The 57,671-nt window shown below is 43.9% G+C and carries 40 protein-coding genes and 1 pseudogene (1 of these 41 running past the window's edge); 10 read left to right on the top strand and 31 right to left on the bottom strand.

Annotated features, from left to right (window positions below):
- Positions 1-2,141, bottom strand: the 5' portion of a protein-coding gene (locus A596_RS01735; protein ID WP_039912295.1) for a glycoside hydrolase family 3 protein. Its footprint begins 415 nt before the window's first position; the window shows 2,141 of its 2,556 coding nt (coding positions 1-2,141); its start codon is at positions 2,139-2,141; its stop codon lies beyond the left edge, outside the window.
- 605 nt (positions 2,142-2,746) lie between these two features.
- Positions 2,747-4,306: a tryptophan halogenase family protein gene (locus A596_RS01730; RefSeq protein ID WP_039912292.1), complete on the bottom strand. Its 1,560-nt coding sequence runs from the start codon at positions 4,304-4,306 to the stop codon at positions 2,747-2,749.
- 55 nt (positions 4,307-4,361) lie between these two features.
- On the opposite strand from A596_RS01730, the gene A596_RS01725 reads away from it, so the two are divergent.
- Both A596_RS01725 and A596_RS01720 read left to right on the top strand, forming a co-directional pair.
- Positions 4,362-4,562 (top strand): hypothetical protein, encoded by a 201-nt coding sequence (locus A596_RS01725; RefSeq protein WP_039912290.1) that lies wholly within the window; start codon positions 4,362-4,364, stop codon positions 4,560-4,562.
- 163 nt (positions 4,563-4,725) lie between these two features.
- Complete coding sequence (locus tag A596_RS01720; RefSeq protein WP_039912289.1) at positions 4,726-5,199, top strand: hypothetical protein; 474 nt, start codon at positions 4,726-4,728, stop codon at positions 5,197-5,199.
- Positions 5,200-5,301: 102 nt separating this feature from the next.
- Here the strand turns inward: A596_RS01720 and A596_RS01715 are convergent, their stop codons facing one another.
- The 5 genes from A596_RS01715 to A596_RS01695 all read right to left on the bottom strand — a co-directional run bounded on the left by A596_RS01715 (position 5,302) and on the right by A596_RS01695 (position 15,340).
- Positions 5,302-6,813 carry a tryptophan halogenase family protein gene (locus tag A596_RS01715; RefSeq protein WP_039912500.1) on the bottom strand — a complete coding sequence of 504 codons (1,512 nt, stop codon included), beginning with the start codon at positions 6,811-6,813 and terminating at the stop codon, positions 5,302-5,304.
- A gap of 31 nt (positions 6,814-6,844) precedes the next feature.
- On the bottom strand, positions 6,845-7,879 hold the full coding sequence (locus tag A596_RS01710) for a cupin-like domain-containing protein (RefSeq protein ID WP_039912286.1): 1,035 nt from the start codon (positions 7,877-7,879) through the stop codon (positions 6,845-6,847).
- Positions 7,880-7,895: 16 nt separating this feature from the next.
- Positions 7,896-8,615 (bottom strand): SapC family protein, encoded by a 720-nt coding sequence (locus A596_RS01705; RefSeq protein ID WP_039912284.1) that lies wholly within the window; start codon positions 8,613-8,615, stop codon positions 7,896-7,898.
- 157 nt (positions 8,616-8,772) lie between these two features.
- Complete coding sequence (locus tag A596_RS01700) at positions 8,773-11,706, bottom strand: TonB-dependent receptor (RefSeq protein ID WP_039912282.1); 2,934 nt, start codon at positions 11,704-11,706, stop codon at positions 8,773-8,775.
- Between the two features lie 373 nt (positions 11,707-12,079).
- Complete coding sequence (locus A596_RS01695) at positions 12,080-15,340, bottom strand: glycosyl hydrolase (protein ID WP_039912280.1); 3,261 nt, start codon at positions 15,338-15,340, stop codon at positions 12,080-12,082.
- 361 nt (positions 15,341-15,701) lie between these two features.
- Between A596_RS01695 and A596_RS01690 the strand changes: the two genes are divergently transcribed.
- Positions 15,702-18,392, top strand: a complete 2,691-nt coding sequence (locus A596_RS01690; protein ID WP_160280060.1) for a TonB-dependent receptor — start codon at positions 15,702-15,704, stop codon at positions 18,390-18,392.
- 58 nt (positions 18,393-18,450) lie between these two features.
- On the opposite strand, the gene A596_RS01685 is transcribed toward A596_RS01690, so the two are convergent.
- From A596_RS01685 to tkt, 4 genes are all read right to left on the bottom strand, one after another.
- Complete coding sequence (locus A596_RS01685; protein WP_039912275.1) at positions 18,451-19,623, bottom strand: phosphoglycerate kinase; 1,173 nt, start codon at positions 19,621-19,623, stop codon at positions 18,451-18,453.
- Between the two features lie 82 nt (positions 19,624-19,705).
- Positions 19,706-20,134, bottom strand: coding sequence for a hypothetical protein (locus A596_RS01680; RefSeq protein WP_039912274.1), 429 nt, complete (start codon positions 20,132-20,134; stop codon positions 19,706-19,708).
- Positions 20,121-20,705 (bottom strand): nucleotidyltransferase domain-containing protein, encoded by a 585-nt coding sequence (locus A596_RS01675; RefSeq protein WP_039912498.1) that lies wholly within the window; start codon positions 20,703-20,705, stop codon positions 20,121-20,123. The genes A596_RS01680 and A596_RS01675 overlap by 14 nt, the downstream gene beginning before the upstream one ends.
- Before the next feature lie 140 nt (positions 20,706-20,845).
- Positions 20,846-22,849: a transketolase gene (tkt, locus tag A596_RS01670; RefSeq protein WP_039912272.1), complete on the bottom strand. Its 2,004-nt coding sequence runs from the start codon at positions 22,847-22,849 to the stop codon at positions 20,846-20,848.
- A 421-nt stretch (positions 22,850-23,270) separates the two neighbouring features.
- On the opposite strand from tkt, the gene A596_RS01660 reads away from it, so the two are divergent.
- The 5 genes and pseudogenes from A596_RS01660 to A596_RS01640 all read left to right on the top strand — a co-directional run.
- Positions 23,271-24,293 (top strand): ArsR/SmtB family transcription factor, encoded by a 1,023-nt coding sequence (locus A596_RS01660; protein WP_052417138.1) that lies wholly within the window; start codon positions 23,271-23,273, stop codon positions 24,291-24,293.
- A 127-nt stretch (positions 24,294-24,420) separates the two neighbouring features.
- Positions 24,421-25,575, top strand: coding sequence for a methionine adenosyltransferase (gene metK / locus A596_RS01655; protein WP_039912269.1), 1,155 nt, complete (start codon positions 24,421-24,423; stop codon positions 25,573-25,575).
- A gap of 108 nt (positions 25,576-25,683) precedes the next feature.
- Positions 25,684-27,072 (top strand): adenosylhomocysteinase, encoded by a 1,389-nt coding sequence (gene ahcY / locus A596_RS01650; protein ID WP_039912268.1) that lies wholly within the window; start codon positions 25,684-25,686, stop codon positions 27,070-27,072.
- A 192-nt stretch (positions 27,073-27,264) separates the two neighbouring features.
- On the top strand, positions 27,265-28,113 hold the full coding sequence (gene metF, locus A596_RS01645) for a methylenetetrahydrofolate reductase [NAD(P)H] (protein WP_039912266.1): 849 nt from the start codon (positions 27,265-27,267) through the stop codon (positions 28,111-28,113).
- A gap of 250 nt (positions 28,114-28,363) precedes the next feature.
- Positions 28,364-28,573: pseudogene (locus A596_RS01640) on the top strand (energy transducer TonB); the annotation flags it as partial.
- Between the two features lie 58 nt (positions 28,574-28,631).
- Here A596_RS01640 and rph read toward each other — a convergent pair.
- Positions 28,632-29,354 carry a ribonuclease PH gene (gene rph, locus A596_RS01635; RefSeq protein WP_039912262.1) on the bottom strand — a complete coding sequence of 241 codons (723 nt, stop codon included), beginning with the start codon at positions 29,352-29,354 and terminating at the stop codon, positions 28,632-28,634.
- A gap of 184 nt (positions 29,355-29,538) precedes the next feature.
- Between rph and A596_RS01630 the strand changes: the two genes are divergently transcribed.
- Positions 29,539-30,408, top strand: a complete 870-nt coding sequence (locus A596_RS01630) for a YicC/YloC family endoribonuclease (protein WP_039912260.1) — start codon at positions 29,539-29,541, stop codon at positions 30,406-30,408.
- Positions 30,409-30,644: 236 nt separating this feature from the next.
- On the opposite strand, the gene A596_RS01625 is transcribed toward A596_RS01630, so the two are convergent.
- From A596_RS01625 to A596_RS01565, 13 genes are all read right to left on the bottom strand, one after another.
- Positions 30,645-31,922 (bottom strand): DegT/DnrJ/EryC1/StrS family aminotransferase, encoded by a 1,278-nt coding sequence (locus A596_RS01625; protein WP_039912258.1) that lies wholly within the window; start codon positions 31,920-31,922, stop codon positions 30,645-30,647.
- On the bottom strand, positions 31,919-33,469 hold the full coding sequence (locus A596_RS01620) for a GMC oxidoreductase (RefSeq protein WP_039912256.1): 1,551 nt from the start codon (positions 33,467-33,469) through the stop codon (positions 31,919-31,921). The genes A596_RS01625 and A596_RS01620 overlap by 4 nt, the downstream gene beginning before the upstream one ends.
- Positions 33,470-33,743: 274 nt before the next feature.
- Positions 33,744-34,289: a DUF6817 domain-containing protein gene (locus A596_RS01615; RefSeq protein WP_039912255.1), complete on the bottom strand. Its 546-nt coding sequence runs from the start codon at positions 34,287-34,289 to the stop codon at positions 33,744-33,746.
- Positions 34,279-35,061 (bottom strand): hypothetical protein, encoded by a 783-nt coding sequence (locus tag A596_RS01610; protein WP_039912254.1) that lies wholly within the window; start codon positions 35,059-35,061, stop codon positions 34,279-34,281. Before A596_RS01610 ends, A596_RS01615 begins: the two co-directional genes overlap by 11 nt.
- Positions 35,039-37,174, bottom strand: coding sequence for a peptidase domain-containing ABC transporter (locus tag A596_RS01605; protein WP_039912252.1), 2,136 nt, complete (start codon positions 37,172-37,174; stop codon positions 35,039-35,041). The genes A596_RS01610 and A596_RS01605 overlap by 23 nt, the downstream gene beginning before the upstream one ends.
- Before the next feature lie 20 nt (positions 37,175-37,194).
- On the bottom strand, positions 37,195-38,223 hold the full coding sequence (locus A596_RS01600; protein ID WP_160280059.1) for an HlyD family secretion protein: 1,029 nt from the start codon (positions 38,221-38,223) through the stop codon (positions 37,195-37,197).
- A 174-nt stretch (positions 38,224-38,397) separates the two neighbouring features.
- Positions 38,398-39,180 (bottom strand): hypothetical protein, encoded by a 783-nt coding sequence (locus tag A596_RS01595; protein ID WP_039912249.1) that lies wholly within the window; start codon positions 39,178-39,180, stop codon positions 38,398-38,400.
- Positions 39,171-40,019, bottom strand: coding sequence for a glycosyltransferase family 2 protein (locus tag A596_RS01590; protein WP_039912248.1), 849 nt, complete (start codon positions 40,017-40,019; stop codon positions 39,171-39,173). The genes A596_RS01595 and A596_RS01590 overlap by 10 nt, the downstream gene beginning before the upstream one ends.
- A gap of 17 nt (positions 40,020-40,036) precedes the next feature.
- Positions 40,037-40,927 (bottom strand): radical SAM/SPASM domain-containing protein, encoded by an 891-nt coding sequence (locus A596_RS01585; protein WP_039912246.1) that lies wholly within the window; start codon positions 40,925-40,927, stop codon positions 40,037-40,039.
- Positions 40,924-41,646 (bottom strand): galactosyltransferase-related protein, encoded by a 723-nt coding sequence (locus A596_RS01580; RefSeq protein WP_039912244.1) that lies wholly within the window; start codon positions 41,644-41,646, stop codon positions 40,924-40,926. The genes A596_RS01585 and A596_RS01580 overlap by 4 nt, the downstream gene beginning before the upstream one ends.
- Positions 41,631-42,620, bottom strand: coding sequence for a polysialyltransferase family glycosyltransferase (locus A596_RS01575; RefSeq protein ID WP_039912242.1), 990 nt, complete (start codon positions 42,618-42,620; stop codon positions 41,631-41,633). Before A596_RS01575 ends, A596_RS01580 begins: the two co-directional genes overlap by 16 nt.
- 58 nt (positions 42,621-42,678) lie before the next feature.
- A complete protein-coding gene (locus A596_RS01570; RefSeq protein ID WP_039912239.1) occupies positions 42,679-43,386 on the bottom strand; it encodes a glycosyltransferase family 2 protein in 708 nt (235 codons plus the stop codon).
- Positions 43,387-43,423: 37 nt separating this feature from the next.
- The gene (locus A596_RS01565) at positions 43,424-44,410 is read right to left on the bottom strand and encodes a glycosyltransferase family protein (RefSeq protein WP_039912238.1); all 987 of its coding nucleotides are present in this window, start codon (positions 44,408-44,410) and stop codon (positions 43,424-43,426) included.
- Between the two features lie 389 nt (positions 44,411-44,799).
- Between A596_RS01565 and A596_RS01560 the strand changes: the two genes are divergently transcribed.
- The gene (locus tag A596_RS01560) at positions 44,800-45,717 is read left to right on the top strand and encodes a polysaccharide deacetylase family protein (RefSeq protein ID WP_039912236.1); all 918 of its coding nucleotides are present in this window, start codon (positions 44,800-44,802) and stop codon (positions 45,715-45,717) included.
- A 331-nt stretch (positions 45,718-46,048) separates the two neighbouring features.
- Here A596_RS01560 and A596_RS01555 read toward each other — a convergent pair whose 3' ends face one another.
- The 6 genes from A596_RS01555 to A596_RS01535 all read right to left on the bottom strand — a co-directional run.
- A complete protein-coding gene (locus tag A596_RS01555; RefSeq protein ID WP_052417137.1) occupies positions 46,049-46,912 on the bottom strand; it encodes an alpha/beta hydrolase in 864 nt (287 codons plus the stop codon).
- Positions 46,913-46,993: 81 nt separating this feature from the next.
- Positions 46,994-47,176: an MbtH family protein gene (locus A596_RS22520; RefSeq protein ID WP_152600071.1), complete on the bottom strand. Its 183-nt coding sequence runs from the start codon at positions 47,174-47,176 to the stop codon at positions 46,994-46,996.
- 16 nt (positions 47,177-47,192) lie between these two features.
- A complete protein-coding gene (locus A596_RS01550; RefSeq protein ID WP_039912234.1) occupies positions 47,193-48,533 on the bottom strand; it encodes a hypothetical protein in 1,341 nt (446 codons plus the stop codon).
- Between the two features lie 64 nt (positions 48,534-48,597).
- Positions 48,598-54,975 carry a non-ribosomal peptide synthetase gene (locus A596_RS01545; RefSeq protein ID WP_039912233.1) on the bottom strand — a complete coding sequence of 2,126 codons (6,378 nt, stop codon included), beginning with the start codon at positions 54,973-54,975 and terminating at the stop codon, positions 48,598-48,600.
- A gap of 1 nt (position 54,976) precedes the next feature.
- Entirely contained in the window at positions 54,977-56,005 is a 1,029-nt protein-coding gene (locus A596_RS01540) for a TauD/TfdA family dioxygenase (RefSeq protein ID WP_039912231.1), read from the bottom strand.
- Positions 56,002-57,671: condensation domain-containing protein (locus A596_RS01535; RefSeq protein WP_039912229.1), on the bottom strand; the 1,670-nt coding region annotated here is incomplete at its 5' end. The genes A596_RS01535 and A596_RS01540, both read right to left, overlap by 4 nt.

The following is a 57,671-nucleotide window of genomic DNA, read 5'->3' as shown; positions in this document are numbered from 1 at the left end:
ACTTTTACTGCACCTAATTCACCACTGCTGGTTGTAACCGGAGCCATGTTGTTCACATGATCCAGCAACACCAGTGTCCACGGATTCATTACCCGCTGATTAAATACCGGAACGGTATCCGGCACTTGCGCCGCAGCAAGTTGCGCCGCCGTCTCATCCAGTACTGGTGTTTCGGTTTTGTCGGCGTAGGTCAAACCAAAATCAAATGCGAATTGTGGTTTGTAATCCGCATCGCCAACATTAAGCGGGGATTGCGCAGGCGATGATGGCCAGGAAAATGGCAATTTACCTTTAACATCGTAATTTACCGAACCATCTGCTTTTGTCAGGACAACATCCGCAACACCGGCACCTTCCGAACCCGGCAACCAGATAACCGCAAACGCGTCGGAAGCGTTGATAAAATTATTGGCCCATAGCGGGCGACCAGTAATAAATAATGAAACGACTTTAATGCCATCGGCTTTTAATTTTTTCAGCAGTGCAAGATTGGTTTCATTTTTATAAATCAAACTGCCGATATCACCTTGCATTTCGGCGTAAGGATCTTCACCAAACACAACAAAAGCAACATCAGGTTTCGTTTTGTAATTTCCATCCACACTCAATTCAGCAGCACCGCCTGCCGCTTTTGCGGCACCAGCAATACCTTGATAAATAGATGAACCGCCGGGGAAATCTGCATTGGTGTTACCGGTACCTTGCCAGGTGATGCTCCAGCCGCCGGATTGTTTGCCAATATTATCCGCACCATCACCCGCCACCAGAATTTTGCTGTTGGCTTTTACTGGCAGCGTTTGCGAATTATTTTTTAACAACACAATCGATTCACGCACGGCTTGACGGGCGACCGCACGATGTTCAGCTGAACCGATTATTTCGCGCTTGCCTGCAAGCTCACGCATTGAAGGCGCACCTTTTTCAAATAATCCGGCGCGAATTTTTACGCGCAAAATGCGCGCAACTGCATCGTCCAGGCGCGCTTGTGAAATCTCGTCGCTTTTTACTTGTGCAACAGTGTTGTGGTACAACTCTTTCCAATTGCCTTCCGGGGCCATAAAAATATCCAGGCCGGCATTAATTGCTTGCGCGCAACTGACTGGTGTACAACCGGAAACAAAAGCGTGGCCATTCCAGTCGCCCACCACCAAACCATCAAAACCCATCTGGTTTTTTAATTGGTCGGTGAGCAAATATTTATTGCCGTGCATCTTCACGCCTTGCCAGCTGCTGAAGGATGCCATCACCGTTTGTGTACCGGCGGCGAGCGCGGTTTCATAACCGGCGTTGTGGATTTTTACCAATTCGGCTTCATCGATAGTTGCATCGCCGCGATCTTGCCCGCCCTGGGTTCCGCCATCGGCAAGGAAATGTTTCGCGGTAGCGATCACGTGTTGCTCGCTCAGGAAATCCTTACCGGCAACACCCTGCAAACCTTCCACCATTTTGCCGCCATAGGATTTCACTACTGCCGGATCTTCTGAATAGGATTCGTAAGTGCGCCCCCAGCGATCATCGCGCACCACAGCAAGTGTCGGTGCAAAACTCCAATCGATACCCGTCACTGCAATTTCAGCCGCCGTTGCCGCACCAATTTGCTTAATCAATTCCGGATTGCGCGTTGCGCCCAAGCCGATGTTATGCGGGAACAGGGTTGCGCCGATAATATTGTTGTGGCCGTGAACCGCATCGGTTCCCCAGAAAATCGGGATAGCCACTCGACCGTTATCGGTATTCATGGATGCGTTGTAAAAACCATCGGCCAATGCCAGCCAGTCTTCAACTTTTGCGTGTTTATTTTCAGCGGGAAAAGAGCCGCCGCCATTCAATACTGACCCCACACCATATTCGATCACATCGGCCGGGGTCACATGGCGCAGTTCAGGCTGGATCAATTGCCCGACTTTTTGCTCGACGGATAATTTTCCCAAGAGTTCAGTAATTTTTGCTTCAACGGCGGGATCTTTTTTAACCGCGCTTTCCAATTTCGGCCAGGGCGATTCAGTAGCGGTGGAGAGTGTTTCAGTCGCGCCGGATTCTGTATTTTTTTTGCCACAGCCAGCCAAGGCAATGACAACTGCCAGGCTGCACAGGGTCAGTACTGCCAGCCTATACACCGCAGCCTTATCATTAGTGGGCATAAATTACCTCGCTATAAAAATTAATCATTGGGAATTCAGGTTGTTTTGCTACTTACCGGATTTTATTTAATTGTTAATTTTTCTTGCCGATGGTTAATTGCCAGAAGCATGCTTGAGATAAATATTGTTATTTTTCTAGCTGATTCCTGTTTGGTGAACATGAGTAACCGAATCGGAAAAACGCCCCGGCGTTCTTTTCGAGGGTAGAACGCCAGAGCAAAGCAAGGAGAGCTAACAAGTGTAGATAGGGTTGGCATAGGTGTACCTGCACCACGCTTGCTAACACCCCCGGGGACCTGACATCACCCAAGGGTTCTGTTCCAGTGAAAAAAACCAATCACTGGCACACCGGCTTGTGGCTCAACCACGGGCACGCAATCCGGCTGACGTAGTTCATAGTGGCATCGGACGCAAAAGGGTGTCGTCCCACTTTTATCGCGAGTGGAACATGGGGCTATTCACTTTTGTGTGTGCAATTTATTCGCACAGGTTCTGATAAACACCAACGGAGGCTTAATCGAACGAAGGGCGGGAAATAACAAAGTAAAAAGCCCGTTATCGTACGGATAACAGGCTTTTGTCGATAAAACGAACGGCAATAGCGCTTATATTTTTTGGAAGCCGTATTCGCGCAGCTTGCTTAATAAAACCCGGTTGGTGGGTAACTTGCTAACCAGGGTTTGTGATTTTTTTATATTTTCATTGAACATACGCCCGGCTTTTTCTATATCCATGGCCGCATTTCGCTTTGCGACTGACGGCAGCATCGTGTGATAACCCATGCCGTAAAGCACATATTGGTAGCTCGCCCAGGGAAACATTTCATCGCTGCGGATATCGTTTCTCCAGGGCACGTGATAGCGCCAGAGTTCCAGCAATTCACGCAAACCGTCCGGCTGGGTGGACTCATCCAGGTGATCGCGCCAGTAGTCGGTATCGCGACGCTCGCTGATCACATAATGCAATTTCAGGAATTCAATGATGCGCTGCCAATGATCGTAAAGTTTCCGGTTAAAACGGCTGGCAACGGTATCCATCACGCCGCGCGTTGCCGGCAATTGCTCGGCAATCATTTGTGCAGATAATTCAATCAACACCAACGCCGTCGCTTCCAGGGGTTCGATAAAACCGGCAGCAATCCCCACACCGACACAATTTTTATGCCATAACTCCTGGCGATAACCGGGATTAAAGCTGAGCTTGCGCGGCATAATTTTTTCAGCCGCTGCTTTGCCAATTGCGGGTTGGAGATAAGCCTGTAAATTTTTCAGCACTTGTTCGTCACTGGTATGCGCACTGGAAAATACGTGACCCACACCGCGGCGTGTGGGCAGGCCTATATCCCAGATCCAGCCGCAATCCTGCGCGGTCGACAAGGTGCAAGAGGCGATGGGTGCATCGGCGTCCGGATAGGGAACTTGCACAGCAAGGGCGCTATCGTTAAACAATACGCGGCGCTCCTCCTTGAACGGAATCCGATAATGCTCACCAAGTAGTAATGATGCAAATCCGGTGCAATCAATAAACAAATCCGCGCTGATATCACCATTCATTTTAGTGCTCAGCGACGCTATATCACCATTTTCGGCGGAATTGATTTTGATTACGTGATCCTGGATATAAGTAACACCCAGTTTTTCAATGCAATGTTTTTTCAGGAACACGGAAAATTTTCCCGCGTCCAGGTGATAACCATAATTGCTGTTGCCGCTAAATTCCGGTGTGGTAATTAATTTGGGGGCAAGGTTGCGATCAGAAATGTGACTGATAGGACAAACAGCATCGGCAAATGTGACTGTATCGCGAAAGGGCAACCAGTGTTCGGCCAGATTAAAATCATTACCGCCGTCGGGAAGGTTGAACGGGTGGTAATAACTGCCACCGCCGGGTTTGAGCCAATCGATAAATTTGGAACCTTGTTTGAAGCTCGCATCACACTCGCGAAAAAAATCGGTTTCGGATACGCCGATTTTTTTCAAGGTAGTGCGCATTGAGGGCCAGGTACCCTCACCGACACCGATGATGGGTACATCCGGTGATTCAATTAATACCAATTCAATACCACGTTCTTTATCAACCAGATGTTCCGCCGCAATTACCCCAGCGGTTAACCAACCCGCTGAACCGCCGCCGACAATCATTATTTTTTTAATGGGATTACTCATGTTGTTTGACCTGTTGGCCTTTTAACCGGCCGCTCTGCTGTGTAGTGGGCGCATTATGCACCAGCTGTTGTGGCAGCGCACTTATCCGCTAATCCAGCAGCAAAAAAATCGTTATTGCGCATCAATCATCATCCTCACCGGGGTATTGCAGCCCAGTTTTTCCATAAGCAAAAGGTGGGACGATATTTTTTTAATTACCGATGAAAATCAGCGCAGCTTCAAGGCAGAGTCAGGTTGTAAAGCATTATTAAAATAAATGGCGAGCCAACCCGTTTGAGTTCAATCGGCAACAGCCGGTGATTCAAAAAATCAGCCAGGAGGCTGATAACAATGTGCGATGTCACCACATCGCTGCGAGTATTCACGGGACAATGGATATCACGCGCAGACAAACACCCTAACGATGAATAGGAATTTATATGAAGTTATCAAAAGTAATGTTGGGTATAGGTTTTTCATTAATCAGTACTATGGCTGCCAGCAGCTACGCACAATCGACCACACCTTCCGGTTGCACCTGGGTGACCACCAGTGTGGTATCCAGCGCAAGCGGTGCTATTGTAAATTCATCTTGCGATTTGAACGGCACCTCCATCGCAACACGCGAACAAAAACATAATCGCTACGCCCCCAGTTGCAGCGTTACCTGGGTTGCCCCCGGGTATGTGCAAAGTGGCTCTTGCGACAGCGCCGTGATTTTAAAATATGTTACCGCACCAGTTGCAAAAGCCCAGGCGTGTTATCCCGGTTCAACTATTACCGTACAAACCGGCCCTAACGGTTATTTAAATCCGAATATCACCCCGACCCAATTCTGTGGCCAGGGCTGCCCTTACTCTGTACAACCGCAAAGCCCGTATTCTTACCCACCGCTGAAATATACTTGCCTTTAATTAATGATATTTGTCCCTGATATTTTTATTTCGATGGGCAGTGGAATTATTTGAAGCATAAAAAAAGCCGGATAAAAATCCGGCTTTTTTATTGAAAAACGATTAATCGGGTATGCCTGCCTTGCAGTAGTGATTAATAAATTGAGCATGAGATGGCATGAGTGCCACAGATTTTTCAATAACTTTTTTTATGTTTTCCGCTCGCCTTACGACATCATCATTGGATAAGCGATCCACCAAGGGATGATAAGTTGCAGGGAAAATACCCTGGCCATTCATAACCGCGATCCAGCTTTGATCACTGAACATTTCTGCGGCTGTGCGAAAAACGCGGCCACTACTTTTAAACAATTCAATTTTCTCAGTTAACGTTGGCGGAATCGCCATTGTGCGGCAATAATCCCAGAACACCGAATCGTTACGGCTAGTAGCATGATAATGAAGTATGAGAAAGTCGCGAATTCTTTCCACTTCAAAATCCGACTGGCGATTAAACTCATCAATGGTGTGCTGATCAAAATTTTTATTAGGAAATAAAGTCACCAGTCGCGCCAGTGCTGACTGCACAAGATAAATGCTGGTAGATTCCAATGGCTCCATAAATCCGCTCGATAAACCTATGGCAACACAGTTTTTTTGCCAAACTTTTTTGCGTTTACCGGTGATGAATTTCAGTAACCTCGGCTCGCCCTTCGCTTGCCCATCAAGATTATTCATGAGAATCGAGCGCGCTTCATCTTCACTCATAAATTTACTGGAAAAAACATGCCCGTTACCCGTTCGGTGCTGCAACGGAATACACCATTGCCAACCGGCGGAATGCGCGATTGCTTTTGTATAGGGTTTTGGCTCACCGCAATTTTCGGTCGCAACAGCCCATGCGCGATCACAAGGCAACCAATGGCTCCAGTCCTCGTAACCGGTCTTTAATGCCTCCTCTATCAATAGCCCGCGAAAACCCGAGCAATCAATAAACAAATCTGCAGTAATTTGCTCGCCGGACTCCAGCGTCACAGCCTCAATAAAACCGTTATCAAAAAGCCGGGTGTTGATTACCTTTCCTTCAATGCGTTTTACACCACGGGCTTCAGCGTATTCCCGTAAATAGCGTGCGTACAAACCCGCGTCAAAATGAAACGCGTAAGCAATTTCTGATAGTGGGGAATCAGGCTGATCGATAGGCAGCATAAACTTGCCTTGCAATGCTGCAACACTGGCAATTTTATAGTTATCGAGATCTTCAACTAATCCCTGCTGCGATAATTTCAACCAATAATGGTAAAAACGTATTGCATTGATATCTTTACCAATATCGCCGAAACCATGTAGATAGGAATCCCCCAAGCGCGCCCAATTTACAAATTGAATTCCCAGTTTGAAAGTTGCCTGGGTTTTACGCATAAAATCGGCTTCATTTAAATCAAGCATGCGATTAAATATATGCATTGGCGGGACCGTTGCTTCGCCCACGCCGACAGTGCCAATATCGTCGGATTCAATAAGGGTTATTTCACTGTACTTTCCGCGCAGTACTTGCGCCAGCGCTGCTGCACTCATCCAGCCAGATGTGCCGCCACCAATAATCGCAATTTTTCTTATGTTATTGTCCTGCAATTTTTTCACCTATTATTTTTAACTCAGAAAATCACCGATTTAATCGGTTCAACAGCATGGATCGCATGCGGCGAACCATTGCTTCATCAAGTTCGCCCAACATACCTTTTCGTTCAGGAGGAATATGTGAAAACTGCTCCGGTGTTGATGAAAAAATATAATATTCAAATAAATTCTGCCAACTCTTGCGCTGATCTACCGGTAAAGACTTTATGCTCATCAGTGCGTGATTAAAGGCATCCAGTGGCGAACCAAAATATTCTGGTGACGCACTCCACCAGTAATTAATCAATACATTAAAAATTTCCAATCCTGCAACATGATGCCACCACATGCCGGGAATATAGATTGCATCACCGGGCTCCAGTTCTGCCACCTGCGCATGCTCAAGCGCATCGCGAAAACGCGGAAATTTTTGATAATCCGGTTGATTCAAATCCACCATGCTGATAGCGGGCCCAGCCGGATTGAAATCAAGTGGGCCGACATACAAATTGGACAATTGCTCTGGAGGGAAAACGGTAAAACGCCGTTTGCCAGCAACAACGCACGCGATATTATCGGGAATATCATAATGGGCAGATACGCGGGTTTTATTGCCCATCCAGATACTGACACGAGGTTTAAATCCACCCAGATGCAAGTCGTTGTGTGTCCGGAAACCAGGCAGGCAATATTCTACTGGCGCTGAATCTACATAATAGGCTTGCGCTGACCCGGCACGTTCCAATAAGCGTATTTGTTCCAGCACATTATCCAGGCGCGTGCGCTGGCGTTGATAAGTAAAGCCGCTAAGGTCTTCGTTATAAAAAATGGCTCCATCATTGTCGCTGTTGCCGATAGCAGCATTCACCAATTCATTATTATAAAAACCGCAGATATATTGAGATACAGCTTCTGGTGATTGCGCTGCGGCGGCAACGACCGGCCATTTTTTTACAAGGCCTTTTAATAGCAGCGGTTTATTACAGGTAAATACAAAATCCGGAATTGCATCGGGCGTACAACCTTCAACAACTTCAACCGGGGAAATTGCTACCGAATTTATGGGCCGCTGATCAATCATAATTTTTACACTCCCGCTAACGGAGACTATTCTGCTTTTTTCTAATTAATTTTCCGATATTGGATAGCGATGCAATAACCATGTAAATCAATTCCAGAAAATTCTGGTTGTGCAGGCGTGATAATTGCTCGCCATTTAACGAACGCAACGTATCTTCGTTGATTGTGTAGAAACCATTTAGCTCAATCGAGTGCTGGCTATCAACAGCAAATTTTAATGTAAAAGGCTCTAGTAAATCTTCAGCCAATAAAATGTCAACAAAACGCTTACCTGAATTTAACCCACCCATCAACTCAGCTAATATGCTATTGATGCGCTCAAGATATGGAGTGTTACCACCATGCTCTAAAAAAACGCTGGTGCCTTCAGAAAAGCTGATGCGCGGATGCTCCATGTCAATATGAATAACCGGTTGTTGCTCACCCGTTATACGATCTGTGGCCTGACCAATCATAAAAGGAATTCGTTCTACGGAAAGAGGTATATAGTCAGCTTGCCAACTATTTGCATCAAGAAATAAATTTTCTTTTGCTGCAAAACCAAACAGGGCAACAGCTTCAAATTGATTAGTCGCTGCTATTTTGCGAAACACAATAGGATAGGTAGCCGCAACCTGACGAAACTCACGCGGCACGATGGTCGCATGCCACAAATCATCACCGTAGGCAGCGCCACGTGCAGTAATAATTTTAAGATCTTTGTGCGTTACATTATTCAGTAATGCATTGTTAGACATGCTTATTTCCCCGTAACGATCATTTTTTTACGCTATTTGGACAGTACACTTTTTTAACACTACTATAGAGACACACATAAAAAGCTTAGCCGCTGCCAGCAAAGAAAAAGCCGCTGTTTAAAGCGGCTTTTCCTTGTCTCATAATCGCCGAAGGTGATTAGAAGCTGTAACGAACACCCAGGTTATAACGCGCGCCGTATTGATACGCTGATTTAAACTGGTTCTTGTAACGAGCATAAACACGTTGTGACTCGTCAGTAACGTTGATTCCTTCAACAAAGACAGTCATACCTTCCACGAATGGCAAGTCGTAGCTGACGGAGATATCAATTTGACCATATTCCTCCGTGTAAAGAGGAGTATTGTTTTCACCAATACCATTCAGGAATGTGTCACGCCAGTTGTAAGCGATACGTGCTTGCAAGCCATTTTTATCGTAGAAACCGATCAAGTTGGCAGAGTCACTCATACCTGGCAATGCGAACTGGAAGTCAGTAGCAGAGTTATCAACTTCCAAATCACCACTTACCAAAGTTGCGTTCGCAACTACACCAAATCCTGATTCACCGAAAGTATGTTGAACTGCAAACTCTGCACCTTGCAGCTTCGCGTCTTCAATATTTTTAGGTGTAGAAATTTGGAAGGTAGCCAATGGATCAGCAGAGCTTTGTGCAATTGGACCTGAAGTGCCCGCCATCTCATTAATGCGATTAAACACATTGGTATCGGTGAGTGGTAAACCTTCCGCTTCCAGCTCGGCTCTTGCTGCCTGGGCACGAGGTCCTTGTAATGGATCGCGCAGGCCAAACACTTGCTCGGGAACAGACTCGTCCACAATAAAGTTAACTACTTGCTTATGGAAAAGGCCAACAGAAACATAACTGGCTTCGGCGTAATACCACTCAGCAGAAATATCCAGGTTGTCCGCGGTATACGGAAGGAGATCAGGTACACCCTTGCTACCATTTCTTTCGCCTGGTTTCGGACGATCAGTAATCGAGGTATTACCAATCAATGCGCCCAAACGCGGACGTGTTAGTGAGCGGCTGTAACTGAAACGGCCAACAACATCATCAGTAATATTCAACGCAGCATCCAGGCTTGGCAACCAGGTATCGTAATCACCAAATTCTGCGGTGTAACGACTATTTGCTGCGCGAGTGATGCCCCACTCGGTAGGATTTTGCCAAATGATGGTTGTGGGATCTTGCTGATAACTGTTGGATTCAATATCGGTCGACTCATAGCGAACACCCGTTGAAACATCCAACGGCATATCAGCGAGTTCACCTTGCATATTAAACTGCACATAAGCTGCAGCAGTTTCTTCAGTAACGGTGTGATCACTATTAGGGGCGCCGGCCATATTTGGGCTCATTACTGAACCTTCCGGTGCTGTACCCCAGGAAGGTAATGGCGATGCAGCATGGTTTGCCCATTGCGCTTCAGCAATCGCAATACCCTTTTCCAGATCCCATGTGTGGTAGATAGGAATTGAGGATGCGCCACCAGAGAAGGACGGCATTAATCCAGTGAGTTGCTTCTCTTCAAAATCGACAGTCGTCGCCCACAGAGCGTTATTGCCGCTATACCAACCCAGCGGTAATTGGCCAGTGTTAAATGCACGCCAGCGGTTCGTAATTTTAGTATTAGCCACACCAAAATCGATGGAGGTTATACCAGCTTCATCACCGGTTTCCCAAACTGCATCAATTTGAACCTGGGTAACATCGGATTTATTGATATTTTTGCCCGCCTGCGCGAACAGTGAATCATAGGATGCGCCGGTTGGTTGGCCATTAACAATTCCGACACCGTTATCGAGGAAATCGATAATCATGTCTGGAATGTCTTTTCCTGAGGTGGCATCGTAGGTTTTTTTATCGATTTGCTTGGCACCGAGAATCAGGAACACATCATTCCCTCTGCCCACACCACCATTTTCACCTTCTGAATCATGCACGTCGAAGTTCACTTTCAAACTGTCGGTAGCTTGCCACTCAAGATTAAAGCCAAGCGATTTATTTTCAGTCTGGGAAGTATTCAAACGAATATTTGACGCGTAGTCTTCACCGGATTCAGTAACGCGAACGAAGGTACCGTTTTCATCGATAATACCTTCGGTCAAGGTAGCACCAGTATCGCTATACCAAATACCTACACCGGTATTCAGCGCACGATAATCAACTTTGGAGTAGGTGTAATCCAGGGTTGCCTTGATGGTATCTGTAGGTGCGTACTGCAACACTACTTGACCATTCGTTCTCTCGCGCGAAATATCATCAATACCATAACCGAAGTTACGTGGATAAAAAGTCGGACCGCTTTTGTCGGTACGGTTATCTACCACATTGGCATTTGGGTTGTAGTTAAGATTGTTTCTCCAGTTCGCAATATCCGCATTGACTGAACGGCTATCACGCTCTTGATATGAGCCGGAAATTGCCACACCAAAGGTGTTATCGAAGAATGTGCCACTGAAAATACCCGACACTTCCGGTGTTACGTCATCACCAATTTCATTAGTGGTGTCCATCATCCCTTTAACACCAATCGATCCATTGATGCCAGGTTTGTCGAGCGGGCGAGCAGTATTAATATTGACCAACGAGCCAATACCACCAGTCACCTTGTCGGCGCTGAATGTTTTGTATACGTCTACGCCGCTAACACTTTCTGCCGCCAAATCGGAGAATTCAAATGAGCGTGAACTTCCGTTGGTAGGCATTTGACGACCATTCAAGGTCACAAGGTTAAATTCTGGCCCAAAACCACGAACCGTGATTTTGCTACCTTCGTTGTTGGAGCGATCAATCGATACACCCGAAATACGCTGTAACGATTCAGCCAGGTTAGTATCCGGGAACTTGCCGATGTCTTCTGCAGAAATGGCATCAACAACACCCTTGGCATCGCGCTTGATATCCATTGCACGGGCCAAGCTCGCTTTAATACCGGTGATAACAACTTCTTCCACATCATCCTGCGCCAGCGCAAAACTGCTGGCACCGAGCATGGCAGAAGTCACTGCGGTGGCAATGAGTTTTCTTCTGAAGCTGGTTGATTGCTTGTTGGTTAGTGTCTTACTCATGGAATTCTCCATTTATTTATTGGTATGGAATTTATTCTGGCCCGCTTTATTGAGCGGTTTCTCTCGTAGGTCACCCTCGTACCGGGCCATGACCGCTTTTCTAGCGATTTGATAATCACAGGTGGCGTTCAGAGTGTCGTCCCACCTTGAAAATTTACTCGAACCTGAGGCATATCACTTTTTACCACCCTGTGTGGGAACCCTTAAAAACTATTAATATCAATAAGTTAGATATGTTCATCCGGACAATTTCGCCTGTGTCGTTTCTACTCACCGACAAAAGTGGTACTGAAAAAAAGCCCCCGGCAGAACCAGTTCTACCGGGGGCTATCTACCTGGAACCAGGCATCCCACTTATTGTGGGAAAACGAACTTACAGGCGCGTAATGCGGAACCAGTTGAAGTTCCAGCCAGCCTGCTGGGCGAACACACCGAAGCTGTGGGTGCCTGCAGTAAGGGTTACCGTGTGGCTTACGGTGGTCCAGTTTTGCCAGCCCCCCGTTGCCGGAATAGTGACATTACCCAATTGGGTGGTACCGGCGTTCAGGTCAGCCGAGAGCAGTGATCCCGATGGGCTGGCCACGCGGTATTCAATGCGATAACTGCCCGTGGCCGGGATGGTGATATTGGCGTAAGCCATCCAGTCACCCGCATCAATATAGGCCACGTTCTGGCCGCCATTGGTATCGGTAGTGGCTTCGGTCTGCACACCACTCATCGCGGTAAACGCTTCCGCTTGTACCAGTTGGGTGAAAGCAGGCGTTGAACTGCTTGACGCACTGCTCACCGGGGTACTTGATGTCCCGCCCGTGCAGCAACCAAATTGCACCCAGTCCGTATCAATGGCACCGGCGCCCTGGGCGATGGTGAAGAAATAGCGCACAGTCGCACCGGCTGGAATGTTGCTGACGGTGTAAGTGTTGGAGTTATCCGCATTGTGGGTCATACGGATATTTTGCTGGGCACCGCCGTTGATGGTGTAGTGGATATCCGCCCAGGCTGCATTGTTCGCATGGAAGCGTACGCTGGTGCTGGTCAATACGGTGTGGCCGTAAGGAGTTGCCACTGCGGAGCTGGCCACCGCAGAGCTGGCAACGGACGATTTGGAAGAACTGGCCACACTGCCCGGGGTAGAACTGGCAACCGAGCTGCTGGTGCCGGTGCAACCGGCACCGCTCGATACTACCGATTGGCCAGTGCGCTTCAACGCGTAGCCTTTTGCAGGAACGGAGAAGCCGGTGCCATCGGAGTAAGCCACATTAATGGCCGAACAGCTGAAATTGTAAGCGATGTAAGTCAGCACACCATTCTTATTGAATGCCACTGCCGCAGGATGGTTAGCCGTTAATGCCCCGGTTCCAGTTGCCAGGTGACCCAATTGCTTCAGGGTGTAGACCCAATGGTAGGTGTGGGCTTTGGTTTCACCTTCTTCCGGAATCAGGTTGTTCAAACCGTACGCCAGCATATCGTCCACCGCCGCCTGGCCGTTGGTCATCGACCAGATATTCCACCAGACATCGCGCCATTGGCCGTTAGGCAAGCCGGACGGTTTACCGTTGGATGACTCGCTCAAGCCCAATGCGACATAGTTGTTCAGGTAATCCGCATGTTGACCGATATGCAACACCAGCGGGCTCAGCGGCAAACCCTGGATACCGAGGATGTGTGCATAAGCACCGGAGAACCAGGTAGAAAATACATGGCCGTTGCCCCAGATAATCGAGGTCGTTGGTTTGGTGTAGGTGGACGAGAAGTTGTCATAATCGCCGCCCAGGCCTTTGAAGCGGTCGATGTTGTTCCAGTATTCCCAGTAAGTCGCTGTAGATGACGCGTGCAGGTACATGCCGCGATTCACCAGGTCGTTATTACCGGTGATCATGCCGTACAGAACAATCGCGCCGTACGCATTTGCTGCTTCTGATGTCGATTCGTTGTTATTGCCCAAGGCGAAATTGGCGTGGCCCGATGCCCAGGAGAAACCATACGCGGGGTCAAAGTTACGCAGGTACGGGAACTGGCTGTCATTGCGGCCGGCAGCGTAATCGCGGATTAGCAATTCAACCATGGGGCCATATTGGGTTGATCCGCACCAGGCGGCATCCACACGGCAGATTTCCGCTGCGGCACGCACAAAGTAACCGTAGTGGAAGTGGTGATCGTTCAATTGTTGCTGGGCACCGAAGGACTCATCAAATCCCAACAGGGTGTTCCAGTTGTTGTCGTACACGAAGTATTTGGTGGTATCCAACGCGCCGGTGGTATTAGCGCGGAACCAGTCCTGCAATTCGGCTTTCAGCCAGGCGATCATCTGGTTAGCTTCCGTGGTCATGCCGATAGAACGGGCAATCGCCGCCAGCTCTGCCACTTTGCCGTAGTTTTTACCGGCCCAGTAGGTGTCGCCTGCGGTATTCCACTGGGCAGTGCCCTGGTTAACAAACTCGGTTACCAATGCGCGCAATTGGGTTGCGTTGTAATCGCCAATGTTCTCCGGGAAGTAAGGCAACACGCCCACGTACGGAATGGTGTAGCTGTAACTGCTGGTGGTCGCAAATTTGGTCACGCCGCGCGCGGAACGCACCTTGTAACTGGTCACACCCTGGGTGGAATTTTTCCAGTGCAGGGGCAACAAGCCTGCCATGGTAGTCACGTTTGCACCATTAAATTGGTACTGGTGGGTGATGGTAACTTTGTTGGTGGCGCGATCCACGCTGTAATTGATGTTTACCTTGTCCACTTGCTGGGTCGCATATTGGGCAAAGGCCGTAATCATCGCGCTGGAGGGCGTACCGGTGAGCTGCGGCAACCAGGTGACAGTCATGCGCTTGGTGCCGTTGGTGACGCCAATGCTGTTACTGTTAACACCGCTAAATGTTGTGGCATCGTGACCGGTGATCAGGAATGCGTTGCGGTTACCCGCTACATCTGTCCATACCCCCAGGTTGTTGCCGTTTTGGTAGAAAATTCCTTTTTCACCGCCGTCTGCTGACTTGGTGCGCACGACAAGGTTTCCCTGCAATGCGGTGAAATAAACATAGGGCGAACCATGCACAAAGGTCGCCTCCATTACCGCCGTGGAACCACTTTTCCACTGCACGGTAACCGAGCCATCGCTGTAATCTTTCAGGAAAGCATCGAGGTTTGAATAAGCAGAGTTACCAATGGCAATACCGTCAAACACTTCGCTGAACGGGTCGGGAATCGCATAAATAGTGTCGTTAGTACCGGTGCGCAGCCCGCCCGGAATACCTAACAAGCGCACGCCACGCTCGGTGATGCGGGCCGTAATCGGATCAGGAGTGATATAGCCGGCATCGGTGCTCACGCCTACTTTCATCTCACCCACAAACGGGATCGAACCCCACCAGCGGTGGGTCATGGTTGGCTTGGTACTTGCCGGGGAAACTTCTTGCGGGTAAATCGGGGTAGGCGCGCCAATCGGGTTACAACTGCTAACACCCGGCTTTACTACGCCGGCATTATGGATCCAGTTGCCGTAATCCACAGTACATTTCCAACCGGCGGTGTTGATGGTATCGCTGATATTACCGGCACCGTAAGTAATGATTGCCGCCTGGCCGGCATGGGCAAAACCCAATGCGCCCAGCAGGAGCAAAGCTCGCTTGAATCGATTCATGATAGTGACCTGCTTGTGGTTTGTTATTGATTATTCGAACCCGGATTTCCCGTGCTTTGTGCACAGCCACTTTTATAGTTATTGATCCCTGACAACGCGGCGCTGTACCGATAAGACGCTGGGTGGAAGCCCGGTTAAACCAGTGTCGCGCAGCTACGCAACCACGTCGTCCCATATTGGGTATCCACCTTAAGGTGGGCGTTGTCTCACTTTACCGTTATGCAAAGGGGGAAAGCGAAACGGAAAGTCGTCCACGGGCTGCTATAGTTTTTAAATCCACATAGCCGCCGGAAAACCGACCATGCGATTCAGCCGTTACGGGCAAAACTCAACCCCTTGCAGCATCCGATGTATACGCCTTTTGTCCAACAGCATGTGGTTGATGTTAGCGGTGACCAATGCCCCTGCTGTACAGGCTGATGCAATGGATCAGCTGCTGGATATGGATTTGGGCCAACTGATGAACACGCGCATCACCGGCAGCCACATACAGCAAACAAACCCGCTCGCAACCGGTCCTATTACGGTAATAGAAAGGGCCAGTATCGCCCGCTACGGCGCCACCTCCATCGAACAACTATTGCAGCAATTGCCCATCTCTGCGGGTTATGCCGGCAACCAGAGCAACGCCTACTGGGGGGTAAATGGCAATGCCAGCACCCATGTAAACCTGCGCGGATTGGGCATCAACCGCACCCTGGTACTGCTCGATGGCCACCGCCTGGCCAATGGCGGCACCGGTGCCAACGCCGCCGTCGATCTCAACGCTATTCCCCTAGCACTGGTGGAACGTATTGAAATTTACCGCGATGGGGCCTCAGCCATTTATGGGGCAGATGCGGTTGCCGGCGTAGTCAATATCATTACCCGCCAGGGCTTGGAGGGCAGCGAAGCCAGCCTTCACTATGGCCAGACCAGCAAAAACGATGGCGCGGAACAAGCGGCTCAATTCAGCTGGGGTACTAAAGGCGAGCAAGGCTCACTACTGGTTAACCTCAGCCATTTCACCAGCGACCCGATCAATATGGCTGACCGCGCGCCTTGCGGGTTGGGTGAAGTGGCCGGTGAGCTCATTTGTGTAGACAGTGCCAATACTATCGGTGGGCGCGCCCGCCTTGCGGATGGCCAGCGCATCAATTTCAACCAGGTTGTCGGTGGCAACGGCGACTTTTATGAACCCTACTCCGCCAGCAAACATAACTTCAACGCCAATCATTACCTGAATGCAATAAATCCCATCAAACGCACCAGCCTGAGCGGCAAAGGCGAATGGCAATTCAACGAGCAATTGCACTTGTCTTCTACCTGGATTTACACCCGGCGCGAATCCGCACAAATGGCGTCCCCCGGCACCCTGGGGCTGAATCGTCCAATCACTATCGCCGTCGACCACCCCACTAACCCCACCGGCCAGAACCTGGTATTGGAACGCCGGCGTTTACTGGAAGCCGGTAGCCGCACCCTTTATCAGGACGTCGATTATGTGCAGGGGCTAATTGGGCTGGATGGGAAAATGGAATCCGGCTGGCGCTGGCAATCCGGTATCAACTGGAGCCGCAATACCGGTGTCGATGGATTGGCCAATGCTGCCAACCTGGACCATGTAGATGCCACGCTGGACCGGACACGTTGCAGTAATAGCCCGGGCGCCGCCATTCCCTGTGCCGATTACCTGGGCTATGGCGATATCACCCCCGCAGTGCTCGATTACCTGATGACAGAAACCCGCGACCATGGCGGCAACCAGATGCTGGGCTTTAGCGGCAGCCTGAATGGTGAACTGTTCGCGTTACCCGCCGGTTATGTGCAACTGGCTACCGGTATCGACCTGCGTCGTGAAAAAGCCTGGCGCCACCCTGATCCCCTTGTCCGCAACGGTGTAGCCAATACCAATCGCCAGGAACCCGCCGCCGGTTCCTATGAAGCGCGCGAAGCCTTCATCGAAACCAACCTGCCCCTCCTTAAAGCGTTCACAGGAGTGGAAGCACTTACACTGAACGCTGCCTTGCGGTATTCAGACTACGATCTGTTTGGCAGCACCACCAATCACAAACTGGGACTCAACTGGCAAATCACCCCCAGCCTGCAAATTCGCACCACCCACGCCAGTGCTTTCCGCACACCCAATATCCCCGAATTATTCGCCGGCGAACAAAAGCTGAACCTTATTACCAGTGACCCCTGCAGCAACTGGAGCAATCTGCCCGCCAGTTCTCCGGTTTATCAGAACTGCCAGGCCGCCGGAGTACCTGCCGGTTACCAGCAACTGGTCTCCAGTGTGCTTTCTACGCTGGGCGGCAACCGCGACCTCAAGCCGGAAGAGGCCACTACCCGCACCCTGGGACTTCGTTGGATACCGGAGATTGTCCCGCTAGAAGTGACGCTGGAGTACTACAAAATCCATATCGATAAAGCCATTGTGGCCATTGACGGCAGCTCGCGGCTTGCCGCCTGCTACAACTCCAGCAATAACTCCCATCCCTTTTGCTCAAGCGGTAACTTCACGCGCAATCCACTCTCTGGCGAGATCAATTTCCTGTCGACCCAATGGGTCAATGCCGCCGAGGAGGAACAGGCCGGCATAGACCTGGGTGTGAGCAGCCAATTTGACTGGAACGCGTGGAGAGTCGGACTGGATTGGCACACCAGTTACTTGGACTACTACCACGTAGAACCTTATTTGGGTGCAGCACATATCGACTACACCGGCAAGGTTACCAGCGGTCGTGGCAGCTATTTAAAATGGCGCTCGCTCGCGCAAATCAACCTGACCCGGGACCGTTGGACCGGTAGCTACAGCGCCCGTTACCTGGGTAAGGGCGATGCCCTGAATGCAGACCCTGCCAACCTGGGCGCACAGTTGCCGGGTATTACTTACCACAATGCGCAACTGGCCTATCAGGCGAATGACTACAAGCTTGCATTCGGTATCAACAACCTGTTTGACCACCGCGCGCCTTACGTTATTAACTGGCTGGATGTAAATACCGATACGATGACTTACGATGTCGCCGGGCGGCGTTGGTATGTAGCACTCACCTTTAACTGGTAACACAAAAAAAAGGCGATCCGAAGATCGCCTCTTTTATAACATCACCTAACGGCAAGGATTAACCTTTGGCGCGCTCTTCCAGAATCGCAACTGCGGGTAAAACTTTACCTTCCACGAATTCAAGGAATGCACCGCCACCGGTAGAAACATAGGAGATTTTGTCGGCAAGGTTCCACTTGTCGATTGCCGCCAGAGTATCGCCACCGCCAGCGACCGAGAATGCATCGCTCTCGGCGATTGCACGCGAAATTTCTTCAGTACCTTTTGCGAAAGCATCGAACTCAAACACGCCACAAGGACCGTTCCATAAAACAGTTTTTGCATTTTTGATAATTTCCGCAACGCGCGCGGCTGTTTCAGGGCCGTAATCGATAATTTCTTCGTCAGCAGCAATTTCATTAACTTTCTTCACAACAGCAACGGAATTGTGATTCCAGGACTTGAAACCTTCTTTGGTAACACGAACGTCAGTCGCAAACACCACTTCAGTTTGTGCACGCAAACGTTGTGCTTCCGGAATTAAATCTTTTTCGTACAAAGAATTGCCTACTTCATTACCCGCAGATGCAACGAAAGTATTAGAGATTCCGCCGCCCACAACCAAAATGTCAGCAATTTTTGACAAGGCATCAAGCACACTCAGTTTGGTAGATACTTTTGAACCACCAACGATCGCTACCAATGGACGCGCAGGATTGTCGAGCACTTTTGCCAGCGCTTCCAGTTCAGCAGCCAGTAATGGGCCGGCAACCGCAACGGGGGCAAATTTCGCAACACCGTGTGTTGATGCTTGCGCACGGTGCGCAGTACCGAATGCGTCCATCACAAATACATCGCACAGCGCTGCCATTTTTTTGGAAAGCTCGTCAGAATTTTTGCCTTCGCCGACATTAAAGCGAACGTTTTCCAACAACACCAAATCGCCTTGATCAGAGAAACCATCAACCCAATCTTTTACCAGCGGAACCGGGCGGCCTAATTTTTCACTTAAATATTTTGCAACCGGAGCCAATGAAGAAGCTTCGTCATAAACACCTTCATCCGGACGTCCAAGGTGCGACATCACCATCACTTTTGCGCCTTTCGCCAACGCTTCTTTGATAGTCGGGATAGAAGCATCAATACGCACCGCACTGGTGATGCGACCATCTTCCAATGGCACATTCAGATCCTGGCGAATCAATACACGCTTGCCGGCGAGATCCTGGTCTTTCATTAATTTTACGGTCATAGAATTCTCCTGATAAAAAATACTTTTGTAGAAGTCTGTATTAAAAATTTTTCTGATTACACACAGTGATTAGTTCTGAAAATCAGAGCACATCAGGCTTACACTTTTCGGAAACCATACTCAACAATAATTCTGCCTGGGTAATGCATTCCTTAACTGCTGCATCTGTTACCACGTCACCCGAATAATCCGCTACATTCCGTTGCTTACGCAGTGCATCGAGAACAATCACCGTTTCAAAATCGACATCCAACGTTTTTACCAAACTTTGAATCATGGTTTGGTGATGCCCAGGCTTACTGGTTAACGTACGAAAACCGCGAGTTTGCAGTGCAGCATTGGCTATTTGCATAATCGCTTTATACGCAGCGTCAAAACGATTTTCATTGCTCAAGCCAGATAAATGCGAATCGTGAATATTGCGTTTTGCTGCTTCCAGTAAACGCCTGATAGTTAATGAATCAGGCTCGATAGTTTCCAAACTTATACCCAACAAATTATCCAGCGTCATCCATGTCTCCTATGATTTTAATAACCGGCTTTTCAAGCAACTCACGCACAAATGCAGAGCGCTCCACCAGAACTAATTTCCATTCTTCCGGTAAATATAACTTGGGATTAATTTCCCGTCGCAATTGCTGCTGGGCAGGATAAAGTGCTTTAACTATCTCACCAAAACCCACACGACCAACAATCAATAAATCTATATCGCTAACAGCGTTGGCTTTACCACTGGCAATAGACCCAAACACCAACGCCAGGTCAATTTGTTGCGCAACCGGAGCCAATACTTCCGCAAGTACATCAGCAACACCCGATGTTTTGCGCAAAATACTGGCCAGTTCATCAAAGATCAGGCTATTGCGATTAGCTTGATAACTCACCTGGTTACCCTGTGCCATCTTTAATAGCAGACCTGCATCCGCCAATTTGCTCAATTCTTTATGCAGAGTACCCGCGACAGTCCCAGTCAAACGTGCAATTTCGCGAACATGGTAAGCCTGTTCGGGGTGTAGCAGTAATAGCCCCAGCACACGGCGACGATATTCTTTAAAGAGCAAATCAGCTAATGGGCTATTCATGATCAAGCGCTGCCATAATGTAGCAATATTGGCTTCATTTGTAGCCTTTTTAGCTACACCAGTCAAGCTGGCGTTATTACACAGCCTAAAACAAAACACCCGACTCGCGCCGGGTGTTTTGTTTCTTTCGATTAAAAGCCTTAGTCTTCCAGCAATTCTTCAACCGTACTGACGATATTGTCGACAGTGAAGCCGAAATGTTCCAACAGTTTATTGCCCGGCGCAGATTCACCGAAGGTGGTCATGCCGACAATGCGACCATCGAAGCCGACGTATTTGTACCAGTAGTCAGCGTGGGCAGTTTCAACCGCAACACGCGCGCCTACACTGATGGGCAATACCGATTCTTTGTAGGCAACATCCTGTTGATCAAATACAGATGTGGATGGCATAGACACAACGCGAACGTTTTTGCCTTTTGCTTTCAGCGCTTCAGCAGCTTTCACCGTTACGCCAACTTCTGAACCGGTGGCGATCAGGATGGCTTCCGGCTCGCCTACCGAATCAACCAGCACATAACCGCCTTTGGCGATGTTCGCAACTTGTTCGGGTGTACGCGCGAAGAAATCCAGGTTTTGACGGCTGAATACCAATGCTGCGGGACCATCTTTACGTTCAACGGCTGCTTTCCACGCAACAGCCGATTCAGTGCTGTCAGCCGGGCGCCAGGTTTCCAGGTTTGGCGTCAGACGCAAGCTGCCGAGCACTTCGATTGGCTGGTGAGTCGGGCCGTCTTCACCCTGGCCGATTGAGTCGTGGGTGTAAACAAATACGTTGCGTAATTTCATCAGCGCTGACATACGCACCGCGTTAGCCGCGTATTGCTGGAACATCAGGAAGGTTGCGCCGTAAGGGATAAATCCGCCGTGGGCAGATACGCCGTTCATGATCGCGCTCATACCGAATTCGCGCACCCCGTAATACACATAGTTACCGCTTGCATCGCCCGCTTCTACGCCTTTGGATTTTTTAACCAGCGTCAGGTTGGAACCCGCGAGGTCAGCAGAACCGCCAAGGATTTCCGGCAACCACTCAACAAAAGCAGCGATGGTATTTTGCGAGGCTTTACGGCTCGCAATTTTTTCGCCTTTGGCTTGAGTCTCAGCGATAAACGCTTCTGCTTTTGCAGCGAAATCAGCAGGCAATTCGCCTTTGATTACACGACGCTCGAATTCGGCAGCCAATTCCGGGTGCGCCGCTTTATAGGCAGCAAACTTTTCATTCCACGCTTTCTCATTGGCAGCGCCTTTTTCTTTTGCATCCCAACCGGCGTAAACATCGGCGGGAACAACAAATGGCTCGTATTCCCAATTCAGCGTTTTACGTACCAAAGCAACTTCTTCCAGGCCCAGTGGTGAACCGTGGCAATCGTGCGAACCTTGTTTGTTGGGTGAACCGAAACCAATGACAGTTTTGGTAACGATCAGGGTTGGTTTGCCGGTTTCAGCGCGCGCGGCTTCGATTGCCGCTTTGATTGCGTCCGGATTATGGCCATCTACCGCCGGGATTACATGCCAACCGTAAGATTCGAAACGCTTTGGAGTATCGTCAGTGAACCAGCCTTCAACGTGACCATCGATAGAAATACCGTTGTCATCATAGAACGCAATCAATTTACCCAGCCCCAAAGTACCTGCCAATGAACAGGCCTCATGGGAAACACCTTCCATCATGCAGCCATCGCCGAGGAAGCAGTAGGTGAAGTGATTAACAACGTCATGGCCATCGCGATTGAATTGTGCAGCCAATACTTTTTCCGCCAGCGCAAAACCAACGGCGTTCGCAATACCCTGGCCCAATGGACCAGTGGTAGTTTCAACACCCGGGGTATAACCGCGCTCGGGATGACCCGGTGTGTTGGAATGTAGTTGGCGGAATTGTTGTAAGTCGGCGAGTGAAACTGCGTAGCCAGTCAAATGCAGCAAGGAGTAAATCAGCATGGAGCCGTGGCCGTTGGACAGTATAAAACGGTCGCGATCAGCCCATTCAGGGTTTTGCGGGTTGTGTTTTAAAAAGTCATTCCACAGAACTTCGGCGATATCCGCCATGCCCATTGGGGCGCCCGGGTGGCCTGAGTTGGCTTTCTGAACCGCATCCATCGAGAGGACGCGGATCGCATTGGCAAGGTGTTGACGAGTTGGCATGAAACTCAAGGCTCCTTAAATAAAGTTGATTGCTGTTGTAGTTGGGCGCATCACTGCCGTCTACGCGGTTCAGGGCACCCCGGGGTTGCAAAGCACTATTGGGCAAACGCCACTTATTTACAGGCCTCTGATGGGCTTTTATGTCGTTGGGTTCCAGCCGCCGTCGCTGGGTGTGGCACTCATTAACACACTGAAAGCCACAGACAAAATGGGGAGGCATTTTCACCCAGCGCGCGCCAGCCGTAAAGAAATAACCACCCTCATCGGCACAATTAATCGCAAAAAGCCCCGACGCTGATCTCAAAAGTAGCCAGGATGGTCGCTATGCAGCCAAAAAAGCCTAAAACCTATATCAAAATATTTTGATATAGGTTTTTCAGGCTGTTAGACTGCACGACAATTCCTCGCGACTGGTCAAAAAATGAACCACCCCCTGCCCAATACTGACGAACTTCCTGTACTCACCGATACGGTCGAACTGGAAACGCCGCTCAGCCCGCTCGCCAACCTGCTAAAAGCCGCGGGCGATCCATTGCGGCTGGAGATCTTGCGCGTGCTGAGCCAGGATTCTTACGGGGTATTGGAGTTGTGCCGGATTTTTTCGATCAAGCAGTCGGGCATGAGCCATCATTTAAAGGTGCTCGCCAATGCCGGTTTGTTGAGTTCACGGCGCGAGGCCAATTCAATTTTCTATCGCCGGGCGTATTTATCGCCGGATCATCCATTCTCCGCATTACAGCAACAATTGTTTGCGAGCCTGGATACATTGCCTATCGCCGACCATTTGCGCGCGCCGATTATCGAGCTGCAACAAGAGCGCAGCCAGGCCGCACAGGCATTTTTTAGTGAAAACGCAGACAAATTCCGTGCGCAGCAAGATTTAATTGCGAGCTACCCGGTTTATGCGGAACAAATGACGCAGTTGCTTAACAACACGTCATTGCGCGATAAAAATCTCGCCCTGGAAGTTGGCCCCGGCGAAGGCGAATTTCTCGCCGTATTAGCGCAACAATTTAATCACGTGATTGCGTTGGATAACGCGGCCAATATGCTCGATAAAGCAAAAAATTTCGCACGCGAAAATCATTTGCGCAATATCGAATTTATCCATGGCGACACCCAAAGTTTACCGGCCAACAAAGTATTGGCCGATTGCATTTTGGTAAACATGGTTCTACACCACACGCCATCACCCGCGGATATTTTCCAGGATTTGAGTAATGCACTTGCACCGGGCGGGGCGCTATTGGTTTGCGATTTATGTCGCCATGAACAGGATTGGGCGCGCGATGCCTGCGGTGATTTATGGCAGGGATTTGACCCGCAAGATTTTTCGCGCTGGGCCAAAGCCGCTGGTCTGGATGAAGGCCAGAGCGTTTATTTTGCGTTGCGCAATGGCTTCCAAATCCAGTTACGCCAATTTTTTAAACCGACAAATTTTTAAACCTAACCCGTATTGCGCCCAACGAAATACGGGAACGATTGATGATGTGAATAACAACCCCGTATTAGGTTGCATTCCATACGGGCTACCGATTTTTTTTAATTTGAAATTATGTAAAGGAAAAATCATGTCTGAATATTCTGTTTTTACCTCCGAATCGGTTTCTGAAGGCCATCCCGATAAATTAGCGGATCAAATTTCCGATGCCGTGCTCGATGCAATTTTAAAAGATGATCCCCATGCACGCGTTGCAGTAGAGACGCTGGTAAAAACCGGTATGGCAATTGTGGCCGGTGAAGTGCGCACCTCTACTTATGTCGACCTGGAAGATTTGATTCGCCAGGTAATTCTGGATATTGGCTACAACTCCAGCGATGTGGGCTTCGATGGGGCATCTTGCGCAGTATTGAATGCAATCGGCAAGCAATCTGCTGACATCGCCATGGGCGTTGATGAAGGCAATGAAAAAGATCTGGGCGCGGGCGACCAGGGTTTGATGTTCGGTTATGCCACTAACGAAACGTCTGTATTAATGCCAGCACCGATTTTTTACGCGCACCGCTTGGTAGAAAAACAAGCGCAATTGCGCAAAAGCGGCGAACTCCCCTGGTTGCGCCCTGATGCAAAAAGCCAGGTAACCTTGCGTTACGAAAATGGCAAACCCGTTGCTGTTGATGCTGTAGTACTTTCTACCCAACACAGCCCCAACGTAAAACAATCTGATATTCGCGAGGCAGTACGCGAATTAATTATTAAAAATGTGTTGCCTGCTGAATGGCTGCATGCGGATACCCAATATCACATCAACCCGACCGGCCAATTTATTATCGGCGGCCCGGTGGGCGATTGTGGTTTGACTGGCCGCAAAATTATTGTGGACTCTTACGGTGGCATGGCTCGTCACGGTGGCGGCGCATTCTCTGGTAAAGATCCATCAAAAGTAGATCGCTCTGCGGCTTACGCCGGTCGCTATGTTGCAAAAAATATTGTTGCCGCGGGTTTGGCAGATCGCCTGGAAATTCAAGTGAGTTACGCAATTGGTGTTGCTGAACCGACGTCAATTTCAATCAACACCTTTGGCACCGGCAAAATTTCTGATGCCGCGATTATTAATTTAATACGCGAACATTTTGATTTACGTCCACGTGGCCTGATCGAAATGCTGGACCTGAGACGCCCGATATATCGCCAGACCGCCGCTTACGGTCACTTCGGGCGCGAGCTGCCTGATTTCACCTGGGAAAAAACTGACAAGGCTGATGCGTTGAAGAAAGCGCTTTAAAAACTACCGTAGCCCGTAGGTTGGGCAGCAATGCCCAACAAAAAAGATTTCCGCTTTAACTATGTTGGGCATTGCTGCCCAACCTACGCAATCACATAGGAAAAAATTATGAGCTTCACCGACTACAAAGTTGCCGCCAGAACCCCCGAAGAATTTGCGAAAGATGCCCATTGGGGCCGCAAGGAAATTGAAATCGCCGAAGGTGAAATGCCGGCATTGATGGCATTGCGTCGCAAATATAAAAATTCAAAACCATTGGCCGATGCAAAAATTATCGGCTGTATCCACATGACCATCCAAACCGCCGTGTTGATTGAAACACTGGTGGACCTGGGTGCAGAAGTGCGCTGGTCATCGTGCAATATTTTCTCAACACAGGATCACGCTGCCGCTGCAATCGCCGCTGCCGGCATTCCGGTATTTGCGTGGAAAGGTGAAACCGAAGAAGAATTCTGGTGGTGTATCGAACAAACCATCAATAAAGATGGCAACGTCTGGGATGCGAATATGATCCTCGACGACGGCGGTGATGTAACGCAAATCGTGCACGAAAAATATCCGCACATGCTGGATAAAATCCACGGCATTTCAGAAGAAACCACCACCGGTGTTCATCGCCTGCTTGATATGTTGAAAAAAGGCACGCTGAAAGTTCCTGCGATCAACGTAAACGATGCCGTGACCAAAAGCAAAAACGACAACAAATACGGTTGCCGTCACAGTTTGAATGATGCAATCAAGCGCGGCACCGACCATTTGCTCGCCGGTAAAAAAGCATTGGTTATTGGTTACGGCGATGTGGGTAAAGGTTCTGCTGCCTCACTGCGCCAGGAAGGCATGATTGTTAAAGTGACCGAAATCGATCCTATCTGTGCAATGCAAGCGTGTATGGATGGCTTTGAAGTGGTATCGCCATACAACAACGGCATCAATACCGGCAAATTTGAAGATATCAATCACATCGTACTCGGCACTACTGATCTGGTTGTGACTACCACCGGTAACGTCAATGTATGCGACTCTTCCATGTTGCGTGCGTTAAAAAATGGTGCCGTGGTTTGCAACATCGGTCACTTCGATAGCGAAATCGATACTGCCTATATGCGCAAAAACTGGGAATGGGAAGAAGTTAAACCACAAGTGCATAAAATCTACCGCGACAAGGCCACAAACAATCATTTGATTTTGTTATCGGAAGGTCGTCTGGTGAATCTGGGTAATGCAACCGGTCACCCATCGCGCATTATGGATGGTTCTTTCGCCAACCAGGTACTCGCACAGATTTATTTATACGAGCGCAAATTTGCCGACCTGCCAGCCAACGAAAAGGCCGAGCATTTGTACGTGCGTGTATTGCCGAAGAAGCTTGATGAAGAAGTGGCTAAAGACATGGTGGAAGGTTTTGGTGGTGTTATTACCAAACTTACCACGCAACAAGCTGAGTATATCGGCGTGGAAGTTGAAGGTCCGTTCAAGCCGGATTCTTATAAATATTAATTGATGTAGATTGTGGCAGGTCATGTAGGTTGGGGTGAGGAACGAACCCCAACATGACGAACTCTCAATTTGCGCTCATGTTTATCCATGCAAACGAATAAACATCTTCGCTTAAAAATTATTTATCCTCGTTAATTGTGTTGGGGTCACCTCAGCCTACGCGGCCCGCCCCAACCTACGTAGAGCACCATTATGACAGACTCACAATTGCGCTTAAGCTTTGAATTCTTTCCCGCAAAAACACCGGAAGGAAAAGCAAAGTTGATCAATGTGCGCAACGAATTAAATTTTTTCAATCCGGATTTTTTTTCCGTCACTTACGGCGCCGGTGGTTCCACTCGCGATAACACCAAAGGCCTGGTTACCCAGTTCGTGCGCGATGGTATTAGCACCGCACCACACTTGTCATTTGGCGGTGACGATGACGAGACGATCAACGCATTAATCCAGGAATACAAAGACGCGGGTGTAGATCGTATTGTTGCATTGCGTGGCGATATGCCATCCGGCATGGGCGGCGGCTCCCAATTAGTCTACGCCAATGAACTGGTTGCGTTCATCCGCAAACATTTCGGCGGGCACTTCCACCTGGAAGTAGCGGCTTACCCGGAAATCCATCCGCAAGCCAACAGTTATAGCGATGATGTGCGCTACCTAAAAGGCAAGTTTGACGCGGGTGCAAATAGCGCGATTACGCAATATTTTTTCAATCCGGATTCGTATTTTTTCTTTATTGATCAATGCCAGAAGGCCGGCATTACCCAGCCGATTTACCCCGGCATTATGCCGATCATCAACTACAAAAATTTAATCCGCTTCTCCGACGCGTGCGGGGCGGAAATTCCGCGTTGGTTGCGTAAAGCGTTGGAAAATTACGGCGATGATGAAGCCAGCTTGAAAGCGTTCGGGGTAGAACTGGTAACCGAGCTCTGCGAAACATTGCTGGAAAACGAAGCTCCCGGTTTGCATTTCTATACGATGAACCAAACTGAACCTACGGCGCAAATCGTGCGCAACCTGGGTTTGATTCCTGCTGAATAATCCGCGTAAACGCCCCTGAAAAATCCGCATAAAAATCTCACCGGTTTTTGCGGATTTTTTATGCGCCACCCCGTTTTTCCGTAACGCGCGCATAAACAATTTTATTTGGCCATTTTCAATATTTTTTAGCAGCCTACACTTTAGTCATCGGCGATTAATTTTCACCGAAAATAATCGCGTGAAATCCGGCGTTGCCATTCAGGTTTTCAGCGTTGCCGCTTGATTTTGCGTTCACCGCAAGCTTCAGGAAGGCGCAACCGGTTTGCGTTTATATATCAATGAAATGGGGCGAGTGGTTGACGTGCAATTAGCATCCAGTAGTGGCTCAGAGCGTTTGGATAGTGCCGCGATTGCACACGCAAAACGCAACTGGAAATTTTCACCCTGCATGGAAGGTGACAAAGCGGTCGCTTGCTGGCATCAAACCAAATTGGTGTGGAAGTTAGAGAATGCTCGTTAGTGTGGTGTTAGGCCTCGCGTAAGCGCGAGGCCGTTTTTATTTACGAGACCGCTTTTATTTAATTGGCACTGAGCGCCTGCTTCTGCAACTCATGCAATTGCGCAATTCCCTGCTTGGCTAATCCCAACATTGCGGCAAATTCGGCTTCGGTAAAGGGTTCCGCTTCTGCAGTGCCCTGGATTTCGATAATGCCACCGTCATCACCCAGCACTACGTTCATGTCGGTATCTGCGGATGAATCTTCCGGATAATCCAGATCAAGCACCGGCACGCCTTGATAAATTCCAACAGAGATTGAAGCAATCGCACGCTTGAGCGGTTCGCCCGTGACTTTGCCTTGCGCTTTAAGGAAATTAATCGCATCAGCCAATGCCACCCAGGCGCCAGTGATAGAGGCCGTGCGTGTACCGCCATCGGCCTGGATTACATCGCAATCGATATGAATAGTGTTTTCACCCAACGCGGTTAAATCCACCGCCGCGCGCAACGAACGGCCAATCAAGCGCTGGATTTCCACCGTGCGCCCCTGTTGCTTGCCTCGCGCTGCCTCGCGATCCATACGGGTGCCGGTAGAACGCGGCAACATGCCATATTCTGCGGTCAACCAACCTTGCCCCTGGCCGCGCAAAAACGGCGGTACAGAATTCACCACACTGGCAGTGCAAATAACTTTGGTATCACCAAATTCCACCAGCACTGAACCTTCAGCGTGTTTGGTGTAGTGACGGGTGATACGAACGGAGCGTAACTGATGAGGGGTGCGGCCACTGGGACGTTGCATAAATAGGATCCTTACTGCGGGAAAAAATCAGAAATTCAAAGGGATGATAAAAAAGCTGTGGTACCATCCCGCATCTGTAAACGAATGTTAATGTGCCGGGGAACTCTACCAGTTATAGTCGCCTGACGTAACCGCCCCGCTTGAATTTACCTTTGCCAAGAACGACTTAGTTCCAGGAGCCGCTATGCCACGCAGTATGACGGGATTCGCCCGACGTGAAGCCAAACTCCCCTGGGGAACCCTCGTGTGGGAAATCCGCAGTGTAAACCACCGCTACCTTGAACCCAGTTTCCGCCTGCCAGAAGATTTCCGCGAAATAGAACCTTACCTGCGCGATGCCATGCGTAAAGCCCTGCAACGCGGCAAGGTAGAAGCCAGCCTGAGCGTGCAATGGGAACAGGAAGGTGAATCCGAGTTGGGTATCAATTTATCCAAAGTAGCCCAGCTCACCAAGTCCGCACAGCAAATCAACGGACTGCTGGGTGCCGCTGCCGCCCCTGTGAATGCGCTGGATATTTTGCGCTGGCCCGGTGTGATCCAGAAACAGGAATTGGATCGCGAGGCGCTGCATAGAGCAGCGCTGGATTTGTTTGAATCAGCATTGGAAGGTTTAATTGAACACCGCTCGCGCGAAGGCGCGGAGCTCGAACAATTAATTATCAACCGCCTCGCCAGTGTCTCCACCCATGTTGCAGCAGTGCGTTCACGGATGCCGGAAATTCTCGCAGCACAACGCGAAAAATTACAAACCAAACTTGCCGCCATCCAAATAGATTTAGCCCCTGAACGCTTGGAACAGGAAGTTGTATTACTCGCGCAGAAAGCCGATGTCGATGAAGAGCTGGATCGCCTGGATACTCACGTCATCGAAGTAAAACGCAGCCTTAAACAAACCGATTCACTGGGTCGCCGCCTGGATTTCTTAATGCAGGAATTAAACCGCGAAGCCAATACGCTTTCATCAAAATCTGTTGTTAGTGAAACCACGCAGGCAGCAGTGGAATTGAAGGTATTAATTGAGCAGATGCGCGAGCAGGTGCAGAATATTGAGTGATATTTTATGAGTTATCATTTTATATAAATCAATAGTTTAAGTAGTTTTTCGATTTCACAAGATTTCAGAATAACTCGTAAGATTGTAAATTAGTGGTGGCAGATTTTTAAGTTCGTGTACGCTGGAATTATCCAACGATGCGAGGCCGTGCGCAGTAGAAAGATTACAGTGAGGTTTGATAGGGGCTTACACACATTTAAGCAATTCAAACCTCAGCAGCTTTTAGCCAGAAATGGCTACAACGCCACATCCAAAACCTTATTTATGGCCAGACCCACTTGTTCTCTCTGTTCAATACTCATGTCAGGACTTAAGGGAATTTTTATAGTCGACGACATTAGTTGGAGGGTTTTTGGGCACATAGAGGGAGAATAATTTATTTCTCTAGGATGGTGTAGCCAGGGCCCTCCATTTTTCGTCCAGGCCGTTTTAAAGAAAAGCGGAACCCAAGTATCATATACATGCAAATCATTAGAAAATGTATTTACTGGTACTCGTTCATGGAACAATGCTTTAGCGATAAATGGAATTCTTTCACAGTCTTGCTCCTGGAATGTTAAAAATATATCAGTAGCTGTGTCACCTGTCGGGTCGTTATAGCGCCGCTGTTTAATTCCATTTTTCTCGAGAACAGGATTAATTTGCTCCAATAGAAGTCTTTTGTGCGTACGCAAATCTGATCGAATACCTTCAACCCTTCGCATCTGAACATTCAAAATAGCCCCCTGTATCTCGGACATACGATACGCATTTCCAAAAGGGATTTCATCAATTTGCAGGTCACCACCTTCTCTAAACGCTCCAAGTACATCATGATATAAAAGAGATCGCTCGTATATTTTTTGAGAGTTAGTCACTACAGCTCCGCCCTCACCACTTGTTATCATTTTATTCCATTGAAAACTTAAGATTCCTGCATCCCCGATGCTACCCAGGGCGGCGCCCTTGTAACTGGCTCCTAAAGCCTGCGCCGCATCCTCTAACACCATCAAATTGAATTTCTTTGCAAAATTTACTATTGATTCCATATCACACGATGCACCGCACATATGTACGGGCATAATCATTTTAGTGTATTGGCTACGCTTTTCTTCAAGATCCTTAGGATCAAGACAAAAAGTATCGTCAATTTCGGCAAGAATTGGTACAGCACCAACCCTGACTACAGACGCTGCGCTTGACACCCAGGCATAAGCAGGAATTATTACTTCGTCTCCTGGCCCAACTCCCATTGCAGTCATTGCACAGGATAACGCCGATGTGCCTGAATTTACACCGAGAGCATACTTAACCCCCAAGCTTGTACTTAATAGCTTTTCAAAATTATCAACTTGGGATTCAACACCTCCGATAGCACCATAGTAACGAAACAATCGTTTATTTCTGAGTACCTTTAGTACAGCTTCTTCTTCGTCATCCCCTATCCTTAATCCGCCAAGAGTAGGTGGGGGTAATTTGGTTTTTACTGTAGGCTCAGCTCCATCTATCGCCAAGCGCCAATTTTTAGACTTCATGCGAACTCCGAACTAAAATTCTCTGCAATATGCACGCAAGCCCTATTTGTAAGTGCCAGCATGGTTAATGTTGGGTTGTGATATGAAGACGTCACAAAAGCAGAACCATCGGTCACAAAAAGATTTGGTACATCCCATGAGCGACAATAAGGATTTAATATCGAATTTTTTCGATCACTTCCCATTCTTGCTGTTCCTACTTCATGAATTCCTGACCCAGGCACACTAAGCTCTTCAGTTGAAACATTCGTCTTATAGCCCGCATGGGTTAAGAATGCCTCCATATATCGCCTCCATTCATGCGTAGCTGCTTTTTCCTCTTCTGAATACTCACACTCAATTTTCAGTGCAGGGATACCCCATTTATCTTTTAACTCCTCACTAATAGTGACTTGATTTTCATAGCGAGGCCTCATTTCACCAAAGCCAATAAACTTGACAGACTTGGATGATAAATATCCTTGCGCTCCAACAGGAAGGGACGAGTTGACGCGTATGGGAGGCATGTAAATGTGAGTATCCCTTTCATCGGTCAAAGAGGGAAGCTTAGTCCCGCTCACCCACGCCCCACATACATGATCCATCAAAAAATGCCCCAAAACACCAGAGGAGTTTCCCACACCATTAGGGTGTTTGCCGGATTTGGAGTTGAGTAAAATCCTTGTCGACTCCAAGGTGGACGCACATAACATTACAACCTTTGCAGTTACCTCTTTGGATTCACCTGACATCGCATCAAAATATTCAACACCCTGCGCCTTTTTTCCATCAACGCTCATAATTATCCTGTGTACTACCGCATTGGGAATTACGCTCACCAATCCTGAATTGATGGCACTCGGAATAGTTGAACCTGAGCTGCTATAAAAAGGAAGTGCTTCACGTGAAATCATACTTACGTAAGGCTGTGCGAGAGTGGTTGTGCGCAATCGAAATAATCTTGTGTTACCTGGCCACAGGTCTACTGCTGCTTTTTTTAATGCGAGCTCTGAATATTGGGGGGGTAAATCGTCCTCGATAAATATTCCATCAGGTACTTCCGGATGATTTTCCTTGTATCCAGAAACATGAAAAAAATCTTCAATTTCATCGTAATGGGAACTGACATCTTGATAAGTAATGGGCCATGATGGCAGATTTTGATATTTACCTTTGAATTGAAAATCAGACATCCTGATTGCAACTCGTGCCCACAAATTAGAACGCCCGCCGACTTGACGACACCTAATCCAGTTAAACGGCTTTCCCTCAACAACTTCGTAGGGGTTATCCAAATCATCTACAAACAGATGTTTTGTAGAAGGAGTATACGCATAACAACTGGCCTGGATAAATTGACGATCACTTGTCGCATTCATAGAGCCATCTATACGATCAATATTTTGCTTTGCCTTACCACTGATCAATCTACGCTGAAAATCCTCCTTGGCATTAAGCTGAGGCCCTGCATCAAGCAAAGCCACTCGCAATCCTCTTTGAGTCAGGCTTTTAGCAGCCCAGCCACCTGTCGCACCAGATCCTACGACCAAAACATCAAAATTATTCATTATATTTTCTCATAGTAAGAACGTTAAAATCTAAGAGAAGGTGCTTATAAGTTGCCATGATCCTCCCAATTTCTCCATGCATTAATAGCCAAGTCAATTCATAAATGCGCATGGATTTTATGGAAAAATAATGAGCGTTTTATTTACTCACTTAAAACCTACAATGTCGGTCTTATTTCATTACAGTCCGTGCTGATGGCAAGCCCCCGGACAGCTTAATACCGAATGAAAAAAAATATCACGTTTAAAATAATGCACTACAAATAGCGAGGGTTTACATAGGCAGTTTTTTAAAAATAGAATCGAGTTCACGTTGTGCATTTTTATTAATATAGATACGCATACTTTTCAACATAGCAAGAATTTCATCGCTATATACTTCCACGTCTTTTCCTCTCGCCACATCAATTTCATTCGCGACTGTTAACTCACAGAAACTGGTCATCAGATTTTTATCGAATTTTTTTTCCTCTCCTGTGAACCTATCCTTAAATATAATCTCAGATGTTGTCTTGAATTGAGGCAATACAAAGCCTTTGTCACAAGCGCAATAAAAATAAACAAGTTCCTCAACATCATGTCCAATAAAATTTTTGATATCTGATCTCTTCTCCAGTGATATTAAGGGTGATGGTAATCCTTGTGGACCATATATAGCATGAAAAAGCCCTGCTTTGCAGGTTAGTAATGGAGCACCCCATGAGGACAAAATATTATACGTTCCAGTTAAATGGTTAATCATTGGGCCGGAAATGTGATTATATTCTGATGCTCCCAATAATTCTAAATAGCTTAAGTATTCATCGAAATTATTTAGCATGGTCATTATTCTGATGGTTGTTTTTGATTTCGGTCCATGCAAATAACTCATTTTTAAAAAATGACGAACATGGTCTGTGTTGTTGCGCTAACTCTAATAATTGTATTGCCGTATTTAAATCATCTTTATGGTATTTAAAAAATAGCGCAGCTTCCCTGATATTTTTAATATGATAGGAAAGATCAGTACTACCTCTGGTTTCATTGTATGGCTTATAAAGGGTCGGATCGAGGTTTATGCTGTGTCGATTAAAAAAATTATTAATGTTTTCAATACCATCTGTATCAATATTATGGATTAAAAAATTATCACATCCCTTAAATTTTTTTAATACATTGACTGTATGATCTTCAAAATCTTTTTTCCATTTTTCTTTTACTTCCAGCTCAGAGCATTTAAGGAATTTTGAGGCGGATGGCAGATAGCCATAAAGCTCAGAGCGCCGCTGTATCCAATTATCAACGTTTTGGGTATTGAAAATATATAGTGCAGCAGGGTACTGAGCAATGATTTTATCCAGACAGTACTGGTATGCATAGATGAAACTCCCTGTTTCATCTATTGCTTCCATATCAAAGAATGCATCGTAGCCTTCATAATTATAGAAAACATCAGCACCTGCCAAGCTATTGTTGACCATAGAGATTGCAAGCTTTCCGCTATCACCAAATATAGATTTTATGCCATTGCACAGCAAATAGTTATGTAGTGACAGCGAGTCGGTTAAATTAAATCCTATTTGAAATATTTTAGGAATGGTCAACGAGGTCAATCTCTATCTCTCCTTTATCCAGGGTTATGATTTTATTAGCTTTTGCTGAAAGGAATTTTCTATGATCAATAACTATTCTGGTGATGTGAAGGCTTTTGATTAAATTATTAATCAAAAGCTCGTTGCTGCGATCCAGATTGCTGGTTATTTCATCAAGAAATAATATTTGGGGTTTCAAATATAAAGCCCTTGCTAATAAAAGCCTTTTTTCCTGCCCGACAGAAATATTCATTTCATTTCTTTGCAAAATAGTTTCATATCCTGCAGATAATTGCATTATTTCATCATGCATATTAACTTTTTTACAGCAATCTATAATCCTTTCCATATCTATCTCAGAGCTTGCACCAATAATATTTTTAGCAATTGATTGGTCAAAAATTCTATCCCCTTGGAGAACGGCAGCACAATTTGTCCTTGAGTGCTTTTCAAATGGATTTAATTCCAGGCCATTAATAGATATCACCCCGGTGTTTGGTGATAATATTCCCAACATTAGTTTTATCAATGTGCTTTTTCCAGCTCCTGAATCACCTTCAATACAAACCAGTTCTCCAAATGATATTTGAAAGGATACATCCTTCAGTATTAATTTATTTGTATTGCTTTGTTTATACGAAACTTTCTCAAAACAAATAGATATTTTATTTCTTCCTGAAAAAGGATCAAATGGATCGGCATCTATAAAATCTGATTGAATGTAGTTAATGCGTTTATGGTTAAGAATTGTGCTGATTCTAGATAGGTAAATATTTAGAATTCTCAGGTCTGATATATTTTTAATTAAACGCGAGGCATGTGTTGAAAATAATGTTCTATAACTCAAATAAGCAAACATAGCTCCCAATGTCATTGATGATTCAATAACGTAAAGAGCCGATAGCGCAATAACAACAATCATTTCGATACCGTTTATCATATCGGCTATGTTATCAATAGTAAGCGCCAGCTTTATTCGATGCTGGTCGTACCGTATTGCTTTAACATGCCTCTCCAGCCACTGATCTCTCCGTTTGCTTTCTGCTTGTAGAACCCGAATGCTTTGCATTGAGTTAAAAGTTTCTATGAAATAGCTTGATGATTCCGCATATCTTTCCGTTGCGTTTCTTTCAAGATCTTTAAGGATACTATTGAATCCAAACCTGATTACGGTAATCAATATAAAACAAATCAAGGAAATAAAAGCTATAAGCGGTGCGTAAATCAGCATTACGATTGACATTGTTACTGTCATGAGCGAGTCGATTATAATTTCAACCAAACTTTTAGTGACTTTTCCATTTAGGGGTTCAATCGATTTAAATCTCGATAATATATCCCCCATTTGTCTTCCATCAAAAAAAGAAGAAGGCAGATGAACAAGATGATCAAATACACTAACTAATGTATTTGAATTCAGATAAACCAGTAAATTAGTGGTAACAAGACCAGCGACAATTTTTACGAAAGAATCAATTACTACTATAGATATAAAACCAACAGCAATAATCATCAATAACCATTTGTCATAGTTAGGGATAATGTTATCAATTGCAAGCTGTGCAAATAGAGGAAGAAAGAATGCAAATACTTGAATAAATAAAGCCAATAAAAATAATTTAGCTAAGGTTTCTTTAAAGCCGGAAACATTTTTATAAAGCTCCCGCAAACCAATAACTTTTTCATTTTTTGATGAATCGGTATAAATGTTTTTTATATAAATAATTTTTTTGACGAAAGCTTTATCCAGCTCATGTGCCGCCACGGTATATTCACCCAGATTAGGGTTATAAATGTGGAAGTGTTTTTGTTTTGCTTTAGTGACAATTACATGATCATTATTGATTTTGGTGATGCAGGGTAAAAGAGAATCATTGATTTCTTCTATTGTATCTAAATTAAGCAAACAAAAATCTGCTTCAAAATATTTGGACCTTTCAATAAACCTATCCATATCATCAGATATGGAATATCGAATAAAAAAACTATCCACATAATCTTTATCTATTTTTACATCGTATTTATTCAGTAGCGCATATATTGCCGATGAAAGATCGGCCGGCTGATTTTTATTCGGTTGTATTGGTGATATGTTTTTATGGAAAAACTTATCGATTAGCTCAGATGATTCCATGTTGCATCTCTAATATTCAGCTACTTGTTTTCTAGCAATGATCCTAATATCCAGAAAATTATTTTTTTCTTGCCCAATTGAATGGAAACTTCTACTGCACTCCCATTTATTAGCGAAAACTTTTCATTGTTTTTATAAACATATGGATCCTCAATTCGCACCTTTATTAAATAGGTATCCATATCAGCTTTATATGGCGTTGTTGAGGCTAGCGCGTAATCAGGCTCCTTTCCCACATAACTAATAACTCCATCATAAGTTCCGAAATCTGCGCGTGGAAATGCCTGGTACCATATCTTTGCCGTTTGGCCAACATGAACTTTTCCTATTTTTCGGCTGCTTGAACGTAAATAAATTTCATAGGAATTGACTTTTGGCGCGATGGCTGCAATGACTGATCCCTTTTCAACAAATTCTCCTTTTTTTACGTAAATTCTGGAAACCGTTCCATCAATAATGGCGTTCGATATTTCTGCATGGTTACTTTGGTATTCAATTAATTGTTGTGTTATTTCTGCTAGCTTGACCTTTTCCTCTTCGATTTTTTGATTGATATTCATGATCTCTATGTCATGCATTTTTTGGGATATATTGAGCTCAGAGTCGCTTGAAGCTATTTCGTTGCTTATATCCAGTATTTTAAAGTTTGTATTTGCAACTTGTATTTCAAGATCGGCAATGTCTTTTCTAGAAATAATGTTTTTAACTTTGTTGTTCTTAATACCTTCTAAAATACTATTTTGTTCTTCGTGTATTTTTTTATATGACTCCATATTTTTATTTAACATTAATAATTTTTCGCGATTTTTTTTAATCGTAATGGACAGCAAATCCAAATGGTTATTTTTTTGTTCCTCCAGTATTTTTAGTTGATTCCCAATAAAATTCATTCGCTTTTCGAGGCTGGCATGCTGCTTGTTGTAGCTGTCATTGTCATAGAGGGCTGATTTCCCCATGTCAATTTTAATAATGCGGTCATTAGGGGATACCGCCACGCCTTCCTGAATATATACCTCATCAACAATCCCGGAGTTTTGGGCGCTGATCATAATGGTATTGTCTTTGACGGACCCATTTAGTCTTACAGTGTCCATTATTGGAAAAATAAAAACAGAACTTATGAGTATAAAAATCAGTATGAAAATACCATAGACTAAAATATTGTACAGGCGTGCAATATGTATTTGGCCTTTATAATTTGTCATGAAAGTTTGCGATCATAATTAAAGTAGGATTTCGCCTCGTGTGAAGGCGTATTCGATATTTTCTATGGCCTTGGGAATTTCAAGGGCTTTTGATAAACCATCAGTGTAAACATCGATCCTCTCTATTCCGTTAATCAAATTTAATAAGTTATCGCTCACAGGAATAAAAGAGTCCCATATATACTCATATCGTGCATCCCTTGATTGACTCTGATCCTCATCAAAAATTATCAATAAATAAGGCAAGGTAACTGGCGATATTCTTTTCAATATATCGCCTGATACATCTAGTGTTTTTCCTGTTGCCAATGATATTCCTGTACAACCCAACTCAAGGAGATAATTTTTTTTCCATAATGAGGATGTGAAATTTAAAAATCTAGGTGATACGGCTGCCATTTTCAGATTTTTTTCATACATTAATGTGTAATTTAATACGGATATAGCTTTGTGTGTTCTCTCCATATTTTCTATTTGATAGATAATTCTGCTGGTGTGGCTCCATTGACCTTTAAACCAAAAGGAAACATATTCTTCACTTGATTCAATAATTATTGAATTAATTAAACTGTTTAAATCTTCATTATTTGAACCATATATAAAAGTATTATTTGAATTTTCATTGGATAGCCCAAGATTAATTTGGCCTTTAGTAATTATGGCAATCTTTTGGTGAATGTTTTTTTGCGAATTGATATTGTTAATAATGTACTGTAAATCTATTTCACGTGGTGTATCTATAACTATAAAAAGAACTGACCTTTTATGCACTTGAGTTCCCTCAGTGTTATTTATAGGCATATCCCTACCTCAGTATCAATTCTTCTAGGATTTGGATAGGTGCAAAATGGCTTTACTCCCCAAGGTAACAAATCTGCTTGCGTAACTAACGGAAAACCTTCCATAAATTCATGGGAGTCAAGGATGTTCGCGGCGAATTTTTCATTGCAATCAGACACCAAGGTGTGGAGGATCCCTTCCTGAATATTACCTAAACGTTCTCCCACTTTTAAATGAGCATGAAGATGAGAGGCATCACATGTGTTAGACGCATGGAAAGTATAAATATATAAAGTGGGATCTTTTAAAAAGTACAGCTCCTTAATGATAGATCTAACCAGTGCGGTATCCTCTCCTTTATTTAAGGAGGCATACCCTGCATTTATATCTAGCAATTTTTGTTTATTAAATACTAATGTTTGTTCCCATAGCCTGGTAACAGACATATAAAAGGAATTAGTTGCCAAGTGATGAATAATTACATTTCCTAGCACTACACCATTTTTTCCCGAAATTTTAATGGCGTGCATACTTCGAGATAGTCGTTCACAGTGATAGTAGTCATCATCATCCCATACACAAAAAAACTCACCTTTAGCGATTTTTATAGATTCATTTCGCATGTCGCCTAGTGTTAAGTTAAGGTCGCTTGAAATGATTATTAAATGAATATTTTCTTCGCTCAGGTGATGGTCTTGCATGTAATTGACTGTTGCCAAATCAGTATCCAGGCATACGACCAATAATTCGCTATTCGCATATGTTTGGTTTTTGAAACAATTAATAGCCCGCTTTAAAAAAATTAGTCTGTTGTTAGTTATGCACAAGCATGAAACCAGGGGATTTTTTTGTATTTCCATCGTAACATTCTTTCTATTTAAGGTTTAAAGCAGCGCTCACATTTTTCACAAACCGGGTAGCCTGATAAATTATTTTCTTTATGCGAATTTATGAATTCTATATATTTCTTACCCTGAAATATTTTCTCCAGGGAGGATTCTCGCAAATTACCAAAAATTATTGTTGAGTTAGAATCAAAGCAGCAAGGAATGATATTAAGGTCCCAAGTTACTTGCAGTACGCGCTTTCTATATCCCCAAACAACAGAGCACACGCCTTCTGTTGGTGGTTGGTTATATTCTCTTCCTCCACCGTAATTGTGCATGTTATGTTTGCTAACTTTATTTACGCCAAGGCCTAATAGCCAGCTCTCAATTTCCTTTCTTTTGTCGCTATCGCTATTAATAATCGGCAAGTCGCGCACCACCATCTCCAATGATGAGCTTGATTCTCTTATAAGGTTTGATATTAAAGTCAAGTTGCTTCTGACCAGCTCAAACTTATCAACACCATGAGATTTTTTGTAACTCTCTCGATCTATACCATAAAAACTGACTTCTAATGTATCAAGCCCACTATTAACAACCTGTTTAAATGACTCATCGCTCAATGAAAGGCCGAGTGTAGAGATTATCCTCGTTTTGGAATGGGGCCACTTGCTTTTTATCAACCTGATTTTTTGTGGTAGATCTGTATCAAGTAATGGCTCGCCAAAACCGTGCAAATCCACCGAACCTCTGTAGTCGCCTATTTGATTTATAATGGTCACCAGATCTTCAACTGGCATAACCCCTTTCTTCCTTGTTAACTCTTCTCTTGGGCAAAAATAACATTTGTAACCACAGAGGTTAGTGTTTTCAATACGAATTTCATCATAATTGGTGCTGTAATTTAAATCTGAAACCTGAGTCTTCAATAGCTGATTCAATTTATATACTCCTTGTGATTAGTATTAATGATATCTATGTCCATTGTTCCATTCAGATTGTTTTCTTCGATTTTTTTCTGGAACAATGCCCTATTTTGCCTTCTCATTTCATCTACTGAATTACTATGATAATTTTGTGTTCTTGCCTCATCCGGGTGAGACATATGTATACCGGAAGAAGATAAAACACGCTTCATGCCAGATTTTTTCAATCTCTCAATAAAATCCATATCTTCCATTCCCCATCCCTTATATTCATTTGAATAACCATTTATAAGCATATAATTATTCTTGTATAACATGCATATGCCGGGAGCAAGCCTGTTTTCTCCTGTGTCTGACTCGGTTACAAATTCAGGGGTAATAAATTTTTTTTCGTCTTGAGATAATATCTCTATACCATTTTTCAAAAATTCACGCTCCAGTAAAATATCGGCATCACAAAATAATATTATTTCGGATGAGGAATAGCTCGCACCTATATTTAATGCAACAGATTTATTAAAGTACTGTTGTCCTTCTACAAAGATGTACTTAAATCCTTTTATTTTTGCTTTAAGTTTGTGGATTTTTTCATGTGGCAGCGATGGTTTTCTTTCATCGAAATCTATTATTATGATGGATCCTATTTCACTTGAAATCGAGTGCAAATGAGCAACAACTTTCTCTACTTCAGGTTTTTGAGTGGCAGCTATTATTATATCTAGGAGATTTCGCATATTAAAATCTCTCTAATAAAATCAAGAAATGCATCTTCGGCTCTATTTCTATTGAAGAATAAGTATTCACTTTTCCTTGCTTTGGTTCCATTTTTGTAATTTTCTATAGATTTTAAAACTTCTTTTTTATCACTCAATATAGGAATGTTCATTGCCCGGTATAACTCCGACCTTGCAGGAGAATTGCAGTTGGGCTGAAAACTTATGGTGTGTTTCCCGATTTTTTTAGCTATGACTAATGCAGTTGAATAGGTGCTAATTATTACACTACATTTTTCAATAAAATCTATGATGCTGCTGGCAGTGTAATCTTCTACGCAGTTGGTTTCGCGATGAAATGTTTGGTATTTATTTGATTGGTACTCTTTGGGATGCTTGCGTATATATAGTTTGTGATCAAGCTCTTGGCATACCTCAAAAATCTCCTTGGCAATTATGACTTCGTCATAGCCAAGATCCTCGCCCCACATTTTAAAATCATTTCTATTGGGTACCGATAGATATGCAACTATATTATTGTTTGAAATATTTTTGTTTTGGTAGGAATTAAAAATGTCATCTATATATAGACTACCTATTGGTGCAAGCTTGCTACCCGGTATTCCCGCCAACAATAAATTTTCATAGGTTATTTTATCTGAAACACAGATGTAATCTGGCAAAAGCAGTTTGTCATCAACAAATAACTTCTGTGCAGTTCCTGCTATATCCTGATACAAAATAATTGTTGTAGCTTTTTTTGATTTTGCTGAATAAATCAGTTTCCGCTCAATGATTCCGGGCCACATTAGCCCAGTTATTAATATATCTCCTTCATTAAACTCAATCGGTTGGCGATTAACGGCTATTTTTTTAAATTTTGACAATGAACCATTTAAATCAATACAAAAACTGTCATCAGTTATTATATTAACTTCACAATCATCGGATAGTTTTTCCAATGCTCTTGCTGCAATTATCATTGATTCTGCCACAAGGTTTCCTGTAGCAAACAAATATACTTTTATCACGATTTAAATTATTTCCTTTTAATTAATTATTTTTATTTCGCTTTTCTGAATAATGTTTCCTGTTCTTTTGAGTGAGGCTTATATCATTCCAGCCTGCGGAATTATCATGATGCAAGTGTATATAGGCGACACTGGTGAATCTTGCCATTTCTATACTATTACCACAATACCGTTCGATAATGTCCTGGTCTTCTGCCCCCCAGCCAATGAACTTTTCATCCCACCCCCCAATATCTATCAGTCTTTTCCTTTTAAATATCGGGCAAACACCAAACCGCTCACCTTTCACAATTTGTTTTTTAACAGCGCTTTGTGAATCTTCCGGAGCATAACCAAGCTCATTGATATCACCCTTATAAAATGGAGTGTCAGACATCAATCTATAGCCTGATACTAAAATTTCAGGACATGCCATGGCTATTTTCAAAGATCGATCTATTGCATTATTGAGCGGAAGAAGGTCAACATCATAAGGAATCACATATTCATGACTGGCCACCTTGAGCCCCAGGTTTAACAGTAAAGATTTATGAAATGCACCTATCATTGGAACGTGAAAGATTTTTAGGTACGGTAATAGAGGGGGGAGCATAGTTAGTGTTGGCTCGGCGCTTCCTTCGATAACAATTATTTCAATTTCATGATGAAAATTTATTTTTCTGAAATAATTGACTAGTTCATTTAGATGATGTTCCCGATTTCTATAAGCAATTAGTAATGACACACTCATGAAAATTCCTTTGAGTCTTCCAATATAAGTAAGAAATTTAACTATTAGGTATGGTTATTGGTGATGGGGATTGTTTTGAAATAAAAGCCTGATGATAAATAATTTTTAGTTCCCTGCTTAATCTTGCAATACTGAAGTCACGGCAAACAATATCTCTTGATTGCTTGCCTACAATTTCTTGTGCTGCAACAGGTTTCGCCAAAAATGCCTTTAACGCTACCTGATAGGCCTCCAGGCTGTTTGCTGATAAAGGAATACCTCCGCAACCGTTAAAGCCCATTTTTCCCCACAAGGAAGCGGGATAAATAACAGGGATTGCTTTTGCCCAAGCTTCAAATAACTGAAATCCGAATGATTCAAATTGGCTGGTATATATCATCAGCGCGGTGTGATCCAATATATTTAAATAATCCTGCTCCTCATAGTTATTTAGGATCAACCATTCGTAATTCGATGGAAGCTCTACGCTCCTCATAAGCTGATCCATAATATGCCAGTTTTTTTCCCATCGTTCCTTGTTTCCTGCCCATAAAATATATTTTTTTTCTTCGGGTTTTACGTTTTCATTTGGATATATTTCATCAATTTCTATTGCGGGTTGGACTATCCGTATTTTTTTTAAAAGCGCCGGTTTAAATTCTTCTTCCTGGAAACTATTTCTGATCCAGATCGCATCATCATAAAGCTTATCAGGAGCGTGTTCGTAGCCCGGGTACTGAAAAAATCCGCCAGGAAAATCGCGATAATATTTAGAAGGCGCCCAATTTCTGGCTCCAATAACATCAGGAATAAAACTGCGTTTTAATTGATCCGATAGAATATCGGGATTGTCAGTATGGACAATGTCGTGCTCTTGTTCGAGGCTTGCACAATAAGCACTTGAATAGCTTTCCTTGTCTATAATTGTGAGCTGTATTCCTGCTTGTTGAATAGCTTTACAAATAATCCTGCTTGAGCGACGGGGACCACTGAGGCGGCCATGGAGATCACCGGGTTTTCTAAGGCAATAGTAGAGTACTTTCATGTCTGTATATCCCTTTAATTATTATTGAGTAATTTTATCAATTGTCCAGGATGCCATTCTAGCGTTGAATGGGTGCGCTATCGGAAATTTTTATCTTCATGAGCCCGGCGCTGGATTTTTTAAATAATTTATTGCTGGCCCCATAAAACATACCCGTAAGGCTTGACACCTGTTTTTTGGCAAGTTAAATCAATTGAATTATGGGTAATCGATCCGCATTCCATCTTATGGATCTGTTTTATTCATTTATGTTATTGTGCCAAATCACTGTTTCCTTACTTTAAGTCTTCGCGGGATATTCTCCCGTCCAGTTTACACTTTTGGACTTAATATAATAAAGTGTTGATTGGTTTTCTATGAATTTCTATTGGTTTCCCAAGGAGGAAAAAATGCGTCATTGCTTGAAAATTGTTCTTTTATGTTTATCAGTGGTACCGATGCTTTCCGCCGCACGTGAGATTGCATTGACGTTTGATGATGCCCCAACTCCCGATTCTGCGATGATGACAGGTGTTGAGCGCACGCACAAAATAATTTCTGCATTGCAACAGGCAAAGGTTTCGGATGCATTGTTTTTTGTTAAGGCAGATTACATTGATCAACAAACGGCAGCACGTTTAAAGCAATATACGGATGCAGGCTTTCATCTGGCCAGTCATAGTTTTACTCATCAGTCAGCGAATCAATTAGGTGCAAATGCCTATGCGATTGATGCATACAAGGCGCACCTGGCATTAAAGCCGTTTAAGGGCGTACTTGGTTTCCACCGTTTTCCCTATTTACATTATGGTAAGGATTTAACTGATATTAATCAGCTTCAAGCTGTGCTGGCAGAGCTTGGCTATAAAGATGGCTATGTAACAGTCGATAATTTTGATTGGTACATTAGCACCTTAATAACTCAGGCTGCTGAAGAAAAAAAATCAATTGATTATGATAAAGCGCGTGATTTTTACGTAAATAGCCTTTATGAATCTATTGAATTTTATGACTCCATTGCAAAAAAAACCTTGCATCGCTCACCACGACATGTACTTCTCTTGCATGAAAATGATGCGGCAGCTTTATTTGTGGGGGATTTGATCCAGCATTTACGTAACCGTGGCTGGAAAATTATATCGCCACAACGCGCTTATAAAGACGCTATTGCTAAAGAGTTCCCCCAAGTGGCTTTCCACAAGCAAGGCAGGGTAGCAGCTATTGCTCATAGTAAAGGTGTGCCAGAGTCAGAGTTGCGCCACCCCTCAGAGAATGAAAATTATATCAAACAAGCATTTACTGCCGCTGGCATTGTTGAAGCCAAATAACCAGTTAGCGATTTGGAGAAAGAGTGTCGTAATTGTATTTTGTTTACTAGCCAGGGCCTGAGCTGACAGCTACCGTTTTTTAGGGTCCTGTCACCTTCAGGGCCCTGTCAGTTTAGTTTTGAGCTAGATTCTTTCAGCCTAACCCCTCTTTCCATCAAACAAAGTTTCAATTGGTGTGCGATCGCAGCACACTGTACTGATCAAGTAAAGCCGGACACTTTTTTATTGAGATAAATTGATTACACACTACCGATAGCAGTGTGTAGCTTGATCCCACGATGGCTTTGATCGGTAGTTTTTGTAAATTTTAAATCCTATTTTCGGAAAAGTTTTAAGGTTTCAGCGGAATAGATTTCATTAATCCTTTGGATAATAACGCAGGGAAAACACTATGATGATTTTCACCTTTAAGAACCTCTACATGTAACTTAAGATTCTTGTAAGACCTTGAACGTAAAGACTTCTCAAATGCTTGCACATCAGTAACCATTGAATTACTACCCGTTATGTCAGCGTCAACATATATCATGACATTAGCCTTCATATTGTTATGGTGCTTTGAATATTCCTCTTCCATTTTTAGAATAACTTTTTTGTCGTACCAAAGAGATGGGCTGCCAATAATATAATGATCAAAAATTTCAGGCTTATTTATTAAAATATAAGAACCCAGCAAGCCACCGAACGAATGCCCTACAAATACTTTATTATTATTGTCGACACGATAATGCTTTTTAATGTCAGGAATAACCTGTTCCTGAATGAATTGGACATATTCTTTTGCATGTCCTGAAACAGCACGCGCCGCATCGGAATGAGCAGAAGATTCCTGAGGAGAATAAGTAGGTGTGTAGTCTCGTGTTCTGCTAACACCATAGTCCTCGCCTTTTGCGTAGGAGATGCCAACCACAATCGCTTCATGAACAACTCGCCCGCCCATCAATTGCATTGCACCACTGGCAATTGGAAAAGCAAAACGAGAATCGTTAACCACAACTAGAGGATAATTTTTATTGGTTTCTTTATAGGATTGCGGTAATTGAATAAACAATTCGTAATCTTTATTGTTTGCAACGGCATGCAATGACCTGACTTCGGACATTGGATAAGTTACTGCTGGCAATTCTCCACAAAAACCAGATAGGGATGCAAACAAGAACGGCGCACTTAATAATGCAATAAGGGTGTTTTTCATTGACTACTCTTTATGATTAGAATTTTTCTTTGGTAATCGAGCATAGACATCGATTTTGTACTCAACCAAACCGGCAGAATGTTAAGTTGCACGAACACTGACAGGACGTAAATCAGTCCATATTTTTTCTATTTGATCCAGGCAATATTCTTTGTTTCCCGATATGCCACAACCAATCCATCCAAGGGGCAACTCTTTCTGGCTCGGCCATATCGAATATTGCTCCTCGTGGTTTTTAACTACAGAATATAAAATTTCATCCATTTTTTTCTCATCAAAATTAAATAATTGGTGAACTATGCCAGGAACCATGGCTTTCAACGTTAAATATATCGCCATATTTTTTCTGGTCTAAAAAAGCTTGTTGACGTGTTGTTGACGCCGGCAACGTAAATACATGGGCATAATCGGTAAAATCATAACGCTGCAACAGACTTCCCGCCCTGGTCGACATCATGTAAGCCAGCAATATTAGCAATTCGCTATCTTTATTGGCTGATTCCAGCCCGGCAATGACATCAAGCAGCGCAAGGCAAGTATACCCAAAAATGGCATCATTAATCCTGAAGGCTATCAAAAAAAGGGCGGCAGCTTCGTATGGAGAAAATAGAAACATATCCCTTGTTGATTTTAACCGAGTGACCAAGGACGCCATTATTGTTGCCGCCTCGCCACATACAGCGACTATAAAATCGTCAGGCACATGCTCATTTTTCCGCCCCACAATACTCCTATCTACAAGTAACTTTATCCAATCTCCTGGACTCTCCAAATCCAATTGATAATAGGATCCGTATCGCAAAAAAGCGGCAGAAAATATTTCCGGGCTAAAATGTTTTTGCCCTCCCTTACCAGGAGCTAATTGATTTGCATAATTTATAATTTTGTTGCGAATAACGGGTTCCGCAGCAAATGAATCAGCAAACTCTTTAAGTGATTTTTCAAAACCAGATAACATTGGTGTTGCAAACACCTGCATTTTCAAAACTAACAATTCCAGGGATATGGAATTTATAAGGCGTCCCTGGTTTTTTTCAGAAAAATAGTTACCTAACTTTATAATGGCTAATTTAGTCGCTTCACTTTGGCTGTGCATGGAAAACATTACTGAATTTTGTTTATTAGCCTCGTTATAGCAAAACGAAATCCCATTGATACCACTGCCACATATTTGCTCTACCTTAGCTATATTTATTTTCTTAAGTAGCTTAACGTCAGTATCCATAGGTACGGCATAATCTCTCGCGGACAGATGGGCCAATCTAACCACATCCCAAATATATCCGTAATTTGGTGTTGGAGCAGTTACGAGAATATCAATGACCCTCAGAACCTCATCATCAAATGCACTATATTGTTGACGTGATTCCAAATCCCCAAGATCAACAGGAGATATATTTTTATACTCTGACTTAAGAGAGCGAATTAATCGTTGACTGAAACCATTATCTGATTGCGGCAAGCTACGACAGTCATAATACAAATAAATAATATCGTCGGGTTGCATACGTGCGAGGATGCGTAAATCATTAAGATAATTAATCCTGAGATCATCTTTATTAGGCTTCTGAAAATTCCTCAAACTACCGAACCAACCTCTTGCGAAGGATATAGATAGCATCTATTCACCACGGAGTTAATGTTAGCATGCCCTTATGCTAAAAAGCATGCTAACACCCATTTCACTACAGGACTTCTTCTTCCATTAAGTAGGCGTCAATATGTAAATTTTCGTTTTCCCTGTTTACCAATATGGCGTCGATGTAGCTACAAATTGATTGCAAATTAGGGCTTTCAAAGATAATCGTTACTGAAATATGAATATTCATTTCATCCTTTATCAGAGCCACTAATTTCATTGCCAGCAAAGAATTTCCGCCAACATCAAAAAAATTACTATTAATGCCTATATTTTTAACTGATAACATTTTTGTCCAGATATCCCACATTTTATATTCTGTGGGTGTCACAGGAGGAATCAACTCATCATCATTTTTTAGATCTCTCTCCGGCGCAGGCAAATTGCTCCGATTTATTTTGCCATTTTCGGTAATGGGGAAAGAGTCCAAAAAAACATAATATGAAGGGATCATATATGTTGGAAGTAGTTTTTTTAAAAATCTGGAGCATTCATTTTTATCAATGCCTTCATCTGAGACGACATAAGAAATAATATACTTTTTCTCATCCTCCACCATAAGTGTGACTACAGCATTTTTAATCAGCGGGTGCTTTTTCAATGCAATTTCAATTTCGCCCAACTCGACCCGGAAGCCATTGATTTTAATTTGATTATCCAAGCGTCCAAGGAATTCAACTTGACCATCATGAAGCCAGCGCCCTCTATCACCGGTTCTGTAAAGCCTTCTTTTTAATTGGTGGTGATAAATAAATGATTGCTCGGTGCGAGTATCATCATTCCAATAGCATCTGGCCAAGCCTGCACCGCCAATATAAATATCACCACTCAGAAGCGGCGAACAGGGCGCCAGGTTTTCATCAAGAACATATATTTCCTGATTGGATAATGGGCGACCATAAGGTATGCTTCCCCATTCTGAACTCCTGTCATTAATTGGATAATAGATTGACCATATTGAAACTTCTGTAGCACCACCCAAGCTAACAACCTGAACATCGTCATTGCAAAAACTTTTAATGCGGTCAGGCAAGGATGGCAAAATAGTATCGCCGCTCATCCATATATTTCTAAACGGCAGCCTGGAGTCATTCTGATAAAAATTTTCCAGGTAGGAAACCAGCATATCCAGCAATGCTGGTACTGAGTTCCAGACAGTGATTTGAAATTGCCGGGCCAAGGCAATCCAGTATTCCGGATCTCTTTTATGTTTTTCGGCAACAATAACCAAGCTTCCGCCACAAATAAGCATTCCAAAAATATCGTATACCGAAAGGTCAAAGGTCAGCTCTGATATCCCAATCGCAACATCATCTGAAGAAATACCGAAACGCCTGTTCATATCAATGAGTGTGTTCACAACGGCGTTGTGTTCAATTGCAACACCTTTTGGAGCACCGGTAGACCCCGATGTATAAATCACGTATGCAAGACTAGACGGGTCGCTAGAAACCCCGGAAAGGAAATCCACATCTAAAGTTTGGCTCACATCAAGGGCCGATAAATCAATTACATTGCATTCATACTTGTCTGTATTTTCAGATGCATTATTAAATTCGGTAATAATAAAACCGGCACCGGATAATTTAAGAATTTCATTGGTACGGTCAATAGGTGATGAAGGGCTAATCGGCAGGTACGCCGCCCCCGAAAAAAGCACACCCAATAAAGCAGTTACTTGCCTGTACCCTCGCGCCAACATTACCGCAACAATGCCGCCTTTTTGTATACCGTTTTTTTGCAACGATATGGCAATACCAGTAGCTTCGATTAGCAAATCACGATAAGTCAGAACGCGATCATTATCCCGTACAGCCACTAAATCTGGCTCAGCCAATGCTTGCTTAATAACTAATTCATGAACGGTATAATTATTATCAAGGGTTCCAGATGGGAGATTAATAATCTTGTTAAAGTCGGGTGCTATGGATTTTAACTCCGGCTTGCTTTCTGCCAGTGTCATCTGCTCCAGGTTCATTGAGTAATAACCAGCAACAATCTCTATTTGTTGTTCAGGATAAATTGTCGGATCGAAATGAATGTCTAGCTCTATATTGTTATTTTTAACATTGATACGGGAATAAACAACAAATGGATAATTGACTTTTTCATATTCGAAGATGGTATCTATCGCGAAAGTACTTGCCTCACCAACAGATCGATATGCATGGAAATTAACAAAATTAAATAATGTATGGAACAGGTTTTGCCCATCGTTCATAACCTGCAGATTATTCAGAGGAAAACTTTTAGCAAAACTGGAATCTGCCTCTTCCTTACTAATAGCACTGATTAATTCCAACCAATCTGATGTGGAAGCATTAATGTAAAATGGCAAGGTGTTCAAGAATAAACCCAGTGCTTCATCACCACCTTCATAATCCAGTCGATTATTGATTACCAAACCCGTTGAAACAACTGATTCCCCTGTCAGCAGCGATAGCGTTTTCATGTGCGCGGCAAGTAGCACAGTTTTAACATGAACCGACTGCATTTTTGCCATGTCTTTCAAACGATTTGATAAATCGTTTGAAATCACTATAGATTTAACCAGTCTTCGCCCCACAGCAGACCTGCTGTAGTAGGGTGATGCAGGTATTTTTGACGAAACACCGCAGGCCAGCCTGGCCTTCCAGTATTCAATTATTTTCTCATCCCTCAAACTTCGAGCTTCCCTTGCAACATATTGCTTAAAAGACAGCCCTCCATATGAAGATAATTTTATGTTTTCGCCCCGGGACAATTTTTCATATAAATGAAATGCATTGGAAAGCAAAACGGCTGTGCTCCACCCATCTAAAATCAGGTGATGCCTGGAGAAGGTTAAAACTGTGCAATCGTTACTGAGAATATGCACATAAAATTTAAAGAGTGGTGCGGTTGATACATCAAACTTCTCTCGTTTTTTCCCTTCAAGAAAATCAAAAATAACGCCATTTTGAGAATGCTCATCCAATCCACAAATGTCTGTAACCTTTATATCGTCAATTCCATAGGAAAAGCTTGCGCGATCACGCACAAATGTATATGGAGTCCCATCCTCAAGAGTTAGTACACAGGTTCGCAATATTTCGTTGCTGTAAACAATTTCACTGATTGCATTAGCGAACAGATTGCTATCAAATTTCCCGGTGATGCGATATGAAGAAACATCAACATAACTGGAATATTCTTCTTTTTTGTCAAACTGGCTGAAAGCAAGCATAGCCCACTGCATAGAAGTCAGGGGATATGCATCTTCAAACTTTCCAATAGTTGAATAGCGCTTTGCTAACTCCGCGCCATCTATTTCAAAAGGCAGAATTGCACCTACTATTTCTTGCGGTTCTATTTGAGATTTTTTGTCCGCAAGTTCAGCAAGCAACGAAATTGTTTGAGCCTCATAAAAATCATTACTTGAAATTTTTATACCCACTTTATTAGCACGCGTAACCACTCTAATACTCAGGATCGAATCCCCACCCAAGCTAAAGAAGTTTTCATTAATCCCAATATTTTCCAGCCCCAAAACCTCACACCAAATATCTACCAGGATTTTCTCAAAGTGTGTTATTGGAGGATCAATACGTCGCTGCTGTATATGCTCTTCGTAAATAGAAGAAAGTGCTTCCGTATCGAGCTTTCCGTTAACCGTTGTCGGAAAGTGCTCCACTAAAATAATTTTGGCAGGCTGCATATAGGATGGTAACCTTGCCGCTATATGCTTATGCAAACGCTCCAGGGGGCATTCATTTTTATTTAACTGTCGAGTAATGAATGCAATGAGAGTTTCTCGCCCCGCCGCCGTTTTATGGGCAATCACCCTGGCAGAGCAGCCGTCCTCGAAGGCGGCGATAGCTTTTTCGATTTCGTCTAATTCGATTCTGTATCCATTAATTTTTACCTGGCTATCTGCCCTTCCTATACACACTATATTTCCATCGGGAAGATAATACGCAAGATCACCGGTTTTATATAATTTTGTCTCTATATTTTGCACTAATGGATGCGCTATAAATCGATCCATGGTTTGGTTTAAAAGATTGCGATAACCCAACGCCAATCCTTCACCGCTAATATAAATCTCACCAATACATCCTACCGAAACTGGCTTAAGCTGCGAATCCAATATCAGTACTTCCATATTGTCAATTGGTTTACCAATCGGAATATGTCCGATTATTTTATCTTTCACGTCATAAATGGTGCAGCCTACAACTGTTTCTGTCGGGCCGTACTCGTTAATAAATCGGGCCTTGGGGAAAACTGCCTTCCATTTAAAGACGGATTCCGAATTGAGTACTTCACCACCAATTACAAACGCACTCACATTTGCTTTCAGTGAAGAAAAATTTCGCATTTCCTGAATTGCTGCCATGTGTGACGGCGTAATTTTTATAACGCCGTAATCCACCGGTAGTTCTAACAACCCGGCCAATTCTTCAATATTTTTTTCGGGAAGCGCGAGGATACACCCACCAGCATATATAGGAGCAAGCATGGTAGTTATGGTGGCATCAAATCCAATTGACGAATGTAAAATTGAAGCCCCATTACCTACCAACGGATATTCTTTCTTGCAAAAAGCCAAATAATTATTTAAACCTTTATGAGTTATCATGACCCCTTTGGGTGTGCCGGTAGAACCAGAGGTGTACATTATGTATGCCAGATCATTATCTTCAGGCTCTATATCTACATAAGTACTGTCATATTGCAGAAAATCAAATTTATAGAAATTGCTAACATTATGGATTTTAATGTCGATAGCTTTAAACAATTCCTGCGTAGAATCATCCACAATACATAAGGCAGCAGCTGAGTCAGAAAGCATATACCTGGCACGAACTTCAGGAATGTCAGGATCTATTGGCAAATAGTGATGCCCCGCCTTGTAAATAGCTAAAATCGCAATAATTAATTCCGGAGAACGTTTTATCGAAATAGCAATCGTTTGGGATGTTGGCAGGGATAACGAATTTATGTAATTGGCTAATTGATTTACATGAATATTAATATCCGCGTATGAAATTTTATTTTCGCCAATTTTCACTGCTACATGCAGTGGTGATTTTTCAACATGGTTCAAAAATGAGGCCAGTAAATTTTTTGGTCTTCCTTCTTCTATTTTGGAATTTGCACCCATAGTTTCAATGATTTGATCGTAAGGTGTCGGCAACACAAGGTCACCGATCAAACAATCCGGATTGTGCAATGCATTTTCCAATAAGCTAATCATCTGCGCAGCAATAATATTTCCATAGCCCGGCAGCATAGAATTCTTTGCACAATGCAACTGCAAAACCCAATTATTATATTTTACAAATTCAAACTTAATGGGATTAAGCGATCCTATTAGTAAATACTTCTCCAGGTACCATATTTTATTAATCAATAAAGAGGTAGACCGGTCACAATGCACGCCAAAATCATGCACACTAACAACCACATCATTGTTTCCAAAACCTGATGAAGAAGGGGAAAAATACTCCTGTAGGGATTTTATTTCGTCATATTTCGCCCTAACGTTGTTAATTAAATCAAGAAAAGACTCTTCCGGATTAAGGCGAACAAGCAATGGGATGTTTTTTGAAAAAAGACCAATTACTTCATTTAGCTCTTCGTGCAACCTGCCACTGAATTGATATGAAACGCTTAACTCGCATTCTTTAGATTGTTTATAAAATAAGGCATAGATTGTAGAAATAAAGAGTATTTCCACACTAACTGAATGAGCTTGGGAAAATTGGTGCAATTTGCTCATAACGAAGTCATTTACTTCAACTTCAATAATATCATTGCTTTTAACATTACCTTCATTTTTTTGGGCATTAATGGCCCCACTAAAAAAAGGCGCGCCAACCAAGGGCGGCATTGCAATCTTTTCTTGTAACGTTGAGATAAATGGCTTTGATTCCGCGACTTCAAGTAATTCAGACATGTATTCTGCTACATCCGGGTATTGCAAAGGCGTGCAGGGAATGGAATCACCACAATAAACAGACTGCACCCTGGCCAACATAACCTGCAAAGAATGTGCATCACAAACGAAGGTGCTGGCCCTTATAAAAATATGGGCTACAAAACCATGCTCAATAAAAAATGTTACAGCAACAGGATTATCTAAATCTGCGTTCTCACTTATAAAGCCTTCCCAGTATTTATCCGCTGCTCCTGGTTCAACTGTATCTATTAATTGAAATTTAATGCAACTATCAGCTGCTAACGTTAAAATTGGGAAATTTTTATCGAGCGTTAACACTCTGGTTTGTAACGCTTCATGCTCCTTGTATGCAGATTCAAATGCATCTTTTAATTTTCCAAAGTCCAAACCAGGCAGACCAGCCAGGCGAACAACTATTTTTTCCTGGCATTCTGATTTATTGCTTTCCCACCATTTTTTCTGTTGTGGCGACAGGGCAAAACCTTCGTTAATTGTGTTCATGTTATTTTGCTTCCGTAAGGTTATTATCCAGCATTACCACAACAAGTTTTCGTTCCCCGGTAAATGCCCTTCTACCATGTGCTACCAATAAATTATCGAGCAACAAGACATCTCCATTTTCCCAGCACAAATCATAGGAACATTGCGCATAAAGATCGCGTATTTCCGACAAAGCATTCAACTCCAATTCACTCCCATCAGCATGGTATACATTACGCGGATAAATTGTGTTGTCGCAGCCTTCTTCAGCAAGCGTGTATTTATCATCTGTTGCAGAAGCATGAAACAAATGCGCCTGGTTAAACCACACATTTTCTTTCGTTGTTGGATGCACAAATGTCGCGTTACATAGCTGACGGGTTTGTAACCCCCCATCGTCCCCCCAACGAAACTCTATATTGTTTTCCTTACAAAATATTTCGACCTCGCCCTTATCGGTTGTTTGAAAGACTTCACTCCAGGGTAAATCAACAACTCCATAATTTCGTACATACATCAATCGGCGTTGATTATATTTATTTTTTATTGATTCACTTAAATTGTTATAAATAAAGCGCGAATCAGCCAATGTTGTCTGCCCACCGGAAGTGGCAGCCAAGTGACAGCCGAAAACCAAATGCGTAGGCCATGCGTGTGAATAAGAATTTTCATTGTGCAGGGGAATATCCCGCTTACAGTTATATTCAGTAGCAGTATAAACATACGAATCGATTAATGTCCTTGGTGAGGATCTGTATACATAGCTAAGTGGTTTGTAGCCCAATGCGCCAATAGCGACTGTTTTAAACTTTTCCGTCGATTCAACCCCCCACCCCCTGAACAGTAATGCACCATACTCAAGTAACTTACTTTCTATTTCTGGTTTATTTTTTTTAATCCATGATTCCAAACACACATTTTCTTTATTATTGGGATAAATACAAAGTATTTTGGTTGCATGGTTGCCAATAACACGGTTACAAATCTCATCATTGACCGTTATTGTTTTTCTTTGGCCAAATTTCTTTACTGATCCATCAATAGAATTCATTTAATTAATCTCTTCTCTATTTTTTTAAATTTTTCGAACATATTCTTTGCCTGGGCGGCAGCCCGGCCAACATTCATTGCATCCGTAGTGGGGAAACTCAAAACCAACTTTGACAGCAAGCCGGAAATCGGCGAATGTAAATTTCCTATAGCTTGGACAAGTGTCGCTTCAAAGCATTTGATCATATGATTAATGGTTTCGGGTTTAAAGCGAGAAGTTTTATATTGAACATCAATCGACAATAAACCATCACGTTCTTTAATAGAAAACATAAGGTCAAATTTCGCAGTTGCTATTTCTGGCTCCACAAATGAAACGTCAACTCCATTTACATTAATTTCGTTTTCCTGCGTGTTGTAGAGAACCAATTTGGTCTGAAAAAGTGGAGAGTAACCTTTTTCACGTTTCACATTTAAGTTTTTCAGCAACCGATTAAATGGAACATCTTTATTGTCATATGCCTCTATTGCTTTATCTTTCACTTGCAACAAAAGATCAGCGAAGCTTTTTGTTGCATCAACATTTATCCTGATAGCCAATTGGTTAATAAAGAAACCAACCACATTATCCATATTTTTCCCATTACGATTGGCATGGTCAGTTCCAATTATGATGTCGCTTTGTCCGGAATAATGGGAAAGAGTGACGGCATACGCGCTCATGAGCACCATAAAAAGTGATATTTTTTCTTCGGCTATAAAATCCTTGATAGAAGACACATCAACATTGGGTAATTCAAATCGCAATACCTTGCCTTGTTCAGACAATGAATCCGCCGGGGCTGGATTGTCATATGGCAAATTTAATCTTGGAGGAAAACCATCCAGGTTTTTTTTCCAGTATTGTTCTTGCTTGATAAATAGTTGATGTGCTACATCACTGTGCTGCCATGTTGAAAAATCAGAATAATGCGCAACTGGCGAAATTGAATTTTTCAACTCCAGTTGAGGTTCATTATAAAAGCTACAGAAATCAGTAATAAGTAATTCCATCGACCACAAATCGGAAATGATGTGGTGGATGTTAAGCAGGAATAACGAAAGATTTGACGTTAACCTCAGTAGCTTGAACCGGATAAGAGGCGGGGTATAAATATCAAATGGCCTGTTTGAAAATGCCTTAATATATTCTTTGACGTAGCTTGAACCTAATATTGCAGCATCTTCCCATCCCGCATAATCAATTTCACTTTCAGCATATTCAAAGCAAGAGAGCTTCTCAGTAGAAAAAACTTGTATTGGTCCTTCGTCGCGTTCATCAATATAACTTCTCAATGAATTATGTCGATGCAAAAGAAAATCAATGGCGGCCCGCGCTTTATTAACATCAACATGCCCTTTCAATGACAACGCGGAACATATGTTATAAGCAGCACTAAGCCCAGTGTTTTTGAAGAGATACCAAAGATCTTGTTGAGGAAATGAAAGCGGAGCACTTTCCAACTGGCCAAGACAAGGAATATCGGTATCAAGCATATTTTCAGCGCGGATATGCTCAATATTTTTGTCAATGAAACCGGCTAAAAGCCCCACGACAGGATGCCGATAAAGTTCAATAACAGGGAAATTTATTTTCCACGCACTGTTAATACGAGCAACTAACCGGCTGGCAGCTAACGAATGCCCACCCAAATGGAAGAAATTATCCGTCACACCTACCCGTTCAA

The sequence above is a fragment of the Cellvibrio mixtus subsp. mixtus J3-8 genome (genome assembly GCF_000766945.1).
Taxonomy (GTDB): Bacteria; Pseudomonadota; Gammaproteobacteria; order Pseudomonadales; family Cellvibrionaceae; genus Cellvibrio; species Cellvibrio mixtus_A.
Note: the sequence above shows the minus strand (reverse complement) of the source record. Positions and strands in the feature narration are given on the sequence as shown.

Coding starts and splice junctions, on each gene's coding strand:
- A596_RS01730 (WP_039912292.1), bottom strand. CDS start 4,306: ATGAGTAATCCCATTAAAAAAATAATGATTGTCGGCGGCGGTTCAGCG.
- A596_RS01725 (WP_039912290.1), top strand. CDS start 4,362: ATGCACCAGCTGTTGTGGCAGCGCACTTATCCGCTAATCCAGCAGCAA.
- A596_RS01720 (WP_039912289.1), top strand. CDS start 4,726: ATGAAGTTATCAAAAGTAATGTTGGGTATAGGTTTTTCATTAATCAGT.
- A596_RS01710 (WP_039912286.1), bottom strand. CDS start 7,879: ATGATTGATCAGCGGCCCATAAATTCGGTAGCAATTTCCCCGGTTGAA.
- A596_RS01705 (WP_039912284.1), bottom strand. CDS start 8,615: ATGTCTAACAATGCATTACTGAATAATGTAACGCACAAAGATCTTAAA.
- A596_RS01700 (WP_039912282.1), bottom strand. CDS start 11,706: ATGAGTAAGACACTAACCAACAAGCAATCAACCAGCTTCAGAAGAAAA.
- A596_RS01695 (WP_039912280.1), bottom strand. CDS start 15,340: ATGAATCGATTCAAGCGAGCTTTGCTCCTGCTGGGCGCATTGGGTTTT.
- A596_RS01685 (WP_039912275.1), bottom strand. CDS start 19,623: ATGACCGTAAAATTAATGAAAGACCAGGATCTCGCCGGCAAGCGTGTA.
- A596_RS01680 (WP_039912274.1), bottom strand. CDS start 20,134: ATGACGCTGGATAATTTGTTGGGTATAAGTTTGGAAACTATCGAGCCT.
- A596_RS01675 (WP_039912498.1), bottom strand. CDS start 20,705: ATGAATAGCCCATTAGCTGATTTGCTCTTTAAAGAATATCGTCGCCGT.
- tkt (WP_039912272.1), bottom strand. CDS start 22,849: ATGCCAACTCGTCAACACCTTGCCAATGCGATCCGCGTCCTCTCGATG.
- A596_RS01660 (WP_052417138.1), top strand. CDS start 23,271: ATGAACCACCCCCTGCCCAATACTGACGAACTTCCTGTACTCACCGAT.
- metK (WP_039912269.1), top strand. CDS start 24,421: ATGTCTGAATATTCTGTTTTTACCTCCGAATCGGTTTCTGAAGGCCAT.
- ahcY (WP_039912268.1), top strand. CDS start 25,684: ATGAGCTTCACCGACTACAAAGTTGCCGCCAGAACCCCCGAAGAATTT.
- metF (WP_039912266.1), top strand. CDS start 27,265: ATGACAGACTCACAATTGCGCTTAAGCTTTGAATTCTTTCCCGCAAAA.
- rph (WP_039912262.1), bottom strand. CDS start 29,354: ATGCAACGTCCCAGTGGCCGCACCCCTCATCAGTTACGCTCCGTTCGT.
- A596_RS01630 (WP_039912260.1), top strand. CDS start 29,539: ATGCCACGCAGTATGACGGGATTCGCCCGACGTGAAGCCAAACTCCCC.
- A596_RS01625 (WP_039912258.1), bottom strand. CDS start 31,922: ATGAAGTCTAAAAATTGGCGCTTGGCGATAGATGGAGCTGAGCCTACA.
- A596_RS01620 (WP_039912256.1), bottom strand. CDS start 33,469: ATGAATAATTTTGATGTTTTGGTCGTAGGATCTGGTGCGACAGGTGGC.
- A596_RS01615 (WP_039912255.1), bottom strand. CDS start 34,289: ATGCTAAATAATTTCGATGAATACTTAAGCTATTTAGAATTATTGGGA.
- A596_RS01605 (WP_039912252.1), bottom strand. CDS start 37,174: ATGGAATCATCTGAGCTAATCGATAAGTTTTTCCATAAAAACATATCA.
- A596_RS01600 (WP_160280059.1), bottom strand. CDS start 38,223: ATGATCAGCGCCCAAAACTCCGGGATTGTTGATGAGGTATATATTCAG.
- A596_RS01595 (WP_039912249.1), bottom strand. CDS start 39,180: ATGCCTATAAATAACACTGAGGGAACTCAAGTGCATAAAAGGTCAGTT.
- A596_RS01590 (WP_039912248.1), bottom strand. CDS start 40,019: ATGGAAATACAAAAAAATCCCCTGGTTTCATGCTTGTGCATAACTAAC.
- A596_RS01580 (WP_039912244.1), bottom strand. CDS start 41,646: ATGCGAAATCTCCTAGATATAATAATAGCTGCCACTCAAAAACCTGAA.
- A596_RS01570 (WP_039912239.1), bottom strand. CDS start 43,386: ATGAGTGTGTCATTACTAATTGCTTATAGAAATCGGGAACATCATCTA.
- A596_RS01565 (WP_039912238.1), bottom strand. CDS start 44,410: ATGAAAGTACTCTACTATTGCCTTAGAAAACCCGGTGATCTCCATGGC.
- A596_RS01560 (WP_039912236.1), top strand. CDS start 44,800: ATGCGTCATTGCTTGAAAATTGTTCTTTTATGTTTATCAGTGGTACCG.
- A596_RS01555 (WP_052417137.1), bottom strand. CDS start 46,912: ATGAAAAACACCCTTATTGCATTATTAAGTGCGCCGTTCTTGTTTGCA.
- A596_RS22520 (WP_152600071.1), bottom strand. CDS start 47,176: ATGGATGAAATTTTATATTCTGTAGTTAAAAACCACGAGGAGCAATAT.
- A596_RS01550 (WP_039912234.1), bottom strand. CDS start 48,533: ATGCTATCTATATCCTTCGCAAGAGGTTGGTTCGGTAGTTTGAGGAAT.
- A596_RS01545 (WP_039912233.1), bottom strand. CDS start 54,975: ATGAACACAATTAACGAAGGTTTTGCCCTGTCGCCACAACAGAAAAAA.
- A596_RS01540 (WP_039912231.1), bottom strand. CDS start 56,005: ATGAATTCTATTGATGGATCAGTAAAGAAATTTGGCCAAAGAAAAACA.